Source organism: Saccharothrix sp. ST-888 (assembly GCF_000955975.1).
In the GTDB taxonomy this organism is placed as follows: Bacteria; Actinomycetota; Actinomycetes; order Streptomycetales; family Streptomycetaceae; genus Kitasatospora.
This window is the reverse complement of sequence record NZ_JYJF01000055.1, coordinates 1-44696: the sequence shown is the minus strand read 5'-3', so window position 1 is coordinate 44696 and position 44696 is coordinate 1. Positions and strand designations below refer to the sequence as shown.

Below are 44696 nucleotides of genomic sequence, written 5' to 3'. Positions count from 1 at the left end.
CCTCACAGCGGACCCGGGAGGTGATCTCGCGCTCCTTGCGGCCGCTCTTCTCCCAGCCCGCGATCCACTCGCCGTACGGGGAGTCGTGGCCGTGCTCGGTGAGGTAGGCGTGCAGGGCACGGATCCGGCCCATCGGGAAGCCGTGGTTGTAGTACAGCTTTGACGGCTGCCAGGGCTCGCCCGCCTCCGGGTACGCGTCCGGGTCACCGGCGGCGTCGAAGGCCAGCATGGAGATCTTGTGGGTCATGATGTGGTCCGGGTGCGGGTAGCCGCCGTTCTCGTCGTACGTCGTGATGACGTGCGGCCGGAACTCGCGGATCAGCTTCACCAGCGGCGCCGCCGCCTCGGCCACGTCCTGGAGGGCGAAGCAGCCCTCCGGGAGCGGCGGCAGCGGGTCCCCCTCCGGCAGGCCGGAGTCGACGAAGCCCAGCCAGGCCTGCTTGACACCCAGAATCTCGCGGGCCGCGTCCATCTCCTTGGCGCGTACCTCGTGAATGTTCGCCTCGATGAACGGGTCACCCTGGAGCTTCGGGTTCAGGATGGATCCGCGCTCCCCGCCCGTGCAGGTGGCGACCAGGACGTCCACGCCCTGGGAGACGTACATGGCCATGGTGGCCGCACCCTTGCTGGACTCGTCGTCCGGGTGCGCGTGCACCGCCATCAGTCGCAACTGCTCAGTCAACGCCTGGTTCCTTCCGGGAATATCCGGTTCGTCGGGCCGACTCCCCCGCCGCCTCCGGCGCGGACGGGCCCCTCCTATAGTGACTGACTGAAGGGCTCGTCCATTCCCTCCGTCGGCCGACCGCCCCTCGTCGAAAGGACCGAGCCCGCCATGACCTCAAGCCCTACGCCCACCCAGGTTCTTCCCGAGGGCCGCTACAGCCGCCGCAGCGACCGGGAGGCCGACCGCCGGCTGCGGATCGCCGCCGTCGTCTGCGGGGTGCTCTTCCTCGGCCTGGTGGCCTGGCTCGGCGGGTCGTACCTGCTGCGGGCGACGGTACTGAACGGCTCGGTCCCGACCTTCCAGCCGGTCTCCGCGCACGAGGTGCAGCTCCAGCTGTCGGTGCACAAGAACGACGGCACCGGCGGGGTCTGCACGGTCCGTTCCCAGGGCAAGGACGGCAGCGTGGTCGGCCAGTACGACTTCCCGGTACCGGCCGCGGGCAGCAGCTACACCCAGGTGGTCGCCCTGAAGACCACCGACTGGGGCACCACCGCCGAACTCCTCGGGTGCACTCCCGCCAAGTAGCGCGGGTCCCGGCGGGCCCGGCAGCGAGGGGCCGGAGCGGGGCGCCGAAAGTCCCCGGCCGAGGCATACTCGCCGGTCCGGACGGGAATCCGTCCCGCAGGCTCGGTCCTGGCCTCTCCCACTCGGGATCGGAAGTTGTTAGGCTCGTGGTTTCGCCCCTTCCGCGCCGGACGGCCCGGGAGCGGGCGTTGCTTTGTAGTACGACCGCCCCACCTTTTCCAGATACGACGGCACCACCCCTGCTGACGACCAACCCTCAGCACAGCCCAGCACCGACGAGGAGCACCCGTGACCCAGACCAGCGAGAACGTGACCTGGCTCACTCAGTCCGGCTACGACCAGCTCAAGGCCGAGCTGGAGCACCTGACCGGCCCCTGGCGCATCGAGATCGCCCAGAAGATCGAGGCCGCGCGTGAGGAAGGTGACCTCAAGGAGAACGCCGGCTACCACGCGGCCAAGGAGGAGCAGGGCAAGCAGGAGCTGCGCATCCGCCAGCTCACCCAGCTCCTGGAGCGCGCCAAGGTCGGCGAGGCCCCCGCGGACTCCGACGTGGTGGCCCCCGGCATGGTTGTGACCGTCGCCTTCGACGGCGACCTGGACGACACCATGGTCTTCCTGCTCGGCTCCCGCGAGGTGGTCGGCGACGACCTGGAGATCTACTCGCCGCAGTCTCCGCTCGGCCGCGCCATCGACGGCAAGAAGGTCGGCGACGACGCGAGCTACGAGCTGCCGAACGGCAAGCAGGCCGGCGTGAAGATCGTCGAGGTCAAGCCGTACAACGGCTGATCCGACCCCTGCGGACACCAGAGCGGCCGTGCCCCTTCGAGGGGCACGGCCGCTTCGGCGTTCCTGCCGGGCGGCCCGCGGCCGTCCCCGGTGGCGGTCAGCCGGCCGCCGAGCGGTACTTGCGGACCGAGAGCCAGGAGAACGCCACCATGATGACCAGCGACCAGGCGACCGAGACCAGCGCGGCGTGCTGCATCGGCCAGGCCGGGTCCACCGGGCCGACCTGGTTGCCGAAGAAGTCACGGGCGGCCTGCACGGTGGCACTGAACGGGTTCCAGTACGCCACCGTCTGCAGCCAGCCCGGCATGCTGGTGATCGGCACGAAGGCGTTGGAGATGAAGGTCAGCGGGAAGAGCCAGATCAGACCGGCCGAGGTGGCCGCCTCCGGGCTGCGGACCGAGAGGCCTATCAGTGCGCCGATCCAGGAGAAGGCGTAGCCGAGCAGCAGCAGCAACCCGAAGCCGGCCAGCGCCCGCAGCAGGCCGTCGTGGATCCGCCAGCCGACCAGCAGCGCGACCGCGGCCAGCACCAGCAGGGTGAACGCGGTCTGGCAGAGGTCGGCGAGGGTCCGGCCGACCAGCACCGCCGAGCGGGCCATCGGCAGCGAGCGGAACCGGTCGACCAGGCCCTTGGTCATGTCCTCCGCGATACCGGCGGAGGCACCGGCCACCGCGAAGGTGACGGTCTGGGCGAAGATGCCCGCCATCAGGAACTGGGTGTACGTGGAGGAGCTGGCGTGCGTCCCGGGGATCTGGATCGCGCCGCCCATGACGTACGAGAACAGCAGGACGAACATCACCGGCTGCATCAGCCCGAAGACCACGATCTCGGGAATCCGGGTCATGCGTCGCAGATTGCGCTTGGCGACCACCCAGGAGTCGTGCAGGGTGGCGGCGATACCGCGGCGCTGCGCGGGGACGGCGTGGCCGATGGCGTGTTCGGTGGCCGTGGTGCTGGTCATCTCAGGCGCCCTCTCCGTGGCTGTCTTCACGGGCCTGTCCCTTGCGGCCCTTGGCTGCGGGCTGCTGCTCGCCGTTCTCCCCGGCCTCGGCGGCGTGGCCGGTGAGGGAGAGGAAGACGTCGTCCAGGGTGGGGCGGCGCAGGCCGATGTCGTCGATCTCGATCGAACGGGCGTCCAGTTCGCGGATCACGTCGGCGAGGACCTTGGCGCCGCCGCTGACCGGAACGGTGATCCGGCGGGTGTTCTTCTCCACCGCCGGGTCGCCCTTGGCATAGGGGGTGAGGGCGGCGAGGGCCTCGGTGAGGTCGTCGCGCTCGTGCACCACGACCTCCACCCGCTCGCCGCCGATCTGCGCCTTGAGCTGGTCGGCGCTGCCACGGGCGATCACCCTGCCGTGGTCGACCACGGCGATGTCGTGGGCGAGGCGGTCGGCCTCCTCCAGGTACTGGGTGGTGAGCAGCAGGGTGGTGCCCTGCTCGACCAGGGTCTCGATGACCTCCCACAGTGCCAGCCGGTTGCGCGGGTCGAGGCCGGTGGTCGGCTCGTCCAGGAACATCACCGGCGGCCGGACCACCAGCGCGGCGGCGAGGTCGAGGCGGCGGCGCATACCGCCGGAGTAGGTCTTGGCGGTGCGGTCCATGGCCTCGGTGAGGTTGAACCACTCCAGCAGCTCCAGTGCCCTGGCCTTCGCGTCGCGGGAGCTCATCTGGTAGAGCTCGCCGACCATCTGGAGGTTCTCACGGCCCGTCAGGTACTCGTCCACGGCGGCGTACTGGCCGGAGAGGCCGATCAGGCTGCGCACCTGGTTGGGGTGCTTGAGCACGTCCACCCCGGCGACCGTGGCCCGACCCGAGTCGGGCCGGAGCAGCGTGGTGAGGACGCGGACGGTGGTGGTCTTCCCGGCTCCGTTGGGACCGAGCAGGCCGAGCACCGTGCCTTCGGGAACGTCCAGGCTGACGCCGTCCAGGGCGCGGACGTTCCCGAAGGTCTTGACCAGGTTCTCGGCTTGGATGGCTGGCGCCATGGGCCTGCCTCATCTCCTGTAGCGATTCGTGCGTTCTGTCTGTTATGACCCGAAAAGGCTGCCTGGCCCGCCGGGGCGCAAACGCGATACATCGCGAGAATGGCAGATTGCGATATATCGCGTCAAGGCTCGGACCTCCGGCATGACGACATGCCGTGAAGCCGTGATCTCAAATCCTGCCAGCCACCACTGACAGCACCTGTCGGACAGTCGACGCCCGCCCGGCTACTGGGTGACGACGTACCCCGCGTCACCCAGCTCGCTGACCACCAGGGCGCAGTGCCCGGGACCCTTGGTCTCCAGATGCAGGTCCACCTCGACCTCGGCCAGTCCGAGCCTGGGGTCGATCCGCACGTGCGCCACGTCCAGCACGTTGGCGTCCACCCGGGTCAGCACCGCCAGCAGATCCGCCAGCGAGCCCGGCTTGTCGGCGAGGCGGACCCGCAGCGAGAGGTAGCGGCCGGCGGCCGCGAGGCCGTGCCGCAGCACCCGCTGCATCAGCTGCGGGTCGATGTTGCCGCCGGACAGCACCGCGACCACCGGGCCCTGGAAGCTCTCCGGCTGCTCCAGCATCGCCGCGATCGGGCTGGCTCCGGCCGGTTCGACGACCATCTTGAGCCGTTCCAGACTGAGCAGCAGGGCCCGCGAGAGCGCCTCCTCGGAGACCGTACGGATGCCGTCCGCCAGGGTGTTGACCACCTCGAACGGGATGTCACCGGGGCGGCCGACCATGATCCCGTCGGCCATCGTGCCGAAGTGGTCCAGTGTGACCGGCCGCCCGGCGGCCAGCGAGGGCGGATACGCGGCGGCCGCGGCCGCCTGAACGCCGATCACCTGGACGTCGGGTCTCAGCGGCTTGACCGCAGCCGCGATCCCGGCGATCAGGCCGCCGCCGCCCACCCCGACCAGGATGGTGCGCACCTCCGGGCACTGCTCCAGGATCTCCAGGCCGACCGTGGCCTGCCCGGTGACGATGTCCCAGTGGTCGAACGGGTGGATGAAGACCGCGCCGGTCGCCTCCGAGTACCGCCGCGCGGCCTGCAGCGCCTCGTCCACGGTGGCGCCGTGCAGCCGCACCTCCGCGCCGTACTCCCGGGTGGCGGCGACCTTCGGCAGCGGGGCGGCGACCGGCATGAACACGGTGGAGCGCACCCCCAGCAGGGAGGCCGCCAGCGCCACGCCCTGCGCGTGGTTGCCCGCACTGGCCGCGACCACCCCGCCGGCGCGCTGCACCGGCGAGAGCCCGGCGATCCGCACGTACGCGCCGCGCAGCTTGAACGAACCGGTGCGCTGGAGGTTCTCGCACTTGAGGTGCACCGGGGAGCCGATCAGCGCGGACAGGTGCCGGCTGCTCTCCATCGGGGTGACCCGGGCGACCCCGGCGAGCATCTTGTGCGCACCGCGGACGTCGTCCGTGGTGATCGGCCAACTCTGCATGCGGCCAGTCTCGCAGGCCACGGCCGGGCGGCGCCCGCCACCGAGCTGCCCGGCCGACCCCTCGGGGTGCGGGGAACCGCGCGACCGGCGCTCCGCAGAGCCGCCCGGCCGCCCGTGAAGCGGCTCCCCGCACCCGGGCGGGGACTCAGCCCAGCGCCTGCTCGAGGTCGGCGAGCAGGTCGTCGATCGACTCGATGCCGACCGAGACGCGGACCAGGTCCGCGGGGACCTCCAGGGCGGAGCCCGCCACCGAGGCGTGGGTCATCCGGCCGGGGTGCTCGATCAGCGACTCCACCCCGCCCAGCGACTCGCCGAGGGTGAACAGCCGGGCGCGGTTGCAGACCTCGACCGCCGCCTCCTCACCGCCGACGACCCGGAACGAGACCATGCCGCCGAAGGCCTTCATCTGCTTGGCGGCGATGTCGTGGCCCGGGTGCTCGGCCAGGCCCGGGTAGAGCACCTGGGAGACCTTGGGGTGGCGGCTCAGCAGCTCGACGATCTTCTCGGCGTTGGAGCTGTGCCGGTCCATCCGGACGCCCAGCGTCTTGATGCCGCGCATCACCAGCCAGGCGTCGAACGGGCCGGAGACCGCGCCCATCGCGTTCTGGTGGTAGGCCAGCTGCTCGCCGAGCTCCGCGTCGGCCGCGACCAGCGCGCCGCCGACCACGTCCGAGTGCCCGCCCATGTACTTGGTGGTGGAGTGCACCACCACGTCCGCGCCGAGCGCGATCGGCTGCTGCAGGTACGGGCTGGCGAAGGTGTTGTCGACCACCAGCAGCGCGCCCGCGCCGTGCGCGATCTCGGCCAGGCCGGTCAGGTCGGCGATGCCGAGCAGCGGGTTGGAGGGCGTCTCCACCCAGACGGCCTTGGTGTTCGGACGCAGTGCCGCCCGCACGGTGGCCAGGTCCTGCATGTTGGCGACGTCGAACTCCACGCCCCAGCGGGTCAGCACCTTGGCGAACAGGCGGAAGGTGCCGCCGTACGCGTCGTTGGGGATGACGATGTGGTCGCCCGGCTGCAGCACGGTGCGCAGCAGGGTGTCCTCGGCGGCGAGGCCGGAGGCGAAGGCCAGGCCGCGGCTGCCGCCCTCCAGCGCCGCGAGGCACTCCTCGAGCGCGGTCCGAGTGGGGTTGGCGGAGCGGCTGTACTCGTAGCCGCCGCGGAGGCCGCCGACACCGTCCTGCTTGTAGGTGGACACCTGGTAGATCGGCGTGACGACGGCCCCGGTCTGGGGATCTGCTTCCTGACCCGCGTGGATGGCAAGAGTCTCGAAGCCCTGGGGAAGCTGGTGCTCGGTCATACCGGTGAGCCTAGTGCTCTCTCGGAGCGCCACTCGGCAAACCGGTCGGACAGCGTCAGTCCTCGTCGGTCCTCGGCCGGTGTCCGGTCCCGCCGCGCCGCTACGACCCCCGGGCCCGGAATCCCGCCGGGGTGCGGGACGTTGCACCAGGGGCCACCCGCCCGTCCCGGCCCGCCGCCCACCGGCGGGCGCGGCCCTGGAGTCACCTGGAGCAGGCCTTGCTGTTCAACCGCCACAAGAACGCCCTGGTCAACGCCGAGCAGGCGCTGCCCGGCCGGGACGTCGCGCCGTCCGCGCTCACCGAACCGCACACCGTGCTCGGCACCCCGCTCACCGGTCCGTACCCGGCCGGTCTCGAGGTCGCCGACTTCGGGCTCGGCTGTTTCTGGGGCGCCGAGCGGAAGTTCTGGCAGCTGTCCGGTGTCTGGACCACCCTGGTCGGCTACCAGGGCGGCCACACCGCCAACCCCACGTACGAGGAGGTGTGCTCCGGGCTGACCGGGCACACCGAGGTGGTCAGGGTGGTCTTCGACCCGGCCGTGGTCTCGTACGAGACGCTGCTCAAGACCTTCTGGGAGTCCCACGACCCCACCCAGGGCTTCCGGCAGGGCAACGACCACGGCACCCAGTACCGCTCCGCCGTCTACACCCACTCCGCTGCCCAGCTCGCCACCGCCGAGGCCTCCCGGGGCGCCTTCCAGCCCGCCCTCACCGCCATCGGCCTGGGCGCCATCACCACCGAGATCCTCCCGGCCGGCCCGTTCTACGCCGCCGAGCCCTACCACCAGCAGTACCTCTCCGACGCCAAGAACCCGAACGGCTACTGCGGCCTCGGCGGCACCGGAGCCAGCTGCCCGATCGGCGTCGCCAAGGCGGACGGCTGACCTCGGCCGCCCACCCCGGCGGCTGATCCGGGGCGGCCGCCTCAAGTCCTGCGGCGGGCGGACGTCAGGTCGCGGAGCGCGCCGGGGAGCCGACGGCCGTCCTGCGGTCCTCGGCGAACTGCTTGAGGCGGTCGAAGTCGAACCCCGACCGGTTGAACATCAGGACCGCCTCCCTGGACAGCCCGTCGGCGATCAGCTCCCGGATCTGGTCCTCGGTCAGCGGAGCGGCCGGGGCGGGCCTGGTGGTCCCGCTCCCGCCGGAGCGACCGTGGCCGCCGGGGAAGCCGGCCAGGCCGGGGTCGGCGCCCGCGGTCAGGGCGTCGAAGACGTCGAGCAGGTCCGACGCCGTGAAGGTCGCGGCTCCGCTCGGGGCCTGGGGAGCGGGGCCGTCCTCGGCGAAGGAGAGCTTCAGCCGCAGCCGGGCGTCGGCAGCCGAGTCGTCCAGCAGCTGGGCCAGATCGAAGCCGACCGAGGAGACCGTCCCGTCCTTCACGAAGACGTCGAGCCCGGCCCGGTGGCTCGGGACGTCCACCGGGAGCCGGTCCAGCAGCCTGGACCGGGCGGGGAGGTCCTTGGTGAACGGCTTGAACGAGGCCAGCAGGTCGTTGACCAGCGCGCGCAGCGGAGCGGAGACCACCAGGTGCCGGACGCCGTCCTGGCTGCCCCGGTCCGCGAAGTCGAGCTCGCGCGTGAGGACTTCCTTCAGCGCCTGGCCGGCGTCCCGCGAGGCGCCGGCACCGAGCGAGGGCACCGGGGCGGGCAGACCGCGGCGCCCGGATGCGCCCGGTCGGCCGCCGAGCGCCTCAAGTCCCTTGGTGTCGAAGGCGACCCACTTGTTCGCCAGCACGGCCTCGGCCAGGCCGAGACCGCCCGGAACGCCGTCCACGACGTCGTGGTACTCCGCCGTGTCGGCGCCGAAGAGCCTGGCCAGGCCCTCGGTGTCGGCCTTGAGGAAGGCCGTGCCGCCGACCTTGCGAGCCTCGGCGTAGGACCTGCCGTCCTTGCCGGTCAGCCGGTACGCGTAGTCGAGGCCCGACGCGGTGGTGAGCCCGTTGCCATCGGCCGCGCCCTCGCCCTGCCGGGCGGAGTCCAGCTCCTTCAGCGGCTTGTCCGCGTGGAAGGAGTAACCGAAGGTCAGCCCTGCCAGGCCCTCGGCCTGCGTCCGCGACAGCGGTTCGTCGGTGTGCGCCGCCCGGTCGAAGGCGAGAATCTGGTCCGCGGTCGCGTCCAGCGACAGCTCGCCGTTCAGCGAACTGGCTTCGCCCAACTGCGCGAAGGCACGTGAAACCTGGTCGGCGGTGCCGAGTTGCCGCACGGAACTGCATCCGACCGGGCCGGTGGCGAGGAGGGCGGTACCGGCGACGGCGGCGAGGGCGGCACGACCGGCCCTGCGACGAACGGTGTTGATGGAAGTCTCCAGATTTCCGTATGCGAAAGACAAACCTGTGAAATCACAGGCATATTGCCTGCCCGTGCCTGGTTCTTTGCCGCAGCTAGGGGCGGAAACGACAGCGGCCTCGCAGGCTCCGGCGGAACCTGCGAGGCCGACGGCCGCAGAGCGGACCAGGCGTCAGTCCTAGCTCTCCATCATGTCCTTGAAGTCGTCGTAGGTCAGGCCGCTCTCGGCCATCAGGCGGATCGTCTCCTCGGAGACGCCGCCCGCCTTGGCCAGCTCCTTGACCTGGTCGTCGGTCAGCTTCGAACCCGTGGCCCTGGACGGGCCGCCGGTGCCACCGCCCTCACCAGAGCCGGAACCGGAACCGGAACCCGAGCCGGTACCCGCACCCGCACCGGGGCGGTGGCCGACACCGCCGCCCGCCTCGCCGATGCCGCCCATCAGGACGGCGGTCATGACGCCCTGGAAGTCGGCTGCGGTGAACTCGGTTGCGCCGGAGGGCGCCTGAGCAGCGGTGGCGTCCTTGCCGAAGGCGACCTTCACCGGCAGGTGGACGTCCTTACCGGCCTTCTCCGACAGCTGGGCGAGGTCGAAGGAGGCGGACGAGAGCGCCTTGTCCTTGAGGTAGAGGTCCAGGTCCAGCTTGCGGTCCGGAACCCCCGTCGGCGCCGCGGTCGGCAGACCGGCCAGGTTCGGAACGTCCTTGGCCAGCGGCCTGAACGCCTTCAGCAGGTCCTCGACCAGCCCGCGCGCGGGAGCGGAGACCACGATGTGGTCGGCGCCGTCCTTGGTGCCCTTGTCCTCGAAGGCGAGCCGCCGGGACAGGATGCCCTGGACGGACTTGCCGAGCTCCTGGGTGGTCCTGGCGTCCGGGGTCGGTGCGGGCGAAAGCACACCGCGGCCGGCGCCGGCGCCCTTGCCGATCTGCTCCATGGTCCTGGGGTCGAAGGAGATCCACTTGCCCGCCAGGGCGTCCTTGGCGGCCTTGGCGTCGGTCGGGAGCGAATCGGCCAGTTCGCCGATCGACGGCGCCTCCCCGCCGACCAGCTTGAGGAAGCCCTCGACGTCGAGCTTCGCGTACATCTTGGCGTTGACCTGGCGGACGTCCAGGTAGACCTTGCCGTCCTTGCCGGCCAGCGTGTACGAGAAGTTGAACGCCGGGTCCGAGTACATCGCGTTGTAGTCGCCCGAACCCTTGGCCTTCTTGAAGGAGTCGAGGTCCTTCAGCGGCTTGTCGGAGCTCAGCGAGAAGGCGAAGGTCAGCCCGGCGACGGCCTGGGCACTCTGCTGCTCCATCGGCTTCCCGGGGTCCACCGCCTTGTTGAAGGCGATGAGCTCCGCCGGGGTGGCGTCGACGGACAGCTCGACCTTCAGCGACTTGCCATCACCCAGCCCTTCGAAGGCGGTTGACACCTTGTCGGCGGCGCCGAGCTCCTTGACGGTGCCACAGGCGGCCAGTCCGGCGGCGAGCACGACGGTGCAGGCGATGGAGGCGAGGGCGGCGCGGCCGAACCCTCGGCGGGCGGTGTTGATGGGATGCTCCCCTGTCGAACCAGGCCCCCGGCACCGCAGTCGGGCGCGGCTAGGGGCATACGAAACCTCCCACAGATAAGCACGCATCCAACGCTCAGTCATGCGATTATCGCTTCACTAACCCCTCTTGACTCCGTGCATGGAACAGCCGGATCCGAGCGCTGTCACATGCACCACCGCCACCTCCGGATCCCCCGGCAGCTCCACCACCCGGGGCCCGGCTAGATCGCGCTGCCGGCCTTCCAGTCGGCCCAGGACATGTTCCAGCCGTTCAGGCCGTTGGTCGGATCGACCGTGCGGTCACCGGAGTTGACGACCTCGACCACGTCGCCGACCATCGAGCTCCGGAAGAACTTCGCGCCGTCGGTCCCCGCATCCCCCGCCCCCTTGACGTCCCGCAGGGCTATGCAGCCGTGGCTGGTGTTGGAGCGGCCGAACGCGGCGGCGGGCGACCAGTAGTTGCCGTGGATGAAGGTGCCCGAGGTGGTCAGGCGCTGGGCGTGCGGCACGTCCGGGATGTCGTACTCGTCGCCGAGGCCGACGGTCGAGGAGCTCATCCTGGTCTGCTGGTACTGCTCGGATATCACCAGCTTGCCCTCCCAGGTGCGGTGCTGGGGAGAGCCGCCGATGATCGGGTAGGTGGCGGTGACCTGTCCGTCGGTGGTGACGGTGAGGGTGTCGGCGCGGAGGTCGGCGACGCTGGTCTGGCTGCGGCCGACGGTGAAGCGCACGTCCCTGGACTGGGTGCCGTAGACGCCGTCCGCCCCCTCGACGTCCTTGAGCCGCAGTCTGAGGGTGACGCTGGCGCCCTTGGTCCAGTACGTCTCGGGGCGGAAGTCCAGCCGGGTGCTGGAGAACCAGTGCCCGACGACCTCGACGCCCGAGTCGGCGACCACGGTGATGGCCTGCTGGACGGCCTTGCGGTCGGTGACCGGCCTGCTGAACCGGATGGTGACCGGCATGCCGACACCGACGACCGAGCCGTCCTCGGGCGAGAAGTAGCCGACGAAGGTGTCGGCGGGGGTGGCGGTGGCGAAGCGGGTGTCGGAGTCCGCCTCCAGATCGTCGCCGTCGACGGCGACGGCCGAGAGCCGGTACCTGGCACCGCTGCCGAGCTGCCCGGTGGAGGTCCAGCCGGTGCCGTCGGAGGCCAGCCGGCCGGATATCTCCTCACCGGTCGAGTCGACGAGCTTGACCGAGGTGAGCCGGCCGTCGGCCACGGCGACCCTGACGGGCCGGCCGAAGGAGGCGTCGGTGGTGCCGTCGGCCGGGGAGACGGTGATCTTCGCAACCGAGGTCTTCGGGGTGGGTGTCGCACCGGCGCTCGCACCCCCGCCGCTGCCGCCACTGGCAGCGGCGCCGGCACTGTCACTGCCGGCTCCCGCACCGGTACCGCCTCCCGGGCCGGTCCTGTCGTTGCAGGCGGCGACCAGCAGGACCGGGGCACCGAGCAGCCCTGCGATGACGCCACGACGGGTCCAGCCGCCGGGGACGGGACGCTGCTGCTTCTCCGGTGCCGTCACTTCGCGATCTCCTGTTCGTCGGGGCGTTACGGACAAAACAACGCGATACAGGGCGAAGCGGTTCCGTCACTTAGTGGCTGAGATCGTATGAGATTACGCAAGATCGACTCAAGACCCCGCGATAACGGACAAAACCGCCCGCTCCGGGTGATCCGGAACGGGCGGTTTCGCGAGGGGCCGGGCCGGGATCAGTCGTCCTGACCGACCTGGTACTCGTCCCAGGACTCCTCGTCCGGGTCGAAGTCGGTCCGGGCGGACTCCCAGGTGGCGGAGGTCAGCTCGACCCCGGGAACGTCGCCCAGCAGGGCGACCGGGTCGACGAAGTGGGCGAGCGAGCCGGACGGGTCCAACTCGATGGCCTCGACGGACTGGGCACGCTCCTCGTCGTCGAGGTACTCGTCGCCCTCGACCTGGGTCAGGGCGGCGGTCTTCAGAGCCTGCTCGTCGATGATCTCGGCGATGAGCTCGATGGTGAGGCGAACGTAACGCGGGGCGTCCTGCTCCGGCAGGTCAGTGCTGGTCATGTGTGCGAGCGTAGGCGAGCCGGACCGCCCGGCGGAAACGGCACGGGCCGGTCCACTGAATGTGGACCGGCCCGGCCGTCTCTCCGGATCGGCTCCCCCACCCGGGAGCCCCGGAGACGCGCCGCATGGCGCGGTGGGTGCCGCAGGGGCCGCCGCACCCTGTCGGTCGGCCCCGGCCGGACAGCCGGGGTCGGACAGGGGCGGGACGACGGCAGCCCCCACGAGGGCCCCTCCGCCACCGGAGACCGGGGCGGAGGAAGGACACGGTGGGCCGGGTCAGGACCGACCGACGTGTCCGGGCGACCGCAGGACCGGGGAGCCGCTCCCTGCCACTGCCGTCACCCTGTTCGGCGTCTCGCCGTTGACCTCTACGATGCCCGACGGTTGTTAACCCAGTGCTGCGTGGACGTGACGCCGGTGTACCACTTCGCATGGAGACGGATTCCCACCCGCCCGACCCAGAGCCCCTGCTGACGCGACCTCAGTGGCCGCCGCGGCCGGCCAGGAAGGCCAGCAGGTCCTGCCGGGTGACGATGCCCTGCGGCTTGCCCTCGACCAGGACGACGGCCGCGTCGGCCTTCTCCAGGACGGTCATCAGGCTGGTCACCGTCTCACCCGAACCGACCACCGGCAGCGGCTTGGACATCACGTCGCCCAGCGTGTCGGTGAGCTGGATCCGCTGGGCGTACAGCCCGTTGAGCAGCTCGCGCTCGACCACCGAGCCGATCACCTCGCCCGCCATGATGTCGGGGTGGCCGGCGCCCGGCGAGACCACCGGCATCTGCGAGACGCCGAACTCGCCCAGCACGCGGACCGCCTCGCCGACCGTCTCGCCCGGGTGCATGTGGACGAACTGCGGGATGCCCTCGTGCTCGACGGCGTCCTTGCGGGCCAGCACCTCGCTGATGTGCGCCTCGTCGGTCTCGGACGGCAGGAAGCCGTAGTCGGCCATCCAGTCGTCGTTGAAGATCTTCGAGAGGTAGCCGCGGCCGCCGTCCGGCAGCAGCACCACGACGACGTCGTCCGGGCCGAGCCGCTTGGCGACCTCCAGCGCGGCCACCACGGCCATCCCGCAGGAGCCGCCGACCAGCAGGCCCTCCTCCTTGGCCAGCCGGCGGGTCATCTGGAAGGAGTCCTTGTCGGAGACCGCGACGATCTCGTCGGCCACCTCACGGTCGTAGGCGGTCGGCCAGAAGTCCTCACCGACGCCCTCGACCAGGTACGGACGGCCGGTGCCGCCCGAGTAGACCGAGCCCTCGGGGTCGGCGCCGATGACCTTGACGCTGCCGCCGGAGGCGTCCTTCAGGTAGCGGCCGGTGCCGGAGATGGTGCCGCCGGTGCCGACGCCCGCGACGAAGTGGGTGATCTTCCCCTCGGTCTGCTCCCACAGCTCCGGGCCGGTGGAGTGGTAGTGCGAGGCCGGGTTGTCCGGGTTGGAGTACTGGTCCGGCTTCCAGGCGTTGGGGGTCTCCCGGACCAGGCGGTCGGAGACGTTGTAGTAGGAGTCCGGGTGCTCGGGGGCGACGGCGGTCGGGCAGACCACCACCTCGGCGCCGTAGGCCCGGAGCGTGTTGATCTTGTCGGTGGAGACCTTGTCAGGACAGACGAAGATGCACTTGTAGCCCTTCTGCTGGGCCACGATCGCCAGACCGACGCCGGTGTTGCCCGAGGTCGGCTCGACGATCGTGCCACCGGGCTTGAGCGCACCGGAGGCCTCGGCGGCCTCGATCATGCGCATCGCGATGCGGTCCTTGACCGAACCACCGGGGTTGAAGTACTCGACCTTCGCCAGCACGGTCGCGCTGATGCCCTCGGTGACCTTGTTGAGCTTCACCAAAGGCGTGTTGCCGACCAGGTCGATGATCGAATTGTGGTACCGCACGGGGGTCCTCCCGGTAAGTGCGATGCGGGTGTTGTTCGGTACTGACCAGCCTAGGGCCTGTGTCGGAGGTCCGGCCGGGCCCCGGATGGCCGACGCCCGCCGATAGCGCCCGGCTCCGGCGGGTAACAGCAGGGAGAGACAGGCAGGAACAGCACCACGCGAAGGGGGCCGGGGTGTCAGGATCACGGGAGTCGCGGGCCCGGGTCGCCCGCCGGATCGCCACGGCGGCGGCGTACGGCGGCGGCGGAATCGGATTACTCGGGGTCGGAGTGGTGGGCCTGCTGCTCACCGAGACCAGGCTGGCGGTGCGCGCGGTCGGCCTGCTCGACGGCGACCCGCCCAAGGCGGACGGGGTGTACGGGGCGGCCTTCGCGGATCCGCTGGAGATCGAGCCACCGCTGGTGCTGGCCTTCCTCGGCGACTCCACCGCCGCCGGGCTCGGGGTGGCGCGCGGGCACGAGACCCCGGGGGCGCTGCTGGCGGCCGGGCTCGCCTCGGTGGCCGAACGCCGGGTACGGCTGCTGAACGTCGCCAGGTCGGGGGCCCGCTCGGCGGACCTGGCCGGGCAGGTGGCGCTGGCCCTGCCGCACCGGCCGACCATCGCCGTGATCATCATCGGCGCCAACGACGTCACCCGGCACAGCTCGGCCGCGCAGTCCGTGCGGCAGCTGGGCGAGGCGGTGCTGGCGCTGCGCCTGAACGGCTGCGAGGTGGTCGTCGGCACCTGTCCGGACCTGGGGACGATCAAACCGGTCCGCCCGCCGCTGCGCTGGGTGGCCCGGCGGCTGAGCCGCCAGCTGGCCGCCGCGCAGACCATAGCGGTGGTGGAGAACGGCGGCCGGACCGTGTCACTGGGCTCGCTGCTCGGCCCCGAGTTCGCGGCCCGCCCGGAGATGTTCGCCGCGGACCGCTACCACCCCTCCTCGCAGGGGTACGCCACAGCCGCGATGGCCGTGCTCCCCTCGCTCTGCGCGGCCCTGGACCTCTGGCCGGACGAGGCGGCGCCCGACGCCGGACGCGAGTCGGTACTGCCGGTGGCGATGGCGGCGGCCACGGCGGCCGGGCACTCGGGCACCGAGGTGGCGGCGGCCGACCCGGGCACGCCGGACCTCGGACGGCGCTGGGCACTGGTCAAGCACCGGCTGCGGTTCGGCCTGCCGGGAGCCGGGCAGCAGAACGGTACGACGGATATCCCACCGGAACAGGAGGAGGCGCAGGCCGCAGGGTAGGCCGCGTCGGCCAGCTCACACCCGGACCCAGGTGACGCACGGGCTACTTAGCGGTAACTTTCCTCCCGAGCGTCCCACTTGGCACAGCCCCGCCCGGCGGCGCACGCTCGGAACCCCAGGTCACCCAGCGAGGAGCCACCATGCCCGAAGCCGTCATCGTCAGCGCCGCCCGTTCGCCGATCGGCCGGGCCTTCAAGGGCTCGCTCAAGGACGTCCGCCCGGACGACCTGACCGCGCAGATCATCGGCGCCGCGCTCGCCAAGGTGCCCGAGCTGGACCCGCGCCAGATCGACGACCTGATGCTCGGCTGCGGCCTGCCCGGTGGCGAGCAGGGCCACAACCTGGCCCGGATCGTCGCCGTCCAGATGGGCATGGACTACCTGCCCGGCGCCACCATCACCCGCTACTGCTCCTCCTCGCTGCAGACGACCCGGATGGCGCTGCACGCGATCAGGGCGGGCGAGGGCGACGTCTTCCTCTCGGCCGGCGTGGAGACCGTCTCGCGCAGCGTCAACGGCACCTCGGACGGGATGCCGGGCACCCAGAACCCGCTCTTCGCCGACGCCGTGGCGCGCACCGCGCACCGCGCCGAGGTGGGCGGCGGGGAGTGGCACGACCCGCGCGAGGACGGGCTGATCCCGGACGCGTACATCGCCATGGGCCAGACCGCCGAGAACCTGGCCGCGCTCAAGGGCATCACCCGGGCCGACCAGGACGAGTTCGGCGTCCGCTCGCAGAACCTGGCCGAGGCCGCGCTCAAGGCCGGGTTCTGGCAGCGCGAGATCACGCCGGTCACCACCCCGGACGGGACCGTGGTCAGCGCGGACGACGGCCCGCGCGCCGGGGTCACCATAGAGGGCGTCTCCGGCCTGAAGCCGGTGTTCCGCCCCGACGGCACCGTCACGGCCGGCAACTGCTGCCCGCTGAACGACGGCGCGGCCGCCCTGGTGATCATGTCCGACACCAAGGCCCGCGAGCTCGGCATCACCCCGCTCGCCCGGGTCGTCTCCACCGGCGTCAGCGCCCTCTCCCCCGAGATCATGGGCTACGGCCCGGTCGAGGCGTCCAAGCAGGCCCTCAAGCGCGCCGGACTGGGCATCGGCGACATCGACCTGGTCGAGATCAACGAGGCCTTCGCGGCCCAGGTCATCCCGTCCTACCGGGACTTGGGCATCGACCTGGACCGGCTGAACGTCAACGGCGGCGCGATCGCCGTCGGCCACCCCTTCGGCATGACCGGCGCCCGGATCACCACCACCCTGATCAACTCCCTGCAGTGGCACGACAAGCAGTTCGGTCTGGAGACCATGTGCGTCGGCGGCGGCCAGGGCATGGCGATGGTCATCGAGCGGCTGAGCTGAGCCACGGCGGACCGCCGGGCCGACCCGCCCGGAAGCGACACCCGTAAGTCAACCCCCCGTTCGGGGGTGACGGACGGTGATTGAGGGCCGGATCACATCCCGACTGTGATCCGGCCCTCGTTTTCTGCCCGGAGTGGCGTTTTGCGAACACCCCGAAATCGGTCAACTCCGCAGCGTATAACGGGTCCGGTTAACAATTTGAGGACAAGGAGGTACGTCACACTCAAATCGGACATCTGCCACTGCAGTAACAGCGCCCCATACGGCAGTGTGGACGTGTAACCCCGTTCCACTCCTCGCTAGGAGTACGTTCCGTGAGCGCCGTCGACACCATCCTGCTGCTGATCCTGATCGCCGTGTGTACCGCCGTCCTGCTCCACGTACGTGGCCTCTCCCGCCGCCTGGACGAGCAGCGGGCCGCTGCAATCGCCCCTTCCCCCGCCGTGGTTGACGAAAGCGTCATACGCCGCGCGGTGACCGAGGCACTGGCCGCGGACCGCGAGCGGGAGATCGCCGAGGCACGCGCGTTCTGGGCCGAGCAGGAGGCCAAGGCGGCCGAGGACGCCCCGCTCTTCGACTCCCCCTTCAGCGCCCCCCAGTTGAGCGTCGCCGAGGAGTGGCCGCTGTTCTTCCCGCGCCCCACCGGGCCGCAGGAAGCGGTGGACAACGCGGGCCTCATGGACCCCGAGTTCGGCGAGGCGCTGCGCTCCGCGCTGGAGGACCTCGTCAGCGAGGACCACGGCGGCGAGTACGGGCTGCCCGGCGCCGACGGCGGCGCCCGGGGCGGTTCGGGCCACCCGGCGCACCCCGGCGCCGGCCATCCCGCGCACGGCGGCACCGAGACCGGCGAGGCCCGCGCCCGCCGCGAGGCCGACCTGCTCGCCACCGGCCTGGAGTCCGGCCTGCTGGACGCCGAGGCGACGGCCGCCCCCGACCCGCGCCGCCACCCCTCGCACCCCGACTTCGTCCCCAGCCCGACCCCGTCCCGGGAGTGGACGGACACCAAGCTGACCACCCTGGCCGAGGAGCACATCGCCCTCACCGACGTCCGCCCGGGGCCCCTCGGCACCCTGGACGTGTACGCCTTCGCCGACGGCACCACCCTCTGCGTGGCGCCCGGCGACCGCGAGGCCGCCTACCGCCTCATCGACGCCGTCCGGGCCGGCGAGGACGTCCGCCTGCTCGGCGGCTCCCGCTTCTCCGGCTCGTACTCGCTGACCTTCTGCACCGACGAGGACGCCGTCTACGTCCTGGCCGACCGCGTCGTCGCCAGCATCTGACCGGTCCGGGCGGCAGCTGACGGCTCCTCGGGCCGACGGGGCGCGGGGACTGTGCGACCCACGCCCGGGAAGGGGTGCGGGTTCAGCACGGCCCCCGCGCCCCTGTTGCGCCTTGCCGCGCCGTCTCGTGCCGCGCCTCAGTCGATCAGTCCGGCGACGGCCCGCACCGCGGCCAGCGCCTCGGCCAGCTGCGGGCCGTCGGCCGCCACGGCGAACTCGTGCCCGGCGACGGCGAGCTGGTCGCCGACCGCGAACGGGCCCGCGTCCGGGAACTCGTGCGGCGGCTCACCGGCCGCGGCCAGGGCGGCGCTGGCCAGCTGCCGGGCCAGCGCCAGCCCGGCGGCGGCCCGCGAGGGGTGTCCCGGCACCGCGCCCAGGAGACGGCTCTGCGGCATCGCGCGGTAGCGGTCCGCCAGACGCTCCACGGCATCCAGCAGGGCGCTCCGGTCGGCGGACGTACGAAGTTCGGCGGACATGCCCCCGAGGCTATCCCGTCCGCTCCACGGGGCCCACGAGGCGCCTGGCCCCCGCACCGCCGCCCGCCCCGGCCCCCAAAGGCCCGGGCCCCGGAGCGGGTGCTCCGGGGCCCGTGAGTGGCCGACTGGCGGCGGGTCAGTCGTCGCCGCGCAGGATCGCGATCAGCCGGAGCATCTCCAGGTAGATCCAGACCAGCGAGAGGGTCAGTCCGAAGGCGGCCCGCCAGGACTCCTGCTGCGGAGCGCCGCCCTGGATGCCCGCCTCGATCTCGGCGAAGTCCAGCGAGAGGAAGAACGCGCCGAGGCCGATGCCGAGCAGGCCCACCACGATGCCCAGCGGCCCGGAGCGCAGACCCATGTCGGCGCCGAACATCGACGCCACCAGGTTGATCAGGAGCAGGATCACAAAGCCCATGGCGACCGCCATGCCGATCCGCGTGTAGCGCGGGGTGACCCGGATCCGGCCGCTCTTGTAGGCGATCAGCATCGCCGCGAAGACCGCGGCCGTACCCAGCACGGCCTGGATCGCGATGCCCGGCAGGGCGGTGTTCAGCGCCTTGGTGATCGCCCCGAGGAAGAAGCCCTCCAGCGCCGCGTAGGTCAGGATCAGCGGGGCGCTGACGCTCCGCTTGAAGCTGATCACCAGGCCGACCACGAAGGCCGCGAGCGCCGCGACCACGGCGAAGCCGTAGTTCTGCGCGGGGAGCGCGAACCAGGCGACCGCGCCACCGGCGACCAGGGTGAGCAGCGTGAGGGCCGTCCTGGCCACCACGTCGTCCATGGTCATCCGGCCGGTCTGCAGCGGACCGGCGGGCGGTGCGCCGTACATCTCGGCCAGCTGCTCGGCGGTGAGCTGCCGGCCGTACTGCTGCCCGTAGGACTGCTGCTGCGCATACGGGTTGTTGTCGTAGGGGCTGCCGGTGTAGGGGCTGCCGGACTGCGGCTGCTGGGCGGCTCCGGTGCCGAACCCTGCGTATCCGGTGCCGCGGGTGAAGGACCCCTCCCGCGAGAAGACCGGGTTGCTGCTTCTCATGCTCATTCCCTCCGGGGGCGGCAAGGCACCACCCACGCCCCCCAAGGGTAATGCCCTGGCAAAGAGAAGCGCCTACGCCGCGAGGAGGATCTCGCAAACGCGGCAACAGGGCGGAGTTGGTGCCCGGGGCCGGACTCGAACCGGCACGGCCTCTCGGCCAAGCAGTTTTAAGCTGCCCGTGTCTGCGTTCCACCACCCGGGCGTGAACCGCTCCGCCCCTGTGCGGGCTACCCCTGAGACTAGTCTCCCGGCCGCCCCTTTCGCATGTTCCCAGCGTGGAATTTGTCATGTTTCCTTGCCATCTGACGAACCGTCTGCGATTTGGACAGGCTTGGACCGATATTCGGCCATCAGCACTTCATCAGGGTCAACGTCATACCCGAGGAGGAGACGCACTGGGCCGCGTACGACCAGCGGCGGTGGGCTCAACCGTTCCCCGGAGCGACTAAATTCCATGATCGCCGACGGACCATGGAATAGCGGCTGGAGCTGTGCGCCCGGCCGACCGGCTATCACCGATCAACCACTGTGCAAGGAGCCCTCCGTGACCACGACGTCCGCGTACGCCGTCCAGACCGGCCAGGCGGCCGCCCGCGCCACCGGCCTCAACAAGGTCTACGGAGAGGGCGAGACCCGCGTGGTCGCCCTGGACAACGTCAGCGTGGTGTTCCCGCAGGGCGAGTTCACCGCGATCATGGGGCCCTCGGGGTCCGGCAAGTCCACCCTGATGCACTGCATGGCCGGCCTGGACACCGTCTCCTCCGGCTCGTCGATGATCGGCCAGACTGAGCTGGTGGGCCTGAAGGACAAGCAGCTCACCAAGCTCCGCCGGGACCACATCGGCTTCATCTTCCAGGCGTTCAACCTGCTGCCCACCCTGACGGCACTGGAGAACATCACGCTGCCGATGGACATCGCCGGCCGCAAGGTCGACAAGGCGTGGCTGGACCGGGTGGTGGACACCGTCGGTCTCTCCGGCCGCCTCTCGCACCGCCCGAGCCAGCTCTCCGGCGGCCAGCAGCAGCGCGTGGCCTGCGCCCGCGCGCTGGCCGGCAAGCCGGACATCATCTTCGCCGACGAGCCCACCGGCAACCTCGACTCCCGCTCGGGCGCCGAGATCCTCTCCTTCCTGCGCAACTCCGTCCGCGAACTGGGCCAGACCGTGGTGATGGTCACCCACGACCCGGTCGCCGCCTCCTACGCGGACCGTGTGGTCTTCCTCGCCGACGGCCGGATCGTCGACGAGCTGATCGCCCCCACCGCCGACAGCGTCCTGGATCGGATGCGCCGCTTCGACGCCAAGGGCCGGACCAGCTGAGCGGGCCGGACCGACTGACGCCCAGCCAGTAGCCGCCCGCCCCGACCCTCCCAGGACGCACCCATGTATCGCACCGCACTGCGCAATGTGCTGGCCCACAAGGGCCGCCTGTTGATGACAGCACTCGCCATCCTGCTCGGCACGGCCTTCGTCTCCGCCACCCTGGTCTTCTCCGACACGCTCGGTGAGGCCATGAAGAACAGTTACGCCAAGAGCTACACCGACGTCTCCGTCCTGGTCACCGACAACTCCGCGGGCATGCGCTTCGGCCCCAGGGGCAGGGACGACGCCGGGAAGTCCGAGAAGCTCACCGACGCCACCGTCCGCGAGATAGCCGCCCTGCCCGGGGCGGACAGGGCGCGCGGCGTGGTCAGCGGCTTCATCGGGGTGGCCGACAAGAAGGGCAACCTGATCGGCGAGGTCTGGAGCGCCCTGGGCAGCAACTACGTGCCCGACGCCACCGGCAAGGACAGCCGGTACCCGCTGGTGGACGGCCACGCCCCGGCCGGCCCCAAGGAGGTCGCGATCGACAGGGCGACCGCCGACAAGGGCGGTTACCACGTCGGCGACACCATCCGGATCGCTAGCAACGGCCCGGCCATGGACGCCAAGCTGACCGGCATCGTCACCACCGACGACCCGCAGATCACCTCCGGCGGCACGCTCACCCTGATGGACACCGCCAGCGCGCAGAAGCTGCTGCTGACGCCCGGTCAGTACAGCTCCATCTCGGTGCTGGCCAAGTCCGGCACCAGTGAGCCCGCGCTGCTCGCCGACGTCACCAAGGCCCTCCCCAAGGGCGACAACTTCCACACCGAGACCGGTCAGCAGCTCACCGACGAGCAGACCAAGGCGATCGCCGCCGGCACCGACGGCATGAAGACCATGCTGCTGGTCTTCGCGATCATCTCGCTGTTCGTCAGCATCTTCATCATCGCCAACACCTTCACCATGCTGGTCGCCCAGCGCACCAAGGAGCTGGCCCTGCTCCGCGCGGTCGGCGCCAGCCGCTCCCAGGTCACCAAGTCGGTGCTGGTCGAGGCGCTGGCCCTGGGCATCGGCGCCTCGGTGACCGGTCTGCTCGCCGGTGTCGGCATCGGCGCCGGGATGCAGTCGCTGATCCACGCGACCAGCGCCGGGATGCCCACCGGCCCGCTGGTGATCGCCCCGACCACGGTCGTGGTGACGCTGGTGGTCGGCGTCCTGGTCACCGTCCTGTCCGCCGTGATCCCCGCCGTCCGCGCCTCCCGGATCGCCCCGGTGGCCGCCATGAGCAGCGGCGACCAGCCCGCCACCCAGAAGAGCCTGGTGGTCCGCAACGTCATCGGCTCGGTGATCACCGTCGGCGGACTCGGCCTGGTCGTCATGGGCGCCGCCACCAAGAGCAGTTCCGGTCGGGTGCCGGTCGGCTTCGGTGTCGCGCTCGCGATGATCGGCATCTTCGTGGTGCTGCCGCTGCTGTCGCGTCCGGTGATCGCCCTGGTCGGCCCGCTGATGGCCAAGCTGGCCGGCACGCCCGGCAAGCTGGCCCGACGGAACGCGGTGCGCAACCCGCGCCGTACCGCCGCCACGGCCGCCGCGCTGACCATCGGCCTCACCCTGGTCACCGGCCTGACCGTGCTGGGCGCCTCGATCACCGACATGGTGGACAAGGCCGTCACCAGCTCCATGAAGGCCGATTACGACATCACCACGGCCACCGGCGGGCTGACCCCCGAGCTGGCCACCGCCATCGGCAAGGCCCCCGGGGTCGCCGTCGCCAGCCCCGTCAACAAGGCCTACTCGGAGTTCAACGGCCACTCGCACTCCGTCTTCGGCATCGACGCCGCAGGCTTCGAGCAGCTGGTCCAGCCGAAGATGCTCAGCGGTTCGGCCTCGGCGCTGAAGCAGGGCCAGATCCTGGTCGACGACTCGATGGCCAAGAAGGAGAACCTCGCGGTCGGCTCCACCGTCAAGGTGAGCTTCCCCGAGCACGAGGGGACGATCACGGTCGGCGGCGTGTACGAGGGCAACGCGATGATCTCCGAGGTCGTGATGGCCAACACCGACCTCGCCAAGCACGACTCCGCGACCTACCTCAGCGACGTCCTGGTCAAGGGCACCGACGGCGCCAGCCCCGCCCTCAAGCAGTCCATCAAGGACGCCACCGGCAACAACCCGGTGGTCCAGGTCAAGACCAAGCAGGACATGCGCGACGAGTTCAACAAGATCATCACCTTCGCGCTGAACATGATGTACGGCCTGCTGGGCATGGCCGTGGTGATCGCGGTCATCGGCGTGATCAACACGCTGGCCATGTCGGTCTTCGAGCGCAAGCGCGAGATCGGGATGCTGCGGGCGATCGGCCTGGACCGACGCGGCATCAAGCGGATGGTCCGCCTGGAGTCGGTGGTCATCTCGCTGTTCGGCGCGGTGATCGGCGTCGCCCTCGGCACCTTCGCCGCCTGGGCGGTCAACCGCACCCTGACCTCCAGCCTGCCGACGCTCAGCACCGTGATCCCCTACGGCCAGCTGCTGCTGTTCCTGGCCCTGGCCGGCCTGGTGGGTCTGTTCGCCGCGCTGTGGCCCGCCCGCCAGGCGTCCAAGCTGGACATCCTGACGAGCATCAAGACGGACTGACCGTCCGGCCCGCTCGGCCCCCTTCGGCGGGGGCGGAGGGCGGTACCACCGGTGTGGGCCGGTGGTACCGCCCTCCGGCGTCCTCCGGCCCCCACCACGGCTGCCCCCGCGCCACGCACGGCGCACGAGAAGGCCCCTGGAACCCGCCACGGGTTCCAGGGGCCTTCTCGTTACTTCTGTACTCCGCCCGGTCGCACGGCCGGCTGAGCACCACGGAGGTCGTGGTCCGGCGACACTGCCGGGCGGAGGGCCTCCGACTCGTACCCGGGTCACTCCTTCGCCCGGATCTGGTCGCTTACTTGCTGCTTGCGAGTTCCTTCTCGGCGGGCTTGGCGGCCTCGACGGGCTTGGGAGCGGGGGCGGCGGCCTCCTGGAAAGCCCCGAACGGCTTCTCCATCTCGGCCAGACCCACGGTCTCGCGCTTCAGGAACATCGCCAGCGTCCAGTCGGTGAAGACCCGGATCTTGCGGTTCATGGTCGGCACCCGGCTGCCGTGGTACAGGCGGTGGAACCACCAGGCCGGACGGCCCTTCAGCTTGTACTTGCCGAAGAGGATCGCCACACCCTTGTGCAGGCCGAGACCGGCGACCGCACCGAGGTTCTTGTGCTTGTACTCGGCCTGCGGGAAGCCGCGCATACCGGAGATGACGTTGTCGCCGAGGACGATCGCCTGACGGACCGCGTGCTGCGCGTTCGGCGGGCACCAGGCACCCTCGCCGACGGCGAGGTCCGGCACCTGGGCGTTGTCGCCGGCGGCCCAGACGTAGTCGAAGCCCTGGACCTGCAGGGTCGGCGCGGTGTCCACGTGGCCACGCGGGCCGAGCGGCAGGCCGAAGTTGTTCAGGACCGGGTTGGGCTTGACGCCCGCCGTCCACACGATGGTGGAGGCATCGGCCTCGACGCCGTTCTTCAGCACCACGTGCTGGTCGACGCAGGAGTCCATCGAGGTCTCGATGTAGATCTCGATGTTGCGCTCTTCGAGCTTCTCCTTGGTCCACAGACCGAGGTCCGGGCCCATCTCGGGGAGGATCCGGTTGGCCGCCTCGACGAGGATGAAACGCATGTCCTCGCGGCTGACGGTCTTGTAGATCTTCGCCGCGTCGCGCGCCATGTCCTCGACCTCGGCGATGGTCTCGACGCCGGCGAAGCCGCCGCCGATGACCACGAAGGTGAGGGCCTTGCGGCGGACCGCCTCGTCCGTGGTGGACTCGGCCTTGTCCAGCTGCGCCATGACGTGGTTGCGGAGGCTGATCGCCTCCTCGACCGTCTTCATGCCGATGCCGTGCTCGGCGAGGCCGGGGATCGGGAAGGTGCGGGAGACCGAGCCGGTGGCGACGACCAGGTAGTCGAAGGGCAGCTCGTAGGAGTCGCCGGCCGAGGGCTGGATGGTGGCGACCTTACGGGCGTGGTCCACACCGGTCACAGAACCGGTGAGCACCTCCGCCTTCTTCAGGGCGCTGCGCAGCGGCGCGACAAGGTTGCGAGGCGCGACGTTGCCGCCGGCCGCCTCCGGGAGGAAGGGCAGGTACGTCATGTACGACCGCGGGTCGACGACCGTGACGGTCGCCTCTCCGTAGCGCATCTTCTTGAGGATGCGCATCGCGGCATACAGGCCGACGTAACCACCGCCGACAATGAGGATGCGAGGACGCTCCGTGGTGCTCATATCCGAAAGTATCCAGCACCGTCCGGCGAGCCTTTCGTGAGGCCCGTCACAGCCCCCTGGACACCGTCTGCTACACTACGCGGCCCCGATCGCCCGGGTGCGACACCCCCTGCCGGACGCCCGCTGCGCGCCGTGAGCGCCGCACTGCGGACGGCACTCCTGAGCAGCAACGATCCTTGTGGCACCGGGGTTCCCGCGCGTCATTTCGATTTCACCGGCGAGCCGGGAGCCCTGCCTGCGATCCAGCGAGCCGGTCGGCGAGTCGACCTTCGGTCCCGCATAACGGACGTAGCGGGCAGCGAAGTGCGACGAAAGACTGGATCGCCATGTGAAGAAATTCACGAAGTTTTTCGCGGCGCGCCGGACAGCGACCGGCCCCGGGGCCGCGAAGAGCGTCCCGGGGCCGATTCGGTAAGGGGCCGTCCGGCCGAGCGTGCCCGACACCCCTGGACCCGACAGAGTCGGGCGTACGTCAGGCGATACTCCAGGCGATGCCGTCCAGGATGTCGTGCTCGCTGACGACCACCTCGGCGGCACCCGTCCGCTCCATGATCTCCAGCAGCACCAGGGCACCGGCCGCGATCACGTCCACCCGGCCCGGGTGCATCACGGGGATCGCCGCGCGCTGCTCGTGGGTCGAGCTCAGCAGCCGGCCGGTCACCTCGCGGACCGCGGTCACCGACAGCCGGGCGTGGTGGATCGCGGCGGAGTCGTACTCCGGCAGGTCGAGCGCGATCCCGGCCACCGTGGTGACCGTGCCGGCCAGGCCGACCAGGGTGGCCGCCCGGTCCAGCGGGACCACCTCGGCGGCCTGGTCCAGCGCGGCCCGGATGTCCGCCTGGGCGGCGGAGATCTGGCCGAGCGTCGGCAGCTCGGTGCCGGCGAAGTGCCGCTCGGTCATCCGGACACAGCCGATGTCCACCGAGCGGGCCGCCTCGACGTCCGCACTGCCCAGCACAAACTCGGTGGAGCCGCCGCCCAGGTCGAAGACCAGGTAGGGGGCCTCGAAGTCGCCGCCGGCCAGCTCCTTGGTGGCGCCGATGAAGGAGAGGTGCGCCTCCTCCTCGCCGCTGACCACCGCGGGCTCGACGCCCAGGATCTCCCGGACGCCCCTGGTGAACTCCTCGGCGTTCTCGGCGTCGCGGGAGGCGCTGGTGGCGACCATCCGGATCCGGTCCGGACCGACCCCGTGCTCGGCGATGACCGCGGCGTACTCACGGCAGGCCGCGAAGGTCCGCTCCAGCGCCTCGGGCGCCAGCCGGCCGGTGCTGTCGACGCCCTGGCCGAGCCGGTTGATGATCATCCGGCGGTCGCGGTCGGCGATCGCGCCGGTCTCGGGGTCGAGATCGGCGATCAGCAGCCGGATCGAGTTGGTGCCGCAGTCGATCGCGGCGACCCGGGTGGCGGTCATTCGCTCTCCTCTTCGGCCAGGCGCTTCTTCGCGGCGCGCTCGGCGGTCTTCTGCTCCTTGGCGGCGATCACCGCGGCGTGGTCCTCGGCCTCGGCCCGCTGCGCCGCCACCTTGGCCTCGCTCTCGGCGAGTTCGGCCGGGCTGACACACGGGCCCTTGGCCCACCAGTCCTCCAGCATGCCGAGCGCCTCGTCGCCGAGCGGGTTGACGCCGGGACCGGCCGCCAGCGAGTGGCCGACCAGCACGTGCAGGCACTTCACCCGGTCCGGCATGCCGCCGGCGCTCGGGAAGCCCTCCAGCACCTCGATGGCGTCACGGCGGGCGATGTAGTCCTCGTGCGCCTTCTGGTAGGCGGCGGCCAGCTCCGGGTCCTCGGCGAGCCGGGCGCTCTGGTCCTTCATCACACCGTCCGCCTCCAGGGTGCCGATCAGCGAGGCGGCCTTGGGGCAGGTCAGGTAGTACAGCGTCGGGAACGGCGTGCCGTCCGGCAGCCGGGGCGCCGTCTCCACGACGTCCGGGTTGCCGCAGGGGCAGCGGTGCGCGACGCCGCGCAGGCCGCGCGGCACACGGCCGAGCTGGGCCGCGATGGCCGCGACGTCGGAGTCGTCGACCGAAGGGGTCGGGGGCGTGGACGGGTTCTCAGTGGTCATAGGGGTGCTGTCTCTAGCGAGGGGCGGGTGCGGGGGCAGTTGGCTGAGCGGTGGTGGGGGCGGCGGCGGGAACGGTGACGGGCGGAGCGGCGGCGGCCACGGGAGGCGAGTCGGCCAGTGCGACCGAGCCCCAGACGCTGGTGTACCAGGGCACACCGGCCCTGGCGGCCGGACCGGCCGCCACCACACCGGGGGCGGGCTGGGCGGCGGGCGGGCTCGGGTCGATCGAGACGAACGGCGTCTCACCCGGCAGCGCGTAGTGCAGCCGCTCGCGGGCCTGCGCCATGACGAACGCCGGGTCCTGCCAGCGGGCCCGCTCCCGGCCGAGCCGCTCGACCTGCTGGGTGGCGCGCTCGGCCTTGGCACGCTGGGCGTTGATCTCCGAGCGCTGCGCGATGAACTGGCGGGTGGGATACGCGAGGATCGCCACGAGCGAGCACAGGACCAGCACGAGCACCGTGGCCCTGCTGGTGAACCGTGGCCGCCCGGCGATCCCGGGGATCTTCCACCTCGCCATGTACCCCTCCCGTCGGCCCCGCGCGCCGGTGCCCCGCCGCCCAACCCTACGGGGTGAGGCGACGGGGCACCGATGACCGGCCGAACGTGTCAGCCCTCGTACTGTCAGCCCTCGTGCTCGCGGTGCCGATTACTCCGCGGCGCGGAAGCGCGGGAACGCGCCACGGCCGGCGTACTCGGCGGCGTCGTCGAGGATCTCCTCGATGCGCAGCAGCTGGTTGTACTTGGCGACGCGCTCGGAGCGGGCCGGGGCACCGGTCTTGATCTGGCCGCAGTTGGTGGCGACGGCCAGGTCGGCGATGGTGACGTCCTCGGTCTCACCGGAGCGGTGCGACATCATGCAGCGGTAACCGTTGCGCTGGGCCAGCTCGACGGCGTCCAGGGTCTCGGTCAGCGAACCGATCTGGTTGACCTTCACCAGCAGCGCGTTGGCGGTGCCGGTCTCGATGCCCTTGGCCAGGCGGGCCGGGTTGGTGACGAACAGGTCGTCACCGACCAGCTGGACCTTGTCGCCCAGCTTGTCGGTCATGGCCTTCCAGCCGTCCCAGTCCGACTCGTCCAGCGGGTCCTCGATGGAGACCAGCGGGTACGCGGCGACCAGCTCGGCGTAGTACTCGATGAGCTCGGCGGCGGAGAGCGCCTTGCCCTCGAACTGGTAGGCGCCGTCCTGGTAGAACTCGGACGCGGCGACGTCCAGCGCGAGCGCGACGTCCTTGCCCGGCACGTAACCGGCCTTCTTGATGGCCTCGGTGATGAGGTCCAGGGCCTCGCGGTTGGAGTCCAGGTTCGGCGCGAAGCCGCCCTCGTCGCCCAGGCCGGTGGAGAGACCGCGCTCCTTCAGCACGCCCTTGAGGGTGTGGTAGACCTCGACGCCCCAGCGGACCGCCTCGGAGAACGACTCGGCGCCGATCGGCGCGATCATGAACTCCTGGATGTCGACGTTGGAGTCCGCGTGCGAACCGCCGTTGAGGATGTTCATCATCGGGACGGGCAGCACGTGCGCGTTCGGACCACCGAGGTAGCGGAACAGCGGCAGGTCACTGGCCTCGGAGGCGGCGTGCGCCACGGCGAGCGAGACGCCGAGGATCGCGTTGGCGCCCAGCGAGGACTTGTCCGGGGTGGCGTCCAGGTCGAGCATGGCCTGGTCGATCAGGCGCTGCTCGGTGGCGTCGTAGCCGACCAGCTCCGGGCCGATCTGCTCGATGACGGCGAGGACGGCCTTCTCCACGCCCTTGCCGAAGTAACGGTTCTTGTCGCCGTCACGAAGCTCCAGGGCCTCGAAGGCGCCGGTGGAGGCGCCGGACGGGACAGCGGCACGACCGGTGCTGCCGTCGTCGAGGCCGACCTCGACCTCAACCGTGGGGTTGCCACGCGAGTCGAGAATCTCACGGGCTACGACGACATCAATGGACGGCACGAGGCATCTCCTAGCGGAAGCAGGTCCTACGGACAGGGGGTGCAGTCTGCGGACGATTGCGGAGTCGTTACGACCAGAGCCTAACCGCACCGGGCCCTTCGGCCACGCTGGCCTTGGTCCCGTCTCAGCGTGTGGCCCCGATACTCGCCGGTAGTTCACCTGAATGACGACAAGTGGGCCGTTTCCGCAACGCTCGCGGAAACGGCCCCTCATGCCACGGGGGATCAGCCCAGGTGCAGTACCTGGCCGGGGACGATCAGGTCGGCATTGCCGCCGATGGTGGAGCGGTTGGCGTCGTAGAGGTGCTGCCAGCCGCCGGAGAGGTGCTGGGCCTGGGCGATGCCCGACAGGGTGTCACCGTCCCTGACGGTGTAGCTGTCGCCGGAGGCGCTCTGCGTGCTGGCGGCCGCCGGGGCCGGGCTCTGGGCCGGGGCCTGCTGGGTGGCGCCACCGGCGAACTGGTTGTAGATGCTCTGGTGGCTGGTCCAGTACCAGCCGCCGTTCTTCTGGTACCAGTACTTGCCGGAACCGGCGTCGTACCCGGCGTGGCCGGGGAAGCTCGGGGCGGCGCTCGACGGGGAAGCGTCCTGCGAGGACTGCTTCTTGGCGCTCTTGGTGCTGCTGCTCTTGCTGCTGTACGAGCTGGACTTGGAGCTGCCGGTGTCGACGTCGGCTGCCGAACCGCCCTTGCTCAGACCCGCGTTGACGGAGCAGACCGGCCAGGCGCCGGGCCCCTGCGAGGCGAGGACCTTCTCGGCGACGGCGATCTGCTGGCCCTTGCTCGCCTGGTTGGCCTGGCCGGCGTACTGGCCGCCGCCGTACGCCTTCCACGTGCTGGAGGTGAACTGGAGACCGCCGTAGAAGCCATTGCCGGTGTTGATGCTCCAGTCGCCGCCGCTCTCGCACTCGGCGACCCTGTCCCAGGTCGACACGGAGGCGGCGTGCGCTCCGGTGGCGGCGAGCAGCGGCATCGCGAGGCCGACGCCGGCCACGCCGGCGACGGCGATGGCCTTCTCGGCCTGGGTCTTTCGACGGTGACGGCCCGAACCGGTGAACAGCATGAAGGTGTCCTCTCCGCACGCCTGCGAGGTGAGCTGTCGGGTTCGGACCGGGAGGTTGGCCCGGCCGCGGTAGGCGGGACAGGAATGGCTTTCCTGCCCTGCTGAGGCGGCTTCACCCCAAGCCGTGGGGACGGCGACGAAACCTGGGTCCCCCGCCCTTGCCCAAGGGTTCTGGTCGGTGTCCCGAGGCGCGGCGGGCAAGGTTTGGCGTTCCGCGCAACAGGGTTCGCAACTGCGAACTCAACGGAGACTACGCATACCCTCGTACCAATCACAAGCTCATATCCCGTACATCACACGGGAATTACGGTGTGTTTATGTGCGCTTACAAACGGTGCGACTTTGTCCGGTTTGATGCGTATTCAGAGGGCCCCAAACAGGGTGAATCGGACACGCCGTCAGCCCGACACGCCCGGTTTGCCGGGTGTCCGGAAGTCTCCGGACACCGTGTGGCACATCTCACCGGAATCCCAAGAATGACCACCGGATTACGGGGAAGATCAGGGCTGTTGCGCGGTAAAGGAAACCGGCAGTTCGCGCAGCCCACGCATGATCAGACCGCCGCGCCAGCGCAGTTCAGCGGGGTCGGCGGCGAGTTGAAGATCCGGCAGCCGGGTGAGCAGCGTCGCCAGCGCGACCTGTCCCTCAAGTCGGGCCAATGGGGCCCCGATGCAGTAGTGGATACCGTGGCCGAAACCCAGATGCGGATTGTCCTTGCGCGCCAGATCCAGGGTGTTCTCCTCGGCGAACCTGGCCGGGTCGCGGTCCGCGGCCGCGAGCACCACCAGCACCGGGTCGCCGACCGGGATCTCCACGCCGCCGATGCTCAGCGGACGGGTCGCGAACCGCCAGGTGGCCAGCTCCACCGGACCGTCGTAGCGCAGCAGTTCCTCCACGCCGGTGGCCAGCAGCTCCTTCTCCCCGCGCAGCACCGACTCCTGGAGCCGGGCCCGCTGCTCGGGGTGGCGGAGCAGCGCGAACAGGCCGTTGCCGATGAGGTTGACGGTGGTCTCGAAGCCGGCGAACAGCAGGATGAACGCCATCGCGGCGGCCTCGTTCTCGGTCAGGTGCTCACCGTGGTCACTGGCCCGGATCAGACCGGAGATCAGATCATCGCCGAGGTCGGCCCGCTTGCGGTGGATCAGCTCGGCCAGATACGACCGCATGCGCTTCACCGCCCGGCCCACACCGCCGCGCTGGCCGCCGTGGTGGCGGATCATCATCCCGGCCCAGTCCCGGAAGTCGTCCTGGTCCTCGGGCGGGACGCCCAGCAGGTCGCAGATCGCATAGATGGGGAGCGGGAAGGCGAACTCGTGGATCAGGTCGGCCGAGCCGCGCTCGGCGAAGCCGTCGATCAGCCGGTCCGTCAGCTGCTGCACCCTCGGTTCGAACTCGGCCACCCGGCGCGGGGTGAACGCCTTCGACACCAGCCGTCGCAGCCGGGTGTGGTCCGGCGGGTCGATGTTCAGCAGGTGGGTCATCAGGTCCGCCTGCCGCTCCCCCGGGATGCCGACCCTGCCGCTGCGGTGCGCCTGCTCGCTGTGGTGGGCGGGATTTTTGGACAGCCGACTGTCGGCCAGCGCCTGCCGGGCGTCGGCGTACCGGGTGACCAGCCAGGCGTCCACCCCGCTCGGCAGCGTGGTGCGGTGCACCGGCGCGTGTTCGCGCAGCCAGGCGTACGCGGGGTAGGGATCGGCGGCGAACTCCCAGGTGAAGAGTTCCGGCTGCGGGGTGGATTCGGGCGATTCCGGCATGCCACGACGGTATCCGGCGGTGGGGGCGACGCGTCGCCGCGGGCGGCACGCGGGCCGAGAGCTGCTGAGGAGCCGTCGAGTGCTCTCTTGAGGAGCGGTGCTTCGAACGGGCGACCGGCGGCGGACCGGCCGGAGGTGACAGGGTGGTGACGGCCAGGTGACCGGGGCTGCGGGGGTCCGTGACGCGCCCGCCCCCGCCGACTGGAGCATCCTCGCAGGAGTGAGCCTGGTCACCTGGCGGGTAATGAGTGTCGCGGAGGCTCGCGCAGTGCCTACGATCCTCCGCAATGACTCTGATGGACGACAGTGCGGAGTCGTCCACAGGGCACAGCTCAAGGAGGAGCAGGCCATGCGAGTAGCCGGGGCAGTGGTGGTCATCGCGGTACTCGACGGTGGGTCCGGCGACGGCCTGGCCCGCCGGTTCGCCGCGGCGGGCGCCGCCGGGATCCTGGTCGCCGACCTGCGGGCCGGTGTCGCCGAGGACCTCGCCGCCGAACTCGACCGTCCCGGCTGCCCGGTGGTCGGCGTGTCCGGCGACATCCACCAGCCCAGCGACGTGGCCGCGCTGGTGGACACCGCCGCCAAGCACCTCGGCCCGATCGACCTGTTCTGCATCGCGGGCCCGGACGGCGAGCGGATCGTCACGCTGGCCGAACTGCCCGACCACCTCGACCCGCTGGCCGAACTGCTCGCCCTGCTCGGCGACGCCATCAGCGAGGTCCTCCCGACCCAGCGCCGCCCGCTCCAGCAGCACGCGGACCTGCCCCGGTCGGCCTAGCCGACCCCGCCGGGAGCACCGGCGGCGGCGCGGAAGGCCGGACAGCGCCGCGGGCGCGGGGCGTGCGCGCCCGGGGAGCGCGCGCCGGGGGTGCAGGTCAGGGCGCCTGTCTCCGCTGCGGAGGTGCGCCCCCGCGCCCTCGACAGCTCCCCGGTCGGGTGGGCACTCCGTCAGTCGGTGGCGAGCCCCTCGGCTGCGCGTACCGCGCTGCGGTAGCCGCGCGCGGCCGCGCGGAGCGCCGCGTCGACGTCCACCCCCGCGTCATGGGCCCGCTGGACCACGGCGAGCAGCAGCGCGCCCGTCGACTCGGGGGTCAGCTCGGCGGGCAGCCCGTACGGCTCGTCCGGCACCCCGGTGAAGCCCGCCCGGCGGACCCGGGAGACCAGCTTGGCCGCGTACGCCAACGCGGGCAGCCCGGCCGGGACGCCGTCCAGGACCGACTCGCGCTGCTTCTCGGCCGCCTTGAGCTGCTCCCAGTTGGCCTCGACCTGGGCCGTCCCGGTCGCCTCGACGTCCCCGAAGACGTGCGGGTGGCGGTACATCAGCTTCTCGACGATGTCCCCGGCCACGTCGTCGATGGTGAACGGGTCCTCGCCGTGCTCCTCGGCGATCCGGGAGTGGAAGAACACCTGGAGCAGTACGTCGCCGAGCTCCTCGCGCAGCGTCTCCCGGTCGTCCTCCTCGATCGCCTCGACCAGCTCGTACGCCTCCTCCACCAGGTACTTCACCAGGGAGGCGTGGGTCTGCTCGGCGTCCCACGGACACCCGCCGGGCGAGCGCAGCCGGTCCATCACCGAGACCAGGTCGAGCAGCCGGGCGCCGGGCAGGTCGTACGAGCCGGGGAGGATCTCGATCTCCGGGGCCTTCCCCGCCTCCTCCACCGCGATCCGGGCCAGCGCGTCGGTCAGGCCGGGGTCGCCGTCCGGGCTGCCGAGCCAGACGGCCGGGGCGGACTCGGCCAACAGCCGGGCCAGCGCCGGAGCATGCCCCTGCTCGACCAGCTCCACCTCGACCCCGGCCTGGCGGAGGGCGGGCAGCTGCGGGTGCGCGGGGTCGGCGGCCAGCACTCGGGCGGCCCCACGCAGGGCCTCCCAGGCCGGCCAGGACAGCAGCCCGGGGGCGACCCGGTGGGTGGTGGTGAGCAGGATGAGCTTCGCAGTGTCGTCCACCCTCCGAACCTACCTGCTGGCCCACCCCGGCCACCGCCCCATTCGCCCCGACCGCCCCACGAACCAAGGGTGCATCCCAGAGCACGGAAGCAAGGGTGCACTTCAGGGGCGCGGGGAACTGCACGAAGCGAGAGGCCCCTATGCCGCACCGATCATCCGGATAATCCGATGCACCGCCCCACCGGGCCTGTCGGGGTGCACCGCCCCACCGGGGGTGTAGAGGTGCAACTGGCTCAAGGAGCCCGGCTGGCCGCTGGGATCCTTCCGGTTTCGCGCAGTTCCCCGCGCCCCTGTAGTGCGCCCTTGCTTCCGTGTTCTGGGGTGTGCCCTGGCTCCTGTGCCGCCGGGAGGGCAAAGCCTGTCAGCTGGAGGTGGTGCGTTGGGGGAGCCAGTCGGGGGTGGTGTCGATCAGGGAGACCTGCTGGGGGTCCCAGGTGCCGTAGCGGGGGTTGACCACGACCTTGAGCTCGGTCCCGGCTGCGGCGAGGGCCTTGCGGACGACCGCGTCGCCCTCGGCGGTCCGGGCGTCCTTGCCCTCGACTGCGGCCAGCTTCTGGATGCCGAGCTGCTGCCGGTAGAAGGCTGCCGTGTCCCCGGTGGAGACGCCCTGCTTGAGCAGCAGCTCCCGCTGGAGCTCGCTCTCCCCGCCGAGCAGCTTCGCGTCGGAGTCCCGGGCCTGGCTGATCTCGGTCTGGCTGATGTCGAGTTGGCGGTCGGACAGGGCGCGGTCGACCACCCGGCTGAGGACCAGGTCGGCCACCGCCCGGTTGGTCAGCCCGGCGCGTTCGGTGCGCGGCCCACTGCCCTGGGCGTCGACCTCGTCCCGCAGGGCGGACACCTTGGCCTCCACGGCCGCGATGGTGATCCGCTGCCCTCCGAGCACGGCCGCCGCACCCTGGTGCGCCGGACCCCCGCAGGCGGTGAGGGCTGCTGCGGCGACCAGGACGCCGGCGACGCCGACGGCCGTACGGGTGTGGCGCTGGGCGGAGTTGGTGCGGATCACGTGTGGCCTCCCGGGCAGGGGTGCCCCCGGGCCCGAGGCGCGGGGGACGGTGTGGCTGGTGCGGTGTCCGATGGTTCTCCTGGCAGGTACAGACAATAGGGAGCGGCGCGACGCCTTGCCCAGACCTTGCGCCGAACGGGTCGTGCGGATCCACCGAACAGCGGTTCAGCGACCGCCGGTTCGCGGAAACGGACCGGGTGTGGACCACCCCGCCGCGCGCGGATCCACGGCACGCGGCTCGACGGCAGACCGAGCGACCGGTGCGGCCGACGGTGCCGGAGCGGTGACCGGGCCGGTTCCGGTACGGCGGGCGTTCAGCTGGTCCAGGGTCTGCCGCAGGCGCTTGACACGTCCGGGTGGTGCGGTCCGAACCGCCGCTCGCGGTCGAAGAGCAGTTGCAGCAGCCCCTGCCAGGCCGCCGCCACGTCACCTGCGGCCGCAGCCAACAGGCCGATGTGTTCGCGGAGTTCGAAGCTCGGCTCGGGGTCGGTGTCCAGTCCGGCGTCGAGCCTGGCCTGGTGGGCGGCCAGCAGGGCGTGGTACTCGGCACCGGCCTCGGCGCTCTGCCCTAGGTGCTCCAGGCAGGTGGCGACCTTCCGGCGCGCGAGACCGGCCAGTGGACCGTCGCGTGACGTGCAAGGGGCCCGAACGGGAAAACGGCGGTCCCAGGCCCACTTGAGCCTGAGACCGCCGAACGACCGGAGCGCAGCCGCTACTTCTTCGGCCCCGCTACTTCTTCGACCCCGCCAGGTCGTCGAACATCGTGGTGAGGAACTCCGTGCACCAGCTGAGCAGATCCCGCCCGACCAGCGGCTTGCCGCCGATCCGGCCGGTACTCGGCCGGGGCACCAGCACCTGCCCGGCCGCCGCCTTCACCTGGCTGCGGGGGTAGAGCCGGTTCAGCCGCAGCTGCTGCGACTCCCGCAGCTCGACCGGGCCGAAGCGCACGTTCGGCCCCTGCAGGGTGATGTCGGCGACGCCGCAGCGGCGCGCGAACAGCCGCAGCCCGGCCACCAGCAGCAGGTTCTCCACCGGCTCGGGCAGCTTGCCGTAGCGGTCGGTGAGCTCCTCGCGGACGTGGACGATGTCCTCCTCCGAGTTCACCGCCGCGATCGAGCGGTACGCCTGCAGGCGCAGCCGCTCACCGGGGGCGTAGTCGTGCGGCACATGGGCGTCCACGGGCAGCTCGATCTTCACCTCCAGCGGCGCCTCCTCCGGCTCCCCGCCGCCGGCCAGCGACTCGCGGAACTCGGCCACCGCCTCTCCGACCATCCGCATGTAGAGGTCGAAGCCGACGCCCGCGATGTGCCCGGACTGCTCGCCGCCGAGCAGGTTGCCCGCACCGCGGATCTCCAGGTCCTTCATCGCCACGTACATACCGGCACCCATCTCGGTGTGCTGGGCGATGGTGGCCAGCCGCTCGTGCGCGGTCTCGGTGAGCGGCCGCTCCGGCGGGTACAGCATGTACGCGTAGCCGCGCTCCCGCCCGCGGCCGACCCGGCCGCGCAGCTGGTGCAGCTGGGAGAGGCCGAAGGTGTCGCCGCGCTCCACGATCAGGGTGTTGGCGTTGGAGATGTCGATGCCGGACTCCACGATCGTGGTGGAGACCAGGACGTCGAACTCCTTCTCCCAGAAGTCGACGACCACCTTCTCCAGGTGGGTCTCCCCCATCTGCCCGTGCGCGGTGGCGATCCGCGCCTCGGGCACCAGGTCCTTCAGCCGGGCCGCGGCCTTGTCGATCGACTCGACCCGGTTGTGGATGTAGAACACCTGCCCCTCGCGCAGGAGTTCACGCCGGATCGCCGCCGAGATCTGCTTCTCGTCGTACGGGCCGACGAAGGTCAGCACCGGGTGCCGCTCCTCCGGCGGGGTGGTGATGGTGGACATCTCCCGGATCCCGGTGACCGCCATCTCCAGGGTGCGCGGGATCGGCGTCGCGGACATGGTCAGCACGTCCACGTTGGCCCTCAGCTTCTTCAGCTGCTCCTTGTGCTCGACGCCGAAGCGCTGCTCCTCGTCGACGATGACCAGGCCGAGGTCCTTGAACTTCGTCTCGTTGGAGAACAGCCGGTGGGTGCCGATCACCACGTCCACCGAGCCCTCGCGCAGGCCCTCCAGGACCGCCTTCGCCTCGGTGTCGGTCTGGAAGCGCGAGAGCGCCCGGACGTTGACCGGGAAGTTGGCGTACCGCTCGGCGAAGGTGGAGAAGTGCTGCTGCACCAGCAGCGTGGTCGGCACCAGCACCGCCACCTGCTTGCCGTCCTGGACCGCCTTGAAGGCCGCCCGCACCGCGATCTCGGTCTTCCCGTAGCCGACGTCGCCGCAGATCAGCCGGTCCATCGGGACGGACTTCTCCATGTCCGCCTTGACCTCGGCGATGGTGGTCAGCTGGTCGGGCGTCTCCGCGTACGGGAAGGCGTCCTCCAGCTCGCGCTGCCAGGGGGTGTCCGGGCCGAAGGTGTGGCCGGGGGCCGCCATCCGCGCCGAGTACAGCCTGATCAGGTCGGCGGCGATCTCCTTGACCGCCTTCTTGGCCCGCTGCTTGGTCTTGGCCCAGTCCGCGCCGCCGAGCCGGTGCAGGGTCGGGGCCTCGCCACCGACGTACTTGGTCACCTGGTCCAGCTGGTCGGTCGGCACGAACAGCCGGTCGCCGGGGTGGCCGCGCTTGGCGGGGGCGTACTCCAGCACCAGGTACTCGCGGGTCGCGCCCTGGACGGTGCGCTGCACCATCTCCACGTACCTGCCGACGCCGTGCGCCTCGTGCACCACGTAGTCGCCGGTCTGGAGCGCGAGCGGGTCGATCGCGTTGCGGCGGCGGGACGGCATCCGGCGCATGTCCTTGGTGGAGGACTTCTGACCGGAGAGGTCGGTCTCGGTGATGACCGTCAGCCTGAGGCCCTCGTCCACGAAGCCGTGCTCGATCGAGCCGCAGGAGACGTGGACGACGTCCCGGGTCGGAGCCTCGGTGAGGTCGGCGACCAGCCGGGCCGGGATGCCCTCGTTGCCGAGCACCTCGGCGAGGCGGGCGGCCGGGCCGTGGCCCTCGGTCACCATGACGACCCGCCAGTCGGAGTTCAGCCGCTCCTTGGCGTCGGCGATCGCGCGGGCGGTGTCGCCCCGGTACGCCTCGACCGCGCGCATGCCGAGGCTGAGCGTGTTGGCGTCGAACTCCAGGATCTCCGGACCCGCCGAGGACGCGGAGTCGCTGGTGGCGAAGGGGCTGACGGACCACCAGGGCAGGCCGACCTCCGCCGCGTGCTCCCGCACGTCGGCCAGCGACCAGAGCGAGGCCGCCGAGACGTCGATCATCTCCAGGTCGATCGGCCGGTCGGCACCGGCGGCGGCGGCCACCCAGGAGGCGTGCAGGAACTCCTGACTGGTCGCCACCAGGTCGGCCGCCCGGGTCCGCACCCGCTCGGGATCGCAGACCACCGCGACCGAGCCCTGCGGCAGCACGTCGAGCAGCAGCTCCATGTCGTCCACCAGGACGGGCGCCAGCGACTCCATGCCCTCGACCGCGATGCCCTGGGCGATCTTGTCCAGGATCTCGCCCAGCTCGGGGTGGTCATGGGCCAGCGCGGCGGCACGGGCCCGGACCTCGTCGGTGAGCAGCAGCTCACGGCAGGGCGGCGCCCACAGGCCGTGCTCGGCGATCTCCAGCGACCGCTGGTCGGCGACCTTGAAGTACCGGATCTCCTCGACGTCGTCCCCCCAGAACTCGACCCGGAGCGGGTGCTCCTCGGTCGGCGGGAAGACGTCCAGGATGCCGCCGCGCACCGCGAACTCGCCGCGCTTCTCGACCAGTTCGACCCGGGCGTAGGCGGCGGCCGACAGCCTGCGGGCCACCTCCTCCAGATCGTGCTGCTCACCGCGCTGCAGGGCCACCGGCTCCAGCTCGGCCAGCCCCTTCACCTGCGGCTGGAGCACCGAGCGGACCGGCGCCACGATCACCTGGACCGGCCCCGCCGCCGCATCGTCGGCACGCGGGTGGACGATCCGACGCAGCACCGCCAGCCGACGGCCGACCGTGTCCGAACGCGGCGACAGCCGCTCGTGCGGCAGCGTCTCCCAGGCCGGGAACTCGGCCACCGCGTCGGCGGGCAGCAGCGAGCGCAGGCTGGCCGCGAGGTCCTCGGCCTCCCGGCCGGTGGCCGTCACGGCGAGCACCGGACGGCCCTGGGCACCCGCCCGGCCGGCGAGCGAGCGGGCCAGCGCCGCGATCACGAACGGCCGCGCGGCCGGCGGACCGACCAGGTCGAGATGCTGCCTGCCTCCTGCGGTGGTACCGGCAGCCGCCGCTTCGATCGCCTCGGCGAGGGCGGCATCCCGTGCGACGACATCGAGCAGTCCGGACAGGCTCATACGAGTCTCTTCTTCGTCCTGTGGCTGGAGTGCCCAGGCGCCGGACGACCGGCCGGGCAACGCGAACGGCCCGGCACGCGGCGCGCCCGGGGAACTCCAGCCTACGCCGCAGCGCCGACGCGCACGTGAAGAGCACCGCCGGGGCCCGGCCGGATCACGCTGCGGAGATCACATGAACTGGACATACTCCTGTCACTGCCTGTCCATGGTGGTCGCGCAGGATGGTGTGCGTGCCCGCCGCACCCAACCGTGGGGGATGGAGGCGGTGGCCACCGACGCACCCCGATGGGGGTCGGGAGTGCGTGGCCGGGCGACCCTGGGTGGGGGCGCCCGTGCCCATTCGCCGGGAGTCGTGGCGCCCTTTCCTGGAGGGCGCCACGAGTCCTGGCCCGCTCCGTCCGCAGCTGCGGCGGAACCGCGCGACCCGGCCGACGAAGAAGCAGTCCGGGCCTAGCGGCGGTGGACGACCTCGCTCGGGTACTCCGCACCGTCGTCCACGATCACGATCTTCGGAATGATCCGCGTCTCGGCCTCCGGCACCTTGGCGGCAGGCACGGGAGCGGCAGGCGGTGCGGCAGGCGGCGGGGTGGCCGGCCTCGGCGGGACGGCCGGCAGTGCGCGCAGCGCGGTGGTGAGCTTCTCACTGGTGGCGGGCGCCTGGACCGCGCGGGCCTGGAGCTCCCGGGTCATGGCCTCGGCCGGCTCCGGGGCCGGGTGTGCCGGTTCGACGGCGGCCTGCTGCGGTGCGGCCGGCTGCGGTACGGGGGCCGGCTCCAGCGCCCGTACGGCCGAGGCCCCCTCGACGGCGCCGACCGCCGCACCGGTCAGCGCGGCCAGGGTCTGCTTGATGTGGTCCAGGTGCTGCTGGACCTGCTCCTGGCGCTCGGCGAACTCCAGCTGCTCGCGTTCGCTCGCCGCCTGGATCCGCTCGGCCTCCCGGCGGGCCTCGGCGAGCAGCCGGTCGGCCTCGACCTGGGCCTCCGCGTCGGTGCTGCGGATCTCGGCCAGCACCTCCTCGCGGTACTGCTCGGCCTCCTTGAGCCGGCGCTCCGCGATGGCGGCGATCTTCTCGTCCTCGGCGTCCGCCCTGGACTCGGCGGCGGCGAACATCTCGTCCGCGCGGCGCCGCAGCTCGGCCAGCTTGGCCTCGGCCCGCTCCTCCGCCTCGGCCGCGCTCACCCGGACCTTGGCGGCCTCCGCCGTGGCGATGTCCCGGGTGCTGCGGGAGTCGCGGTCGGCCTCGGCACGCAGCCGCCCGGCCTCGGCGCGGGTGCCCTCCTCGGTGCGGCCGGCGGCCTGGTCGGCCTCGTCGCGGGTGCTGGTGGAGAACTCCCGCGCCTCGGTGGCGGCCTGCTGTCCCGCCTCGTACGCGTCGTCCCTGGCGTCCTCGGCGGCGCGCTCGGCGGACTCCCGGACGGCGATGGACTCCGCTTCGGCGATGGCCATCAGCCGGGCGGCCTGCTCGCTGAGGCCGGAGTAGTCGGGTTCGGGGGCGTCGGCGGCGGCCTGGACGATGTCCGTGAGCCGCTTCTCCATCTCGCGGATGCCCGAGCCGAGCACGCTGAGCCGTTCCCAGGCCCGGTCCCGCTCGGACGTCAGGGACACCAGTGCCCGCTCGACCTGGTCGGGCGCGTACCCGCGCCGGGTCAGCATGAACCCGTGCTGGGAGACGGCATCGCTCATGGGCTCTTCCCCTCGTGCTCGCGGGCTGCGCAGCCCATGGTCGGACGTGGACGAGGACGGCACCGGTCGGCCCATCCTCTTGAGCTATTTTGCGCAGATAGGGAGGAAACCCAAACAGGACAGCGCCGCTCGACCGCGTGAACGACCACCCCGATCGGCCCTGTCTCGACGGCTCGAAACCTCCCGCGCACCGCGCATGACCAGTAAGGACGCCGCACGGCCCACGGACGGTTCCGCAGCTGTCGATGGCCCGTCACCGGTGTCCTGAACCGGTCCCTGCGCACCGCACGGGGACGGGCCGCGCCGGGGATCCGGCACGGCCCGTCAACCTCGGCACCGGGACCGCGAGGTCAGAGAATGCCGTCCCAGAACTGTTCGAGCAGCACGCCCCACCAGGTCTCCGGCGACTGGAGGGCGGCCGGGTCGATGGCGAGGAGCTGGGCCTGGAAGTCGGTGGTCCACCGGCCCGCCTGGTCCGGTGTCAGCCCGTGGCGCAGGCGCCACATCCGGCCGAGCAGAGCCAGGCTGCGGACGAACTCCGGCACCCCGCTGTTGACGAAGCGCGGCGGCTCGCCGCCCGGCTCGATCTCGACCGCGACCACCGCTGCCGTGCCGTACTGCACACAGAGCTGGCGGCCGTAGTCGTTGCCGAACACCAGGTAGCCGCCGAAGTCCGGCCCGGGCGGCAGCCCGCGCTCGGCCGCCAGCTCGGCCAGGGTCGGGATGGGCCGCCCCTCCTGCGCGTGGGCCCAGAAGAACGGGGCGAAGTCACGCGGCAGCCCGGCCCACACCAGGGTGTGCGCCACCGCCTCGGGCACGCCCTGCCGGGAGACCGCGCGCTGCTCGAAGCGGAACACCCCGGGCCCGAAGGACTGCCCGAGCTCGCCCGCCAGCTGCTGCGGAGCGAGCGGCGGCAGCGGCGGCACACTGCCGGGCGGCGGCAGCGGCGCGCGGACCGGCCGCGGACGCTGCGGAGCCGCGGCCAGCTGGTGCAGCTGGTCGACGTGGTCCACCAGCACCGCCATGCCCGCCTGCCGCGACTGGTGGTCCCGGCCGTACGGGGCGGTGTGGCTGAGCCTGACGTTCGGCCAGGAGGCTCGCACCATCCGGGCGCAGTAGCCGCCGGGGACGTCGCAGAGCTCCAGGTCGGTGTGGAGTTCGAGCACCTGGTCCGGCGGGACGTTGAGGCGGCGCAGCTCGTGCATCGCCTTCCACTCCGGGTGCGGGGTGCCGGGCTCGCTGCGGTGGATCAGCTTCTGCTCGGAGCCGTCCGGTCCTCGGTAGCTGACCACGGCCACCGTGCCGGGCCCGATCGACGGCACCCCGGGGACACCCGGCGCGGCCGGCGCCGAAGGCGCGGGCACCACCGGCGGCGGGGGTACCGCAGGTCCGGGCGCACCCGGCGCCCCGACGGCCGGGTAGCCGTAGCCGACGCCCGGCACCGGGACGGGCCCCGGCGGGGGCGGGGCGGGCGGCATCCCGGGCACCCCGGGCAGCCCCGCAGCAGGGGGCACTCCCGGCGTGCCGGGAGCACCGGGCAGCCCCGGTCCGGTCGGCAGGCCGGGTGGCGGGACGGCCGGGCCGCCGTGCGGCGGTGTGCCGTGCGCGTGCGGCGGGGGCGGCATCTCGATCGCGTGCGCCAGCTGGGTCGCCTCGTACGCGATGCCCGCTGCGGCCTGGTTCGCAGCCGGCGGCGCAGGGGCGGCCGGGACGGCGGCCGGCTGGGCGCCCCCGCCCCGCAGCTCGGCCGGCGGCGGGGGCGGCGGTGCGCCCGGCGCGGAACGGCCTGCCGCACCGGCGGCGGGCGGGCCGCCCGGGGCGTGCCGCAACTCGGCCGGCGGAGGCGGCGGCGGTGAGCTCGGCCCCCGGCCGCCGGCCCCGGGGCCGGCCGGACCGGCCGGCGCGCCGCGCAGTTCGGCGGGTGGTGGCGGCGGCGGTGCACCGGGGGCGGCACGGCCCCCCGCACCGGCGGCGGACGGCCCCTCGGGCGCACCGGGCCCACCGGGCAGCCCCGGAGCTCCGGGCAGGCCCATCAGACCCGGCGCGCCGTCGGACGCGAGCATCGTGGGCGCGTACTCGATCCCCGGGCCCCCGGCGGCTCCGGCCGCGGCCGGACCACTCACCGGCGGACCAGCCACCGGCGGCGGACCCGCCTGCGCAGGCCGCCCGTCGGGGGCGGGGGCACCCTGCGGGTCTCCGGGAAGAAGACCCTCGGGGAAGGGGATGGTGGCGCCCCCCGGCGGCACGGGGGCGTGCGGGAACGGCGGCGCGCCCGCTGCCGGGACACCGGACGCCGGAGCACCCCCGGACTCGGCCGGACCGGGCGGCGTGAGCATGGTCGGGGCGCTGCCCGCCGGACGGCCGGAGGCAGGCGGGGCGGTCAGGTGCACCGGCTGCGCGGGCGGCGGGAGCGGCGCTCCCCCGTAGCCGCCGGACCCGGCCGGCTCGCCGAGCCGCGCGGACTCCGCCGCGATCGCCGCCTGCCCGGCCTCCTGGAGCCACTGCGGGGGGGTGAGCAGGAAGGACGTCGCCTCGACGGTCCCGCGTACGGGCTTGGCCGCCCCGGCCGGGTTGGGGGCGGTCTCCCCGCCGTACAACTCCTCGTACTGGCGGACCACCTCGTTGACGGGCAGCGGCGGCCAGAGCGTGCTGGCGCCGCTCTCCCGCGCGATCACCATCCGGATCTCCGTGCCCGGTCCGCCCGAGCCGCCTGCGGTGTCCGACGGACCGCTGGCCCGGTCCACCGCCCAGCAGACGAAGCCCAGGTCGAACTCCCGCACCCGGACCTCGCGCTGCTGCGAGCGCGGCACCCCCGCGTTGATCCAGTCGTCGGCCAGTTCCTGCGCCTGCGCGTACGTCACCACGCCAGGTCCACCCCTTCAGTCCTCCTGCTGCCCGTGCCCGTACGCAGCATCAGTTCACCGGTACGGCCCGGGCGAACCCGCCGTCCACCATCATTCCCGCCACGGTCTCCAGTTCCGGCGGGCTCCCGGCCAGCCGGAGCAGGAACTCGTCGAAGTTCGCGCCGCAGGGCAGCAGCAGCCGGGCGACCCGGTCCTCCGGGTTCTCGGGTGCGCCGCTGTCACGGGCGTCGTCGTAGAGGCAGAACCAGACCGAACCGGTCTGCTCGCCGCGCACCTTGAGCGCCAGCAGGCCGCCCTGGACGTAGGCGATGCCCAGGTAGTCCTTGGTGAGGTGGTCACGCAGGCACTTGTTCGCGTAGACCAGGTCGCGGATCCCGTACTCCTCGCTGAGCGTCAGGAACGGCTGGTCGAGCAGCAGGCCGAACTCGGTGTCCAGCGCGACCCCGGCCGGGCCGCGGCCGCCGGCCAGCTTGAGGAAGCTGCGGTAGGCGGCGGGCAGCGGGTGGCCGAGCCGCTGCTCGGCCCGCTGGACCAGGTCCTCGGTGAC

At 71.7% G+C, this 44696-nt stretch carries 34 protein-coding genes, 1 tRNA gene, 1 pseudogene and 1 riboswitch; of the genes and pseudogenes, 10 read left to right on the top strand and 26 right to left on the bottom strand.

Annotation, left to right across the window (positions count from 1 at the left end):
- A partial coding sequence (mca, locus tag UK12_RS18645; RefSeq protein ID WP_045304163.1) for a mycothiol conjugate amidase Mca occupies positions 1-682 on the bottom strand: 682 nt, incomplete at its 3' end.
- A 150-nt stretch (positions 683-832) separates the two neighbouring features.
- On the opposite strand from mca, the gene UK12_RS18640 reads away from it, so the two are divergent.
- Complete coding sequence (locus UK12_RS18640) at positions 833-1249, top strand: DUF4307 domain-containing protein (protein WP_045304159.1); 417 nt, start codon at positions 833-835, stop codon at positions 1247-1249.
- A gap of 288 nt (positions 1250-1537) precedes the next feature.
- On the top strand, positions 1538-2035 hold the full coding sequence (greA, locus tag UK12_RS18635; protein ID WP_045304158.1) for a transcription elongation factor GreA: 498 nt from the start codon (positions 1538-1540) through the stop codon (positions 2033-2035).
- Positions 2036-2132: 97 nt separating this feature from the next.
- On the opposite strand, the gene UK12_RS18630 is transcribed toward greA, so the two are convergent.
- From UK12_RS18630 to UK12_RS18615, 4 genes are all read right to left on the bottom strand, one after another.
- Positions 2133-2996 (bottom strand): ABC transporter permease, encoded by an 864-nt coding sequence (locus UK12_RS18630; RefSeq protein WP_082119736.1) that lies wholly within the window; start codon positions 2994-2996, stop codon positions 2133-2135.
- 1 nt (position 2997) lies between these two features.
- Positions 2998-4020 carry a daunorubicin resistance protein DrrA family ABC transporter ATP-binding protein gene (locus tag UK12_RS18625; RefSeq protein ID WP_045304157.1) on the bottom strand — a complete coding sequence of 341 codons (1023 nt, stop codon included), beginning with the start codon at positions 4018-4020 and terminating at the stop codon, positions 2998-3000.
- A gap of 225 nt (positions 4021-4245) precedes the next feature.
- Entirely contained in the window at positions 4246-5457 is a 1212-nt protein-coding gene (ilvA, locus tag UK12_RS18620) for a threonine ammonia-lyase (RefSeq protein ID WP_045304156.1), read from the bottom strand.
- 145 nt (positions 5458-5602) lie between these two features.
- On the bottom strand, positions 5603-6757 hold the full coding sequence (locus UK12_RS18615) for a cystathionine gamma-synthase (protein WP_045304155.1): 1155 nt from the start codon (positions 6755-6757) through the stop codon (positions 5603-5605).
- A 218-nt stretch (positions 6758-6975) separates the two neighbouring features.
- On the opposite strand from UK12_RS18615, the gene msrA reads away from it, so the two are divergent.
- Positions 6976-7641 carry a peptide-methionine (S)-S-oxide reductase MsrA gene (gene msrA / locus UK12_RS18610; protein WP_045304154.1) on the top strand — a complete coding sequence of 222 codons (666 nt, stop codon included), beginning with the start codon at positions 6976-6978 and terminating at the stop codon, positions 7639-7641.
- Between the two features lie 64 nt (positions 7642-7705).
- On the opposite strand, the gene UK12_RS18605 is transcribed toward msrA, so the two are convergent.
- The 5 genes from UK12_RS18605 to UK12_RS18585 all read right to left on the bottom strand — a co-directional run bounded on the left by UK12_RS18605 (position 7706) and on the right by UK12_RS18585 (position 14499).
- On the bottom strand, positions 7706-9082 hold the full coding sequence (locus UK12_RS18605; RefSeq protein WP_156178800.1) for a hypothetical protein: 1377 nt from the start codon (positions 9080-9082) through the stop codon (positions 7706-7708).
- Between the two features lie 135 nt (positions 9083-9217).
- On the bottom strand, positions 9218-10510 hold the full coding sequence (locus tag UK12_RS18600) for a hypothetical protein (protein ID WP_045304152.1): 1293 nt from the start codon (positions 10508-10510) through the stop codon (positions 9218-9220).
- Between the two features lie 281 nt (positions 10511-10791).
- Positions 10792-12093, bottom strand: coding sequence for a L,D-transpeptidase (locus UK12_RS18595; protein ID WP_045304151.1), 1302 nt, complete (start codon positions 12091-12093; stop codon positions 10792-10794).
- Between the two features lie 188 nt (positions 12094-12281).
- Positions 12282-12617, bottom strand: coding sequence for a hypothetical protein (locus UK12_RS18590; RefSeq protein ID WP_045304150.1), 336 nt, complete (start codon positions 12615-12617; stop codon positions 12282-12284).
- Between the two features lie 481 nt (positions 12618-13098).
- Positions 13099-14499 (bottom strand): cystathionine beta-synthase, encoded by a 1401-nt coding sequence (locus UK12_RS18585; RefSeq protein WP_045304149.1) that lies wholly within the window; start codon positions 14497-14499, stop codon positions 13099-13101.
- A 272-nt stretch (positions 14500-14771) separates the two neighbouring features.
- On the opposite strand from UK12_RS18585, the gene UK12_RS18580 reads away from it, so the two are divergent.
- The 3 genes from UK12_RS18580 to UK12_RS18570 all read left to right on the top strand — a co-directional run bounded on the left by UK12_RS18580 (position 14772) and on the right by UK12_RS18570 (position 18369).
- Entirely contained in the window at positions 14772-15728 is a 957-nt protein-coding gene (locus tag UK12_RS18580) for an SGNH/GDSL hydrolase family protein (protein ID WP_197084974.1), read from the top strand.
- 140 nt (positions 15729-15868) lie between these two features.
- Positions 15869-17089, top strand: coding sequence for an acetyl-CoA C-acetyltransferase (locus UK12_RS18575; protein WP_045304147.1), 1221 nt, complete (start codon positions 15869-15871; stop codon positions 17087-17089).
- A 314-nt stretch (positions 17090-17403) separates the two neighbouring features.
- Positions 17404-18369: a hypothetical protein gene (locus tag UK12_RS18570; protein ID WP_045304146.1), complete on the top strand. Its 966-nt coding sequence runs from the start codon at positions 17404-17406 to the stop codon at positions 18367-18369.
- 137 nt (positions 18370-18506) lie between these two features.
- On the opposite strand, the gene UK12_RS18565 is transcribed toward UK12_RS18570, so the two are convergent.
- The 3 genes from UK12_RS18565 to UK12_RS18555 form a co-directional block, all read right to left on the bottom strand.
- Positions 18507-18845 (bottom strand): hypothetical protein, encoded by a 339-nt coding sequence (locus tag UK12_RS18565; protein WP_045304145.1) that lies wholly within the window; start codon positions 18843-18845, stop codon positions 18507-18509.
- Between the two features lie 136 nt (positions 18846-18981).
- A complete protein-coding gene (locus UK12_RS18560) occupies positions 18982-19878 on the bottom strand; it encodes a Bax inhibitor-1/YccA family protein (protein WP_045304144.1) in 897 nt (298 codons plus the stop codon).
- A 117-nt stretch (positions 19879-19995) separates the two neighbouring features.
- A tRNA-Leu gene (locus tag UK12_RS18555) sits at positions 19996-20080 on the bottom strand.
- 342 nt (positions 20081-20422) lie between these two features.
- Here UK12_RS18555 and UK12_RS18550 point away from each other — a divergent pair.
- Together UK12_RS18550 and UK12_RS18545 are read left to right on the top strand one after the other, a co-directional pair.
- Entirely contained in the window at positions 20423-21196 is a 774-nt protein-coding gene (locus UK12_RS18550; RefSeq protein WP_045304143.1) for an ABC transporter ATP-binding protein, read from the top strand.
- A gap of 63 nt (positions 21197-21259) precedes the next feature.
- Positions 21260-23815 carry an ABC transporter permease gene (locus UK12_RS18545; protein ID WP_045304142.1) on the top strand — a complete coding sequence of 852 codons (2556 nt, stop codon included), beginning with the start codon at positions 21260-21262 and terminating at the stop codon, positions 23813-23815.
- 295 nt (positions 23816-24110) lie between these two features.
- Here the strand turns inward: UK12_RS18545 and UK12_RS18540 are convergent, their stop codons facing one another.
- The 7 genes and pseudogenes from UK12_RS18540 to UK12_RS18510 form a co-directional block, all read right to left on the bottom strand.
- The gene (locus UK12_RS18540; RefSeq protein ID WP_045304141.1) at positions 24111-25481 is read right to left on the bottom strand and encodes an NAD(P)/FAD-dependent oxidoreductase; all 1371 of its coding nucleotides are present in this window, start codon (positions 25479-25481) and stop codon (positions 24111-24113) included.
- Positions 25482-25953: 472 nt separating this feature from the next.
- Positions 25954-26892, bottom strand: coding sequence for a Ppx/GppA phosphatase family protein (locus tag UK12_RS18535; protein ID WP_045304140.1), 939 nt, complete (start codon positions 26890-26892; stop codon positions 25954-25956).
- 146 nt (positions 26893-27038) lie between these two features.
- Positions 27039-27542: pseudogene (locus UK12_RS18530) on the bottom strand (DUF501 domain-containing protein); the annotation flags it as partial.
- 13 nt (positions 27543-27555) lie between these two features.
- Positions 27556-28059 (bottom strand): septum formation initiator family protein, encoded by a 504-nt coding sequence (locus UK12_RS18525; protein WP_052681975.1) that lies wholly within the window; start codon positions 28057-28059, stop codon positions 27556-27558.
- A gap of 129 nt (positions 28060-28188) precedes the next feature.
- Positions 28189-29475, bottom strand: coding sequence for a phosphopyruvate hydratase (gene eno / locus UK12_RS18520; RefSeq protein WP_045304138.1), 1287 nt, complete (start codon positions 29473-29475; stop codon positions 28189-28191).
- A gap of 224 nt (positions 29476-29699) precedes the next feature.
- A complete protein-coding gene (locus UK12_RS44480; protein WP_045304137.1) occupies positions 29700-30536 on the bottom strand; it encodes a LysM peptidoglycan-binding domain-containing protein in 837 nt (278 codons plus the stop codon).
- A 4-nt stretch (positions 30537-30540) separates the two neighbouring features.
- Positions 30541-30723: riboswitch (cyclic di-AMP (ydaO/yuaA leader) on the bottom strand.
- 313 nt (positions 30724-31036) lie between these two features.
- Entirely contained in the window at positions 31037-32290 is a 1254-nt protein-coding gene (locus UK12_RS18510; RefSeq protein WP_045304136.1) for a cytochrome P450 family protein, read from the bottom strand.
- A gap of 349 nt (positions 32291-32639) precedes the next feature.
- Here UK12_RS18510 and UK12_RS18505 point away from each other — a divergent pair, with 349 nt between their 5' ends.
- Positions 32640-33068, top strand: a complete 429-nt coding sequence (locus tag UK12_RS18505; protein WP_156178799.1) for an SDR family NAD(P)-dependent oxidoreductase — start codon at positions 32640-32642, stop codon at positions 33066-33068.
- Between the two features lie 170 nt (positions 33069-33238).
- On the opposite strand, the gene UK12_RS43370 is transcribed toward UK12_RS18505, so the two are convergent.
- The gene (locus UK12_RS43370; protein WP_045304134.1) at positions 33239-34237 is read right to left on the bottom strand and encodes a MazG family protein; all 999 of its coding nucleotides are present in this window, start codon (positions 34235-34237) and stop codon (positions 33239-33241) included.
- A 361-nt stretch (positions 34238-34598) separates the two neighbouring features.
- Positions 34599-35240: a SurA N-terminal domain-containing protein gene (locus UK12_RS18495; protein WP_052681974.1), complete on the bottom strand. Its 642-nt coding sequence runs from the start codon at positions 35238-35240 to the stop codon at positions 34599-34601.
- Positions 35241-35599: 359 nt separating this feature from the next.
- On the opposite strand from UK12_RS18495, the gene UK12_RS18490 reads away from it, so the two are divergent.
- Complete coding sequence (locus UK12_RS18490) at positions 35600-35812, top strand: hypothetical protein (protein ID WP_231591282.1); 213 nt, start codon at positions 35600-35602, stop codon at positions 35810-35812.
- A 157-nt stretch (positions 35813-35969) separates the two neighbouring features.
- Here UK12_RS18490 and mfd read toward each other — a convergent pair whose 3' ends face one another.
- The 4 genes from mfd to UK12_RS18470 form a co-directional block, all read right to left on the bottom strand.
- Complete coding sequence (gene mfd / locus UK12_RS18485; RefSeq protein ID WP_045304132.1) at positions 35970-39602, bottom strand: transcription-repair coupling factor; 3633 nt, start codon at positions 39600-39602, stop codon at positions 35970-35972.
- 450 nt (positions 39603-40052) lie between these two features.
- Entirely contained in the window at positions 40053-41285 is a 1233-nt protein-coding gene (locus tag UK12_RS18480; RefSeq protein ID WP_045304131.1) for a hypothetical protein, read from the bottom strand.
- Between the two features lie 350 nt (positions 41286-41635).
- Complete coding sequence (locus tag UK12_RS44475; RefSeq protein ID WP_197084973.1) at positions 41636-44146, bottom strand: SUKH-4 family immunity protein; 2511 nt, start codon at positions 44144-44146, stop codon at positions 41636-41638.
- A gap of 52 nt (positions 44147-44198) precedes the next feature.
- Positions 44199-44696: SMI1/KNR4 family protein (locus UK12_RS18470; protein ID WP_045304129.1), on the bottom strand; the 498-nt coding region annotated here is incomplete at its 5' end.

Bases quoted from the DNA above. Each gene is read 5' to 3' on its own strand.
- UK12_RS18525 (WP_052681975.1), bottom strand. From the start codon at position 28,059: ATGGCGAGGTGGAAGATCCCCGGGATCGCCGGGCGGCCACGGTTCACC.
- UK12_RS18565 (WP_045304145.1), bottom strand. From the start codon at position 18,845: ATGTCCGCCGAACTTCGTACGTCCGCCGACCGGAGCGCCCTGCTGGAT.
- UK12_RS18625 (WP_045304157.1), bottom strand. From the start codon at position 4,020: ATGGCGCCAGCCATCCAAGCCGAGAACCTGGTCAAGACCTTCGGGAAC.
- UK12_RS18575 (WP_045304147.1), top strand. From the start codon at position 15,869: ATGCCCGAAGCCGTCATCGTCAGCGCCGCCCGTTCGCCGATCGGCCGG.
- UK12_RS18505 (WP_156178799.1), top strand. From the start codon at position 32,640: ATGCGAGTAGCCGGGGCAGTGGTGGTCATCGCGGTACTCGACGGTGGG.
- UK12_RS44480 (WP_045304137.1), bottom strand. From the start codon at position 30,536: ATGCTGTTCACCGGTTCGGGCCGTCACCGTCGAAAGACCCAGGCCGAG.
- UK12_RS18545 (WP_045304142.1), top strand. From the start codon at position 21,260: ATGTATCGCACCGCACTGCGCAATGTGCTGGCCCACAAGGGCCGCCTG.
- UK12_RS18560 (WP_045304144.1), bottom strand. From the start codon at position 19,878: ATGAGAAGCAGCAACCCGGTCTTCTCGCGGGAGGGGTCCTTCACCCGC.
- UK12_RS18510 (WP_045304136.1), bottom strand. From the start codon at position 32,290: ATGCCGGAATCGCCCGAATCCACCCCGCAGCCGGAACTCTTCACCTGG.
- ilvA (WP_045304156.1), bottom strand. From the start codon at position 5,457: ATGCAGAGTTGGCCGATCACCACGGACGACGTCCGCGGTGCGCACAAG.
- UK12_RS18480 (WP_045304131.1), bottom strand. From the start codon at position 41,285: ATGAGCGATGCCGTCTCCCAGCACGGGTTCATGCTGACCCGGCGCGGG.
- mfd (WP_045304132.1), bottom strand. From the start codon at position 39,602: ATGAGCCTGTCCGGACTGCTCGATGTCGTCGCACGGGATGCCGCCCTC.
- UK12_RS18630 (WP_082119736.1), bottom strand. From the start codon at position 2,996: ATGACCAGCACCACGGCCACCGAACACGCCATCGGCCACGCCGTCCCC.
- UK12_RS18640 (WP_045304159.1), top strand. From the start codon at position 833: ATGACCTCAAGCCCTACGCCCACCCAGGTTCTTCCCGAGGGCCGCTAC.
- UK12_RS18590 (WP_045304150.1), bottom strand. From the start codon at position 12,617: ATGACCAGCACTGACCTGCCGGAGCAGGACGCCCCGCGTTACGTTCGC.
- UK12_RS18615 (WP_045304155.1), bottom strand. From the start codon at position 6,757: ATGACCGAGCACCAGCTTCCCCAGGGCTTCGAGACTCTTGCCATCCAC.
- UK12_RS18535 (WP_045304140.1), bottom strand. From the start codon at position 26,892: ATGACCGCCACCCGGGTCGCCGCGATCGACTGCGGCACCAACTCGATC.
- UK12_RS18540 (WP_045304141.1), bottom strand. From the start codon at position 25,481: ATGAGCACCACGGAGCGTCCTCGCATCCTCATTGTCGGCGGTGGTTAC.